The following is a 55643-nucleotide window of genomic DNA, read 5'->3' on the forward strand; positions in this document are numbered from 1 at the left end:
CAGGAACAGTCACCGATGGAACATCGTGAAGCGCTGCTGGCGCTGCGAACCTTTCTTTCAACGCAGATTCTCGGCCAGGAAAAACTCATCGAGCGTTTGCTCATCGCCCTGCTCGCCGACGGCCACATGCTGGTCGAGGGCGCTCCCGGTCTGGCCAAGACCAAAGCGATCAAAGAACTCGCCGAGGGCATCGAAGCCCAGTTCCATCGAATTCAGTTCACCCCCGACCTGCTGCCGGCCGACATCACCGGCACCGAAATCTACCGTCCGGAAACCGGCAGTTTCGTCTTCCAGCAAGGGCCGATCTTCCACAACCTGGTGCTGGCCGACGAAATCAACCGCGCGCCGGCCAAGGTGCAATCGGCCTTGCTCGAAGCGATGGCCGAGCGTCAGGTCAGCGTCGGGCGCAGCACTTATGAGCTGTCGCCGCTGTTTCTGGTGATGGCCACGCAGAACCCGATCGAACAGGAAGGCACCTATCCGTTGCCGGAAGCCCAGCTCGACCGTTTCCTCATGCACGTCAAGATCGGCTTCCCCGACGCCGCTGTCGAACGGCGCATCCTGCAACAGGCCCGTGGCGAGGCGTTGAATGGCGAGACCAAGCCCGAGCGTCGGGTCAGCCAGCAGGCGATCTTCGCCGCGCGCAAGGAAATCCTCGGTTTGTACATGGCCGACGCCGTGGAGGAATACCTGGTCCAACTGGTCATGGCCACGCGCAACCCGGCCAAGTTCGATCCGGAAATGGCCGAGTGGATCGCTTACGGCGCCAGTCCGCGCGGCTCGATCGCCCTCGATCGCTGCGCCCGCGCCCATGCTTGGCTGGCCGGTCGCGACTTCGTTAGCCCGGAGGACATTCAGGCCGTGCTGTTCGACGTGTTGCGCCACCGCATCATTCTGTCGTTCGAAGCCGAAGCCGCTGGCATCGATCAGGATCGCGTGGTGCAGCGGATTCTCGACGTCGTCGCCGTCGCTTGACCCCCATGAACGCCGCCCTGCCCTCCGAACCCGGTATCCGCATCAGCCTCGCCGAGCTGATCGAAATGCGTCACCGCGTGCGCGAGGTGCAACTGTTTTCCACGCCGAGTCAGCGCAGCCCGCTGATCGGCCTGCATCACTCGAAATTCCGTGGCCGTGGCGTCGACTTCGATCAGGTGCGGGTGTATCAGGCCGGTGACGATGTGCGCACCATCGACTGGCGCGTCACTGCGCGCACGCAGGAACCGCACACCAAGCTGTTCCACGAAGAGCGCGAGCGACCGATTTTCATCATGGTCGAGCAAAGCACGCGGTTGTTTTTCGGCTCGGGGCTGATGTTCAAGTCGGTACTGGCGGCGCAGGTCGCGGCGTTGATTGGCTGGGCTGCGCTGGGGCACAACGACCGCGTTGGCGGGCTGGTGTTCGGCGACAACGAGCACTATGAAATCAAGCCTCGCCGCAGCAAGCAGAGCCTGCTGCAATTGCTCAACCGTCTGGTCAAGGTCAATCAGTCGCTGCACAGCGAGCGCGAGCCGGATCGCGATGCCTTCGGCGTGGCCCTGCGCCGCGCGAGGGAAGTGCTGCGCCCGGGCAGTCTGGCCATCGTCATTTGCGATGAACGCGCTTTGTCCGACAGCGCCGAGCAGCAATTGAGCCTGCTGGCGCGGCATTGTGATCTGCTGATGTTGCCGCTGTCCGATCCGCTCGATCACGCTTTGCCCGCTGCCGGCCTGCTGCGCTTCGCCGAGCGTGGCGCGCAACTGGAAATCGACACGCTGAACTTCGACCTGCGCCAGACCTACCGCGCCCAGGCCGAAGCGCGCATCGCTCGCTGGGAGCTGCTCGCACAAAAGCTGCGGGTGTTGCTGATGCCGCTGAGCACGCAGAGCGAAATGGTCGAGCAGATGCGCGAGTTCCTCAACCCGCAGCGTCCGGGGAAAGGTCGATGAACGGCCTCGAACAACTGCAACCGCTGATCTCGCCGCCGCCGATCGCCTTCTGGCCGCCGGCGCCGGGCTGGTGGCTGCTACTTCTGCTGTTGCCGCTGCTGGGTTTTGCCGTGTGGAAGTTGCGCCGCTTCATTCCGATGAAGAAACGCCCCGTGGTGCGCGCCGAGCAACCACTGGACCCGGTACGCATCGCCGCGCTCGCCGAACTGGCGCAAATGCCCAAGCCTTACGACGGCGCTCCGGCCGGTGCCTGGCTGCAACAACTCAACGGCCTGCTCAAACGCCTGTGCCGCAACCACTATCCGTACAGCCAGAGCCACACCCTCAACGGCCGCAAATGGCTGGCCTTCCTTGACAACCGCTGCCCGGCTGCCGGCCTGACGCGCTGGATGGTGCTGGTCGAAGGCGCGTACAAACCGGAATGCAAACTCGATGACAAAGCCATCGCCGGCCTGACCCAAGCGGTCGACACGTGGATTCGCAAACATGTTTGAGTTCGCCTGGCCGTGGATCTTCGTGCTGTTGCCGCTGCCGTGGCTGATGCGTCTTGTCCTGCCGGTGGCCGACAGCGGCGAGCCGGCGCTCAAAGTGAGTTTCCTCGCCGACCTCGAAGGCCTCGCCCGCCGCCGCGCCCGCGCCAACTTGCCGGCCTGGCGGCAGCAGGCGCCATTTATCCTGTTGTGGCTGATTTTGCTGATCGCCGCCGCGCGCCCGCAATGGCTCGGCGAACCGCTGCCGATAGCCGCCAGTGGCCGTGATCTGCTAGTGGCGGTGGACGTGTCCGGTTCGATGGATTTTCCTGACATGCAATGGCAGGACGAGGAAGTCAGTCGCCTGTCGCTGGTGCAGCACTTGCTCGGCGATTTCCTTGAAAGCCGCGACGGCGACCGCGTCGGCCTGATCCTGTTCGGCAGTCAGGCCTACCTGCAAGCGCCGCTGACCTTTGACCGGCGCACCGTACGCGTGTGGCTCGACGAGGCGCGGATCGGCATCGCCGGCAAGAACACGGCGATCGGCGATGCCATCGGCCTGGCCCTGAAACGCCTGCGCCTGCGCCCGGCGCAAAGTCGCGTGCTGATTCTGGTCACCGACGGCGCCAACAACGGCGGCGAAATCAATCCGCTGACCGCCGCAAAACTGGCCGCCAGTGAAGGCGTCAGAATCTACCCGATCGGCATCGGCGCCAATCCCGAGGATAGCGGCTCGACCGGCCTGCTCGGGGTCAATCCGAGCCTTGATCTGGACGAACCGGCGCTCAAGGCCATCGCCGAAATCACCGGCGGCCAGTACTTCCGCGCCCACGACGGCTTGGAGCTGCAAGCGATCAAGGACACCCTCGATCAGCTCGAACCGGTGACCCAGCAACCGACTCAGGCACGTCCGGCGCAAGCCTTGTATCACTGGCCGCTGGCATTGGCGCTGTGGTTGAGCCTGTTGCTGGTCGTTCGCGAACTGTGGCCGGACAATCCGCTGCAACGCCTGTTCAGCAAGCAACTGTATTTGCAAAGTCCGCTGCCGGACTGGCGTCAGCGCTTGCAGCGTTTGCGCCTGCGGAGGCGCCGATGATCGCGCTCTGGCCGCACTGGTTCCGCCCTTGGTGGCTGCTGCTGTTGCCGCTGCTCGGCTGGCTGCTCTGGCAACTCTGGCACCGGCAGAAACGCGCCGGGCGCTGGCAGATGATTCTGCCGCCTGCATTTCACGCTGCGCTGCTCAGTGGCGGCAGCGGGTGCCAAAGCAAACTGCCGTGGGTCGCCCTTGGCGTGGCGTGGTTGCTGACCATTCTGGCCTTGCTCGGGCCGAGCTGGGAGCGCGTCGAACAGACCAGCCAGAAACCCGCCGACCCGCTGGTAGTCGTGCTCGAACTGACCCCGGAGATGCTCGCCACCGACTCGCCACCGACGCGTCTCGAACAGGCGCGGCGCAAGCTGTTCGACCTGTTGCAGGCGCGCAGCGATGCGCAGACCGCCATCGTCGTCTATGCCGGCAGCGCGCACACGCTGGTGCCGCTGTCGGATGATCTGGCCACCAGTCGCAATCTGCTCGACGCGCTGAAGCCGTCGCTGATGCCGGAAGCCGGCCACCGCGCCGATCTGGCCGTGGGCAAAGCATTGGCCTTGCTCAAGCAAGGTGCGCTGGGACAGGGGCGGATTCTGCTGATCGGTTCGTCGCTCAATGAAGAAGAACGGCGCGGTATCCGCCGCGCGCTGAATGGCGAGTCGACGCAACTGCTGATGCTCGGCATCGGCACCGCCGAAGGTGCGCCGATCGCCCAGGAGGACGGCAGTTTCCTCAAGGACGAGCAAGGCGCGATCCGCGTGCCACAACTCGATAGCCCGGGCCTGGCGACATTCCTAAACAGCGTCGGCGGTGAGTATCACCCGGCGCGACTCGATGAGGCTGATCTTGGCGCCCTTGGTCTGCTCAACGGCCCGCGCAGCCTGCGCGACGACGGCCAGACCGTGCGCCTCGACACGTGGGCCGATCAGGGTTACTGGCTGCTGCTGCCACTGCTGTTGCTGGCGGCGTGTGCCGGGCGCCGTGGTTGGCTGTTCTGCCTGCCGCTGCTGTGGTGCCTGCCGCAACCGAGCTACGCTTTCGACTTCGAAGATTTGTGGCTGCGCCCCGACCAGCAGGGTTTGCACCTGCTCAAGCAGAAACGCCCGGCCGAAGCCGCGCAGCATTTTGACGATCATCAGTGGCAAGGGGTGGCGTTGTACGAGGCCGGCGACTACAGTGGCGCCGCTCAGCGCTTCGCCGAGGGCAGCGATGCCCGCGCCCACTACAATCGTGGCAACGCTTTGGCCAAAAGTGGCGAGCTGGAAGCGGCGATCGATGCCTACGAACAGGCGCTGGAACTGCAACCGGATCTGCGTCCGGCGCAGACCAACAAGGCGCTTGTGGAAAACCTGCTGAAGCAGAAAAACGCCCCGCCGCCGCCCGAACCGGATAACCAGCCAAACGAACAAAGTCTGCCCGGCGATGAGCCTTCGCCCACTACCGCGCCCCCTCCGGCGGTGAGCAGCGAAACCCAGAGCGAGGCGCAACCGGCCGAGTCGGCCAGCGAACCGCCGCCGACCGCCCCGCCGCTGCCCGGCCCCAATGAAATCCCCGGCAGCAACGAGGAAGAGGAAACCGACACGGTGCCGACCCTGCGCCCGAGCGAGAACAACCTCGAAGGCGAGCAGCGTCAGGCGCTCGAGCAATGGCTGGGCAAGATCCCGGACGACCCGGGCGAACTGCTCAGGCGCAAATTCTGGTACGAACAGCAACAACATCAGGATCAGGAAAACAATCGATGACCCGCTTCACCGCTCTCTTGCTGCCCCTGCTGATCTGCACGGCCACCGCTCAGGCGGCCGAGCTGACCGCCAGCGTGGATCGCAGTCGCCTGAACTCCGGCGAGACGGTCGAGCTCACCCTCGAAACTGACGACGTCACCCAGTTCGGCAAGCCCGATCTGTCGGCGCTGGAAGCGCTGTTTGAAGTGCGCGGCACGCGCCAGGTCAACCAGCTCAACACCCTCAACGGCGACAACCGCGCGACCACACGCTGGATCATCACCCTGCTGCCGAAAGAGAACGGCAGCGTCGTGATTCCGCCGCTGCAACTGGGCGAAGCACAGAGCCAGCCGATCACCGTGCAGGTGATCGCCAGCGACAACCGCGAAGACAACAACAGCCTTGATCCGGTGTTCATCGAAGCCAGCCTCGATCAGACCAGCGTCTACGTGCAGGCCCAGGCCATACTGACCCTGCGCATCTACCACTCGGTTTCGCTGTACGACGACAGCAGCCTGAGCCCGCTGCAAATTGCCGATGCGCGCATCGAACAACTTGGCGACACGCGCACCTACGAGAAAGACATCAACGGTCTGCGCCACGGCGTGATCGAGATGCGCTACGCGATCTATCCGCAACACAGCGGCCTGCTGACCATCGCGCCGCAGACGTTCAGCGCCACGCTGGTCGATACCGCGCCATCAGCAGACGCCTCGGGGCCCAAGCCCGGCAAACTGATGCGCGTCAGCTCGGCGTCGATTCCGCTGACGGTCAAACCGAAACCGCTGACCTACCCGGTCGATGCACCATGGCTGCCGGCGCGCAACCTCAGCCTCAGCGAAAGCTGGAGCCCGGAACCGGATCACACCCAGGTCGGCGATTCCCTCACCCGCAGCCTGACCCTGAAAGTCGAAGGCCTCGCCAGCTCGCAACTGCCAGCCCTGCCCGCCACCGACGTCAACGGCCTGCGCCGCTACCCCGACCAACCGGTGCTGAGCAACCAGAGCAGCGATCGTGGCATCATCGGCAGCCGCGAAGAACGCGAAGCACTGGTGCCAAGCCGCAGCGGCGCGATCGACCTGCCAACCGTCGACGTAGTCTGGTGGAACACCTTCGAAGACCACCTCGAACACAGCAGCCTGCCCGCGCGCACCCTGCAAGTGGCGAACAACCCCAGCCTGCAAATCGACACCCCGGCCGGCACCCTGCAACCGAGCGCGCCCGACAACGACACCCTGTGGTGGTGGAAACTCAGCACCCTGATCCTCGCCTGCACCACCCTGCTCGGCTTCGGCCTCTGGTGGCGCGCCCGCTGGCAACCGGCAATCCACCGCGCCGCCCAGACCGGCCCGAGCCCGCGCACCCTGCTCGACGACATCAAACGCGCCAGCCAGGCCAACGACCCCCACGCCACCCGCCAGGCACTGGACGCCTGGGCGCGGCAACAGCCGGAAACGTTGGCGGACATGGCCGCGCGTTTTGTGCCGTTGTCGGATGCGCTGGATGGGTTGAATGGAGCGCTGTACAGCGAGACGGGACAGCACTGGCAGGGTGAGGATTTGTGGCGGGCGATCCGAACGATTCCAGCGGCGGAGCGAGTGCAGGATCCGGTGAGTGAGAGTGGATTGCCGCCGCTTTATCCGAAGTAGGTCCCGTCACCCTCGGGATTCGGAGCGGAGGTCACGGCAACCGCCGAACTCTCCGAATCGATTCCCACTTTTGGCACGTAAAACGGGGACAGACTACGTTTTCGGAGTAACTTGCTAAACATGGCCTGTCCCCGTTTACCCGCAGGTGAGTTCGACATATACAGCTTCGATGATGGCATTGTCTTCCTCAAAGTCAGGTACATAAAATCTCAAGCCCACGTCAATGACATTGAATCCTGAGCTATTGAAGACCAGAACTTCTCCTCGCCTGGACAGAAATTGTTGAGCCACCAAGGCATCTTCACCGACCAGGTTCTGCTCATCCCAGAAAAGCTTACTCCACTTAAAAAACTCGACACCAACGACTATGAGCTTGTCATCAAAGTACACATGAACGCCCAAGTCATCATAAGCGTCAGTCGGCACTGCCGAATCTTCGGTTTTGAAAAACGCCTCAAAACCGCCACCCAGGGCCGTTCGGGATTCATCTCGCGTCATACCAGCGCGAATCAATCCCAAGTCCCCGCCCCCCAAAAATCTGAAAATCTTCGTCATGTCTTCTTGAACTTTTCCTGGTTGAAGGGCAAATCTGAAGTTAGTTGATACGCCAATGCTCACTGCAACGACCCAACTCCAAGCGACTAAAGGATCCCTCAGGGACAGTCCACGTTTTTTAAACGAGGTCTATCCCGTTATCCTCAGAGATCGAACACAGAACGAACATATTCCGTCAGTCCAATTAAATCCTCGTACGCCACTGGACCAAGCAAAGGTTCATGAATGGACAAATAGACCGCTGCCGTCATGTTTACTTGCAAAGCACATTCATCCACGCCCCACAACCTTGACGGTGCAATCATCCAGTTAATCCCAGGCAGCCCTTCGCGTGACCGGCCAACAAGCGACCATGCTACCCCCCCCCTGTAGCCTTCCACGGCGACCTTCAACTTGTCGATATCAACGTTGCTAATACACTCAAACCTGAAAGCGATGAAGGGTGGCAGCGCAGAATGATCCTCCCGCTGCATTTCATTCCCAACCCTTACTTTTGGAAAACGCTGTTGATACTTTTGCCACTCCAATACGCCAATTTCAGCAATAACAGTAAGGAGATGGCCTTCTTCATTTTCAACTGTCATAAATTCAATACCTTTGATCCCTCGAGACAGACCACGTTTATTTAAATGGTAAAAAGGATAAAGGGGACAGACCACGTTTATTTAAACGTGGTCTGTCCCATTATTCCTCCAAACGCCTCAGACCTCGTCTGCGTGAAAGGAAATGAGATCAAGAAGTCGCCTAAAATTTAAATCAAGTTCTCCAATCGAGATCACGGTCACTTTCAAGATCGGTCTTGTAACCGAAATACAGCCCTACTTCCAGCAACCTGACGGCTGACTTTCCTGAAATCTTGAAATCAAAACGCTCAAGTAAGGACACCATCACTTCGTATGCCAAACCATATTCGCTATCATCTTCCAACCATTCTCTATATTGGATAATGTATCTTCATAACCCAATATACCTGACGCAAAGAAGATCGCCATTTCGGGCTGAGATTCAAGCTCCTCCAAGAGCGCTGTGAGACTTTCTTCAACAAAGACATTATCCCTACTCATAATTTTGGATTCTTGGGCACATTCACTGGATAACCTGTTACAACACGATTAAGAACCGTGTCATAAACAACTTTGATATCGAGCCCATCTCTTGTGGCATTGCCCACTACGTAACCTCTGTTATCTGGAAGCAAAAAATTGGACAGATTTATTTCCTAAAATAAATCTGTCCCCTTTCAGCCTGACCCGCGCCCCTTACTAAAGACCCGATGTCGTCGCATTCTGCACCTATGGATAACTCACTGGTGGTAGCCCTGATAATTAAATCCCTCTGGAATATCCGGCCAGACTGGCTTCCTCAGCAGTGCATCCAAATCGTCGAAGATGTCCCTGAAAAAATTGGCGAGATCCATGAAGTCCGTTCGTGAATTCAGCAACGCGGCTTTCAACATGACATCATCTGTATTTTCTTTGGCGGATGCCGCTCTGGACATATTGTAGAAAGCGTTTGCTAGCCTTTCCGCTAACTCGTCTTCCCAGTTCAGCTTGTAATCAGCTTCCCAACTGTCACCATCAAAATCACCGGCTTTATCTTTCACCAATTGGATAATCAGTTTCTTTACTGACTCGAAATCTTTCATCCTTCAACTTTCTCTTGATCGGATAACTTTTGGCTGCACTGGACAAATGGCACATTTTTACTTATCAGACATGGCTCTCACTCAAGAGAACATCGACTTCCGCCTTATTTTCAGGATGACGCTGCAGGTATTTATCACAAGCTAGCCGAAGGTATTCCATGCAAACCTCTTCACTGACAACAATTGTGTCTGCATCGCTAGAGGGATACCCATAAGAAAACTCCACTCCTTCGAAATGGCCCTCTTCAAATGAGCTATTTACATCAGGGAAGTTACAGTATGCTCCATCAACACTGAACCCCCAACGCCTCACAATATAGCCGGCCGCCTCGATGAAACGGCCATCATCATACATCCTGTCAAAATACCCTTTGACAATCCAATAAGGGTCTGACTGGCGGTATGGCTGACCGAACAGCTCCTTCATAACAACCTCACTTCATTGCCGGATCATACACTGTCATTTCTTGAGTCTTCTGAACCGGAAACAATGTCCAACTCGTCCCACAGCATCGACAAGCCTATGCTTTCCATATAAGTCCCAAAATCCAGAAAAGGCGCAACGCCGATCGCCTCAATTGAAAACCAGGTAGCGTCGCACTCTGGGCACATGAATAATTCTTTGCCAGTGGCCTTGACATGGGCACAGACAATGTAATCCTGCTGACATCTTGGGCAGATGATCATCTCTGGCTCCTGTTAGAACACGACGCCGTTGAATGAATTTTCGCGGCGCAGATTGATATATAAAGTGGTGATCAAGTCGTCGTGATCGTCAACGTAAAACCCCATACCCAACTCACCGACTTCAAATCCGTCATCGTCAATGACGGGGTCAATACCGTGGCGACGAAACAAAGCCAACACGTCCGTGGATGTTTCGCCTACCAGCTTGTGCCCGCTCCAGGACACCGTGCTTCTTTCGAAAAACTCTACCCCTTTAACCATATCTCGCGCGTCGTAGTAGACATGAAGGTCGAGCTGAAAATAAGCATCCGTAGTATTCAAGGAGTCAGCTGTTTTCCAGAACACTTCGAAACCGGCTCCAAGAATGTCGCGCACTTGTCCTCTGGACAACTTGCCATTCAAAGGGCCGACCGCTCCGTACTCCGCAATTGAAAAGTCCATTTGAAGCCTCTTGCTGGCGAACAATCCAGTCCCCACTCTTACCCGAAAGCGTGTGGGCGCGCTCTATCATAGTTCCTTAATATAGGAAGAAAAGTTTCCGCCACCTTGATCAATATGTAGTCGCCCGCATTTATTGCATCGATAAACAGTAGTAGCACCCGCACCTATCTTCTGATAGAACTCTTCCTCAGACAACCAACGGTCTGCCAAGGCAGCACCCAGCTCATCTATCTTTCGCTCGGCAACCATTGAAAACTCTAACTCGGAAGTACCATGAGACAAATTGATTATCTGACCGCACACACAGGAAAATTTAGGCATTGTATTGGTGGCTCAACTCAAGAAATGTAAAAAAAACGCCCACGGTCTTGAGGCGGACACATCAAAACAAAAAATCTTTCATCAGCGAGTGTTGGGAAGGGATCAATCATTGTTTCACCTGATAAAACGTAACCACCGGGCCGTAATCCTCATCCGAGTTCGACACCTCGACAGTGAATAATGTGTCCGGGAATTTCTCCTTCAACACCATTCGCCAGGCAAACCCGATCATCTCGCACAGTTGAAGAAATATTCTGGGCGATACACCATTTCCGAATTGGCCAAAAACATCATAAATTTTCACATAATTCATAAGCCGCTCAACCTCCGCCATGTCGCCAGCGGCCAGGTTCACGCAGCGCGCGAACGCTTCATGTGAAAAATTCCGCTCGAGGAAGACGCCTCCCTCAGACACGATGAACGTCGGGAACAGCAACGTGGAAAATATCAATATCTGTTCCGGGTGGCATTGGTCGTTGATATACGAATGAATATCCAGGCCTTCCTGATTCGACCACTGCTGCTTCCATGTGTCGAAGGGTTCTGTGTCGATAACCCATGGTATAGAGTTGATCACTTGCATTACATTGGCTCCCCACTCGATCTTCGGGCGTCAGCTTTATCGAATAACGCTGAAGACTGGACGTAACGCTTGCGACTGAGATGATATCAATACGATGGCTCGATATTAGGTAGCCGCTGTAAGGGCGTCAACGAGCGAATCGTCGAAATGCCCTGCGGCGTTCCGCTGGGACAAGCTCCACCGGCGCAATAATCTGTAAACTCTCCCCTCTTTCGCCGCCCTCATTTCATCTGCGGCCATCACCTCTTTTCTGTAGCGGAGTCCACCTTGCGTCTGTTCCACACCTCCGACTGGCACCTTGGGCAAAACCTGCACGGCCAGGAGCGCGATTTCGAGCACGCGTGTTTTCTCGAATGGCTGCTGCGCCAGTTGCACTTGGCGCAGCCGGATGTGCTGCTGATCGCCGGAGACATCTTCGATACGGTCAATCCGCCGGTCAAAGCGCAGGAACGCCTCTACGATTTCATCGTCAGCGCTCACGAACAGCAGCCGCTGCTGACCATCGTGATGATTGCCGGCAACCATGATTCCGGCTCGCGGATCGAGCTGCCGGCGCCGTTGATGCGGCGTTTGCGCACTCACGCGTTGGGACGTGTGTTATGGCTGGATGACGGGCAACTCGATGCCGAGCGCCTGCTGCTGCCGCTGCCGAATGCCCAGGGAGAAATCGCCGCGTGGTGCCTGGCGCTACCATTCTTGCGCCCGGCGGAAGTCACCGGCGCGCATCTGGGCGACAACTATCTGCGTGGCATCGGTCAGGTGCATGAATGGCTGATCGCGGCGGCGAATGCCAAGCGCCAGCCCGGGCAGGCGTTGATCGCTATCAGCCACGCGCACATGGCCGGGGGCTCGGTGTCGGAGGATTCCGAGCGCAGCCTGATCATCGGCAATGCCGAAGCCCTGCCCGCCAGCCTGTTCGGCGAAAGCATCAGTTACGTCGCCCTCGGCCATTTGCACAAGCCGCAGAAGGTCAACGGCGAGGAGCGCATCCGCTACAGCGGCTCGCCGATTCCGCTGTCGTTCTCCGAAATCGGTTATCAGCATCAGATTCTCGATGTGGTCCTCGACGGTGAAACACTGGTCAGCGTCGAGCCGAAACTGATCCCGCGCTCGGTCAATCTGCAGCGCATCGGCCCGGCGCCGCTGGCCGAGATTCTGCTGCAACTGGCCGACCTGCCGAACATCGATCTGCTCGCCGAAACCCAGCGCCAGCCATGGCTCGAAGTGCGCGTGCGCCTCGATGAGCCGCAGCCGGATCTGCGCCATCAAGTGGAAACCGCACTGCAAGGCAAAGCCGTGCGACTGGTGCGCATCGCCGCTGAATACGCCGGCAATCGTGGCGCCGATGGCAGCGATGATGGCAGCACGTTGATCGAACTCGACCAGCTCACTCCGCAGGAACTGTTCAGCCGCGCCTGGCTCGACAATTACGGCAGCGAGGTCGACGAGCAGACGCTCAAGGACTTCGCTGAACTGCTGCAGGACGTGCAACTGGAGGGCGAGCAGCCATGAAGATTCTCGCCATTCGTTTGAAGAACCTCGCCTCGCTGGCCGGGCCGTTCGAGATTGATTTCACCGCTGAACCGCTGGCCAGCGCCGGTCTGTTCGCAATCACCGGCCCCACCGGCGCCGGCAAAAGCACGTTGCTCGATGCCTTGTGCCTGGCGCTATTTGGCGCTGTGCCGCGTCTGAACAACACCGGCCGTGATGCGAAAGTCCCGGATGCTGATGGTGAAATCGCCACTGGCGACCCGCGCACCTTGCTGCGACGCGGCACCGGTGAAGGCTATGCCGAAGTGGATTTTGTCGGCGTCGATGGCCGCCGCTATCGCGCGCGCTGGGAAGCCAATCGCGCTCGCGAGAAGGCTGGTGGCAAACTCCAGGCCAGTCGGCAGAGCCTGCGCGACATCGATCAGGATCAACTGCTCGCCAGCCAGAAAGGCGAATACAAAACCCAGCTCGAAGCCGCGCTGGGCCTGAACTTTGAACAGTTCACTCGCGCTGTGCTGCTGGCGCAGAGTGAGTTCAGCGCGTTCCTCAAGGCCGACGACAACGACCGCAGTGAACTGCTGGAAAAACTCACCGACACCGCGCTGTACACCCGCCTCGGCCGCCGCGCCTTCGACAAGACCAAAGAAGCCCGCGAAGCGCACAAGCTGTTGCAGGATCAGGCTACCGGTGTGACGCCTTTGGCGCCGGAAGCTCGTGCCGAACTCGACGAGCGTTTCAACACCGCGCAGCAACAGATGAAGGCGCAACAGGCGCAGCTCAAACAACTTGAGCAACAACACGGTTGGCTGAAGGATTTGCGTCTGTTGCAGGAAGCGCAGCAAGCGGCCAGCGAACAACTGCAAACCGCGCAACAGCAATGGCAGGCACTGGCCGGCGAGAGGGTAAAACTGACGCGTCTGGAACAGCTTGGCCCGCAGCGTCATCAGTTCGCGCGCGAGGCTGAGCTCGATGCGCTGCTCACGCCACTGGCGACGCAGATTGCCGCGCACACCCAACAACACGCGGCGCTGGGCGAACGCCAGACGGAGCTGGAACAGAACCTCGGCGCAGCGAAAGTCGCCCTGAGCGCAGCGCAACAACGCCAGAGCGAAAATGCGCCGTTGCTGCGTCAGGCATTCGAAGAGCAAAGCACCCTCGCCCGCCTGATCAAGGACACCGCCAGCAGTGCCGAAGCCCGGCAAGCGGCCGAGCAAGCGTTCAAGGATGGCCAGAGCGCGATTCAGGCTTTGCAGGAAAAGCAGACAGAAGTCGCCGCGCGTTTGCAACGCATCGCCGCGGAGCTTGAGCAGAGTGCGCATCTGGCGCCGTTGAGCGATGCCTGGAGCGCCTATCGCGATCGTCTGCAACAGCTGATGCTGATCGGCAACCGCTTGAACAAGGGCCAGAGCGAACTGGCGTCCCTCGAACAGAACGCCGCGCACAATGCTGAGCAACTGGCCTCGCACAAACAGCAACTGGAAGTGCTGTTCAAAGAAGCCGGCGCAGAGCCGGACGCAGTCGCCGAACAGATCGGCCTGCTTGGCACCTTGCTGCAGGACAACCGCAAACAGCTGCGCGCAATCGAAGATCTGGCGCGCCTGTGGGCGTCTCAGCAGGATCTGGACAAGCGCAGCGCCGAGTTGCAACAACGCCAGCTCGACGCGCAGCAGCAACGTGAACGTCTAACCCAGGACGGGGTGAAAACCAAGGCCGAACTGACCGTCGCCGAGCAGACCCTAAATGTCACTCGCGAACTGCTTGAACGTCAGCGGCTGGCGCGCAGTGCCAGTGTCGAAGAGCTGCGCGCGCAGTTGCAGGACGATCAACCCTGCCCGGTCTGCGGCAGCAACGAGCATCCCTATCACCAGCCCGAAGCGCTGTTGCAAAGCCTTGGCCGTCACGATGAAAGCGAACAGGCCAACGCCCAGCAAGTGGTCGATCAGCTCAAGGAAAAACTGATCGAACTGCGCGGCGAAGTCGGTGGCGTGATCGCACAACAGAAAGAATTGCTCCAGCAACAGGAACAACTCGCGGCGCAACAACAAGCCCTGGCCCCGAGCCTCGACGCGCATCCGCTGGCCGCGCAACTGTTCAATCAGGACGCCGACAAACGCGACGCCTGGCTCAGCCGCCAGACCGAGCAATTGAACCAGAGCATCACTCAGGACGAACAACGCCAGAGCGCCCTGCTCACCTTGCAACAGGACGCGGCGCGCTTGTCGCAGCAATTGCGTCAGGCTGAAGCGGCGCATCAGCAAGCGGCGCAACAGCTGAGCCATCAGCAGCATGAACTCAACAGTGATCGTCAGCGCCTTGAGGAAGAACTCAGCGCGTTCGGCCCGCTGCTGCCCGCCGACACGCTCGAAGCCTTGCGCCTGGAGCCGGCGGCAACGTTCATGCAGCTGGACCGGCAGATCGCCGAGCGTTTGACCCAGCTCGAACAGCAAAAGGAAGAGCTGAGCGAACAGCAGCAACGCCAGCAGACGCTGGAGAAAGAGCAGGATCGCCAGCAGCTGCGCACTCAGCAGCTGCACAGTGCCGAACAGCAATTCACGGCGTTGACCGAGCAACAGCAAGGCTGTCAGGAAAAACTCGCGCAGTTACTTGGCGAGCACAGCAACGCCGAGCATTGGCAGCAGCAGTTGGAACACGCAGTGGAACAGACGCGTAGCGCCGAAACCCGTACCGCTGAGGAGCTGCAAAGCGTGCGCACGCAGCTGGTGCAAATCGCTGCAGAGCTCAAATCTCAGCAGGAACGCCTGCAAGCACTGCAAGCTGAAGACCAGGCACTCGCCGGCAAGATCGCCGATTGGCGCGCCAGCCATCCGGAACTGGATGACGGCGGCCTCGAGGACTTGCTGCGCTTCGACGACGCGCAAGTCACCGAACTGCGCCAGACCCTTCAGCACAACGAAAAAGCCATCGAACAGGCCCAGGTCCTGTTGCAGGAGCGCGATCAGCGCCTGCTCGATCACCAGGCCCGGCAGGACGGCAATCTTGACGCCGAACAGCTGGACAGCGCCCTCGCCGAGCTGCAGAACCAGTTCGCCGTCAGCGAACAGCAGTGCGCCGAACTGCGCGCCGAACAGGTTGAAGACCAGCGCCGGCAGAACGCCAATCAGGCGCTGGCCCAGCAGATCGCCGACGCCTATGCCGAGTACCAACGCTGGGCGCGGCTCAGTGCCTTGATCGGCTCGGCCACCGGCGACACCTTCCGCAAGATCGCCCAGGCCTACAACCTCGACCTGCTGGTGCATCACGCCAACGCGCAGCTGCGCCAACTGGTCAAACGCTATCGCCTCAAACGCGGCGGCAGCATGCTCGGCCTGCTGGTGATGGACACGGAAATGGGCGACGAACTGCGCTCGGTGCATTCGCTTTCCGGCGGCGAGACGTTCCTCGTATCACTCGCCCTTGCGCTGGGTCTGGCCTCGATGGCGTCGAGCACGCTGAAAATCGAATCGCTGTTTATCGACGAAGGTTTCGGCAGCCTTGATCCGGAATCCTTGCAACTGGCCATGGACGCGCTCGATGGCTTGCAGGCGCAGGGGCGCAAGGTGGCGGTGATTTCCCATGTGCAGGAAATGCACGAGCGGATTCCTGTGCAGATTCAGGTGCGGCGCCAGGGCAATGGTTTGAGCACGCTGGAGGTGAAATGAACACGCTGTATTCCTTCCGCCGCTGCCCTTACGCCATGCGTGCGCGAATGGTCCTGCGTTATGCGGGCGTGCCGGTGGAGATCGTTGAGGTCAGCCTCAAGAACAAGCCGGCGGAAATGCTCGCGCTCTCACCCAAGGGCACCGTGCCGGTGCTGAATGCCGATGGCGTGGTGATCGATGAGAGTCTGCAGATCATGCGCTGGGCGTTGGCGCAGAATGATCCGGATGATTGGTTGTACAAGGATGATCCGGGAGCAGACGTCATCATGGACATGCTGATCGAGACGAACGATCAACGATTCAAGACTTCGTTGAACCACTACAAATACGCTGAGCGTTATCCAGAGCAACCGATGGAGGTCTATCGCATGCAGTGCGAGATGATCGCCCACTATCTGGATCTGACGCTCGCAGACCACGACTATTTGCTGGGTGACCGGCTCAGTCTCGCCGACATCGCCCTGCTGCCCTTCGTCCGACAGTTCGCTCATGTTGATCGCGAGTGGTTTGCGCAGACGCCTTATCTTCGCTTGCAGGCCTGGTTGCAGCGCTTGCTCGAATCTGAGCTGTTCACCTCGGTCATGAAGAAGTAACCCTCTCTCCCTCTTGATCGTTCCCACGCTCCGCGTGGGAATGCAGCCGGGGACGCTCTGCGTCCCATTGGAACGCGGAGCGTCCCTTGAGGCATTCCCACGCAGAGCGTGGGAACGATCTTCGTCAGGCCAGGGCGTTGCACATGCCCAGCGCCATGCAATCCACTTCAAACGGCCCGAGAAAATCCACCGCGACCTTGACCGGTGGATTGCCGGCCATCAGCCCCAGCGTGTTGGCGCGTTCAATGTTGTGGGCGATGTTGTGGTTGGCCTCTATGGCCCGGGCCAAGCCACCCACCGAGCCCTGGCCAAACCCCAGGAGTGAGGCGCCGTTGGTCATCAGCGCGAGGCTGGCGATGACCCAGAGTCTGTAGCCTTTCATGCGCCGCCGACTCCTGCGAGTTCGGCCCTGTCGACCATGGCGCTTTGCGAGCGCAGTTCGAACTGGATGCCGGGGTGGGCGACGTCGATCGGGGCGTCGAAGCTGTGTTCCATCTGTGCGCCGATGCTGACGAACAGCACCACGGCCAGGTACAGACCAATGGCCAGGTAGGCGCCGCGTTTGGCGGAAGTGAGGATTGCGCTGGCCATGGTGTTCTCCGTGGGCAAAGGTTTCGATGGCCACAGAATCAATCAAAAAAGCCGAAGCAACCACTCAGGGTTTGCAATGGTGAATATCAGCTTCGTTGATTATTTAGCCGCTCTATTTGCCGGCGAGAGAAAACCTATGAGTGGTGAACGCGCGCGCGCGTAGGAGCTGCCGAAGCCTGCGATCTTCTGATTGATCGTTCCCACGCTCCGCGTGGGAATGCCTCAAGGGACGCTCCGCGTTCCAATGGGACGCAGAGCGTCCCGGGCTGCGTTCCCACGCAGAGCGTGGGAACGATCAGGTTACGCGCGCGCGTAGGAGCTGCCGAAGGCTGCGATCTTTTGACGATGAAGATCAAGAGATCGCAGCCTTCGGCAGCTCCTACAGGAGAACGGTGCGCTCAGGCTTGGGTTTTGTGATCCAGCGCGGCGTAGAAGTTGGCGCTTTGTTGCAGGTATTTCTGGGTGTAGCTCTGGGTGTGGGATTTTTTGCTGGCGATTTCGACGTTGGCACCGGCTGGCAATACCACGGTGGCAGAAATGGCGGAAGCGGCGATGACGGAGAAGAGATTGAAATTCATGGCGGTAACCCTCGTGTTCGTTTGCTTGGTTTGCCCGGTCGGGCTGTGAAACAAACGTAACGCTCGAGGGTTGCCTCCTTGAAATCTTTTGTAGCATTAGCCGATATCAGTGCAATTAATACAACGATGCAGGCCCCGCAGACCGGGGCCTGTGGCTTATTGTCGCACCAGGAATTTCAGATCGCTTGGCGCGTCCATCGGCAGTTTTTGCACGGTTTTGCCCAGCAGACCGCTCTTGGCATCGCGCTCGACGACGACAATCTGGTTGCTCTTCTGGTTGGCAATCAAGACGAATTTACCGCTCGGATCGAGGGCAAATTCGCGCGGGTGATCACCTTCGACCGAGCGCTTTTGCAGCTCTTTGAGCTGACCGGTCGCAGGATCAATGCTGAACACTACGAGCTGATTGGCCGTGCCGCGATTGCTCACGTAGAGAAACTTGCCGTCAGCCGAGGCATGCAGCGCCGCGCCGGCCTTGTCCGAGGTTGGCTGGCCCGCCGCGAGATCGACCAGTTGCGTCTGGGTCAGTACGCCGTCCTTGTAGTCGAACACCGCGACCTGTGCACTCATCTCCATGGTCAGCCAAGCGTGTTTGCCGTCAGCGCTGAACAGCAGATGACGCGGGCCACTGCCGGCCGGCAAGGCTACCGAGGCGGTTTTCGCCGGGGTTAGCGGCAGGTGCGGGTTGGCCTTCGGGTCGTACTGATAGATGAAGACTTTGTCTGCGCCCAAATCATTGGAGAACACATAGCGCCCGTCCGGCGACGACACCGTCGAGTGCACGTGATTCGAGGCCTGACGCTCAGGGTTGACCCGACTGGCCGGGTGTCCGCTCATTTGCACTACCGGTTTCAGCTGGCCGTCGGCATCGACCGGCAATACCGCCAGGGTACCGCCCGGATCTTCCATCACCGAGTAGTTGCTGACGAACAGGTGTTTGGCATCGGCGCTGAGGCTGGAATGGGTCGGCTCGTTGCCCAGGCTCTGCACCTGATTGATCAGGCTCAGCGCGTGGGTCTTCGGGTCGATGGCGAAGCTGCTGACGCGGCCGACCGGGTCAGTCTGGCCCGGGCCGTTTTCGTTGACCACGAACAAGCGTTTCTGGTCTTTCGAGAGGGTCAGCCACGACGGGTTTTCGGTCTTGACCACTTGCAGCGGCTTGGCGTCGATCTGGCCGGTGGCGCTGTCGAACTGCATGCGGTAGATGCCCTGGCTGGAACCGGCGGTGTACGAGCCGACCAGCAATTGCAGGGTGTCGGCAGAGGCGCTGGAAAGCCCCATCGCGCCGACGCTGCCGGCCATCAGCAAAGGCCAGAAATTACGCATCTTCATTATTGTCATCCTCATCGTCGCTGCTGCTGACTACGTCGCCGACGCACACCAGACGATGCTCGCCCGTGGTCTTGGTGTCGCTGGCGTAACCGACGATCAGCCAGCTCTGCAGCGTCTCATCGAACGTCGCTTGCGCGACCTGCGCCGGGGTGAATTGCCAGTGCTTGGCTTCGCGGCCATCGATGCATTCGATGTGCAGGTTATCGTCCTCGTCGAGGGCGAATTCGAAGGCGTGCAGGCCATCGATTTCGACCATACCGCAGTGTTCGAGGGCGTTGAGAAGGGTTTGGGCAGTCATGGCAAACAGTCTTTCTAGGGGGAAAGGGCCAATGATAGCCCAATGTGATCCGAAGGCCCCTGCTGGAACCTCTGTGGGAGCGAGCCTGCTCGCGAAAGCGGTGTGCCAGTTGATCGTTCCCACGCTCTGCGTGGGAATGCCTCTAGGGACGCTCCGCGTTCCAATGGGACGCAGAGCGTCCAGGGCTGCATTCCCACGCAGAGCGTGGGAACGATCAACACAAAAATCGCGGTGCTGGCTAGATCGCCTCTCGCGATGGCTTGCCATCCACCAAACGCTGAATCCGCAGCGGGTTGGCGTTTTTCAGTGGCTCGGGCAGCAAGCTGTCCGGGTAGTTCTGGAAGCATACCGGGCGCAGGAAGCGATCGATCGCCAGCGTGCCCACCGAAGTGCCGCGCGCATCGGACGTCGCCGGGTACGGCCCGCCATGCACCATCGAATCGCACACTTCGACACCGGTCGGATAACCGTTGAGCAGGATACGCCCGACTTTCTGTTCCAGCAGCGGCGTCAGCTCGGCGAATTGCTCGAAGTCAGACGGCTCGCCGATGATCGTCGCGGTCAATTGACCGTGCAGGCCGTGCAGCGCCGCGCTCAGTTGTGCCTGATCGGCCACTTCGACGATTACTGTGGTCGGACCGAACACTTCTTCCTGCAGCACTTCATCGCCGTTGATCAACAGGCTGACATCGGCCTTGAACAACTGCGGCTGCGCCTGATTGCCCTGCTGCGGATTACCGGCCAGATGCTCGATGCCGCTGTGCGCCAGAAGCTTTTCCAGGCCTTTGCCATAGCTGCCGAGGGTGCCGGCGTTGAGCATGGTTTGCGCCGGTTGATCACCGATTGCAGCGGCGACTTGTTGGACAAACGCGCTGAACTGCGGCGAGCGAATACCGATGACCAGACCCGGGTTGGTGCAGAACTGACCGCAACCCTGAACCACCGAAGCGGTGAGGTCGCGCGCGACGGTTTCCGAACGCGTGGCCAGTGCTTGCGGCAAAACGATCACCGGGTTGATGCTCGACATCTCGGCGAACACCGGGATCGGTTGCGGACGAGCGGCAGCCATGTCGCAGAGGGCGCGACCGCCCTTCAGCGAACCGGTGAAACCAACGGCCTGAATCGCCGGATGCTTGACCAGCCATTCACCGACGCCGCCACCGTAGATCATGTTGAACACGCCGGCGGGCATACCGGTTTTTTCTGCTGCACGAATGATCGCGTCGGCGACCAGTTCAGCCGTGGCCATGTGGCCGCTGTGGGCCTTGAACACTACCGGGCAACCGGCGGCCAGTGCTGCTGCGGTGTCGCCACCGGCAGTGGAGAACGCCAGCGGGAAGTTGCTCGCACCAAACACCGCGACCGGGCCGAGGCCGATGCGGTACTGACGCAGATCCGGACGTGGCAGCGGCTGACGATCCGGCAATGCCTGATCGATCCGCGCGCCGTAGAAATCACCGCGACGCAGGACTTTGGCGAACAGACGCATCTGCCCGCTGGTGCGACCACGCTCGCCCTGAATGCGTCCTGCCGGCAGCGCGGTTTCGCGGCAGACCACGGCGACGAAATCGTCGCCAAGCGCATCGAGTTCATCGGCGACCGCGTCAAGGAACTGCGCGCGACGTTCGGCGCTGAGGCTGCGATAGGTCGGGTAAGCCGCAGCGGCGGCCTTGGCGGCGGCGTCGACTTCTTCCGCCGTGGCCTGGATGAAATCATGCGGCAAGGCCTCGCCAGTGCTGGCGTCGACCGAGTGCAGTTTGACGCTGCCGGCGGCGCTGCGCTGACCGCCGATGTAGTTGTGACCGAGAATCTGAGTCATGGGATCTCCTTAAAGGGTGCCGATGCTGTCCGGTTCAAAAGCCGCCTGAACCGGTGCGATACCGTTGATTAGCGCAGCGCCGAAATCGGCCTGGCTGATCTCGAACGTGTCGCCCGGCTGGGTGCGGATGCCGTCGGCAAACGACAGGGTCGCAGTGCCGAAAAAGTGAATATGCACGTCGCCCGGACGCAGGAACTGACTGTATTTGAAGTGGTGGTACTCGAGGTTCGCCAGGCTGTGGCACATGTTGGCCTCGCCGCTGAGGAACTCGTTCTGCCAGAGCACTTCGCCGTCACGCAGGATTCGGCTGGTGCCGGCAAGGTGTTGAGGCAATTCACCGGTACGAAGTTCCGGGCCATAACTGCAACTGCGCAATTTCGAGTGCGCCAGGTACAGGTAATTCTTGCGTTCCATGACGTGATCGGAGAACTCGTTACCGACGGCGAAACCGAGGCGATACGGCTTGCCATCGTTGCCGATGACATACAGGCCGGCCATCTCCGGCTCTTCGCCGGCGTCCTCGGCGAACGGCGGCAGCGGGAACGGCTGCCCCGGACGCACGACAATGCTGCCGTCGCCCTTGTAGAACCACTCTGGTTGCACACCGGCCTGCCCCGCCGCCGGTTTGCCACCCTCCACGCCCCATTTGAAAATGCGCATGGTGTCGGTCATCGCCGCTTCATCGCCGGCCTGCTGGTGCATCTTGTCGCGGGCCGAAGCGCTGCCCAGATGGGTCAGACCAGTACCGCTGACCAGCATGTGTGCCGGGTCCGGGTGATCCAGTGGCGGCAGGATGCGCAGGTCTTTGAGCAATTGCCCATAGTCGTGACTGGCGCCGAGGCCGAGGCTTTGCACTTGCTGCTCAAGCGAGCTGCCGGCCTCGATCGCGGCCAGGGCCAGATCACGGACACTGCGGGCGTCCTCGACTTCGCGGACCTGACCGTTGTCGACCACGCCGACCCGGCGCTCGCCGTTGGGTAATTCGAATTGAACCAGATGCATATGTCCTCTCCTTTATCCAAAATTCCGAAACACCGCAAAACCCTGTGGGAGCTGGCTTGCCAGCGATAGCAACCTGTCTGACGCATCAATGTTGGATGTGCCGCCGTCATCGCTGGCAAGCCAGCTCCCACAGGGGTGGTAATTGATCCATAGGTGTCAGGTTCGGGTCGCGCCACGGGCGCTGGCGGCAAACTGGTCGACGGGCAACACGTGTTTGCGCTCCAGCACGCGATAAACGACGCCGGTCAGAATCAGCCCGAACACCATCACGCCCGAGAGGAAGTAGAGTCCGGACGCCAGATTGCCGGTGTATTCCTTCAACGCGCCGATGACGAACGGCCCGATGTAACCGCCGAGGTTGCCCACCGAGTTGATCAAGGCAATCCCCGCCGCGGCACTGGCGCCAGCAAAGAAGCGACCGGGCAAGGTCCAGAACACCGCTGTGCACGAGAACAACGCGAACGCCACCAGACACAGCGCCGCCAGTTGCGCTACCGGCAGCGACAGCCAGGCACTGAGGAACAGGCCCAGCGCACCGAGCACATAGAGCACCGCCAAGTGGCCGTAGCGATCATTCAAGCGGTCGGAACTGCGCGGAATGATCAGCAGGCCGATGATCCCGAAAATGTATGGCACCGAAGAAACGAAACCGGTCACCAGATCGCTGCCGCCGAACTGTTTGATCAGCGTCGGCAGCCACAGGCCGAGGCCATAAATGCTCAGGGTCACCGGCAGATAGAAAAGCGCCAGCAGCAACACGCGTTTGTCTTTCAGCGCATGCAGTGGATTGCCGTGACGGGTCTGGCCGTACTCCTGCAAGTCCTTTTTCAGTTCGCCGGTCAGCCAGTCTTTTTCCGCCTGATCCATCCACTTCACTTGCTGCGGGCCGTCCGGCAGCCAGCGCAGGACCGGCCATGTCAGCAGGATCGCCGGGGTGCCGATGACGATGAACAGCCACTGCCAGCCATGCAGACCAAGGATGCCGTCCATGCCCAGCAAACCGCCGGACACGGGACCGGTGATCATCATCGCGATGGGTTGCGAGAGGATGAACAGGCCGAGGATCTTGCCGCGATGGCGCACCGGGAACCATTGGGTGATGTAGTACAGCACGCCGGGGAAGAAGCCCGCCTCGGCCGCGCCGAGCAGAAAGCGCATCACATAGAAGCTGTGCGGCCCTTGCACAAAGGCCATGCCGATGGTGATCGCGCCCCAGGTGATCATGATCCGCGCGAACCAGCGCCGCGCGCCGAAGCGTTCGAGCATCAGGTTGCTGGGAATCTCGAGAAGAAAATAGCCGATGAAAAACAGCCCGGCACCGAGGCCATAGGCGGCGTCGCCGATGCCAATGTCGGCGCCCATGTGCAGCTTGGCGAAGCCGACGGCGGAGCGATCCACATAGGCGATCAGGTACAGCAGGATCAGGAAGGGAATCAGTTTCAGTGTGATGCGCCGGACAAGCCGCAATTCCTGGCTCATGAGATCGGTCTCCGATTGTTGTTTTTATAGAACCTCGGGGGACGCCTCTCGCCAAACCAGCCAGGGCCATCCCACCGTCGAAAACGACTATATAGTAATACTAATTACCCAACAACTCTTCCAAAGCGCGGATTTTGAGCTTAGATTAAGCGTCAGCTCGCAAACAATAGTCTTACAATAAGAGAATCGATCATGTCTGATAAGAAACCCACCCTGCGCTCCGCCCAATGGTTTGGCACGGCCGACAAGAACGGCTTCATGTACCGCAGCTGGATGAAGAATCAGGGCATCGCCGACCATCAGTTCCACGGCAAGCCGATCATCGGCATTTGCAACACCTGGTCGGAACTGACCCCGTGCAACGCGCACTTCCGCCAGATCGCGGAGCACGTCAAACGCGGGGTGATCGAGGCCGGTGGTTTTCCGGTGGAATTCCCGGTGTTCTCCAATGGCGAATCGAACCTGCGCCCGACCGCCATGCTCACCCGCAACCTGGCGAGCATGGACGTTGAAGAAGCGATTCGCGGCAACCCGATCGACGGCGTCGTGCTGCTCACCGGTTGCGACAAAACCACTCCAGCACTGCTGATGGGCGCGGCCAGTTGCGACGTGCCGGCCATCGTCGTCACCGGCGGCCCGATGCTCAACGGCAAGCACAAAGGCAAGGATATCGGCTCTGGGACCGTGGTCTGGCAGCTCAGCGAACAGGTCAAGGCCGGCACCATCACCATCGATGACTTCCTCGCAGCCGAGGGCGGCATGTCGCGTTCGGCGGGCACCTGCAACACCATGGGCACCGCGTCGACCATGGCCTGTATGGCTGAAGCGCTGGGCACTTCGCTGCCGCACAACGCGGCGATTCCGGCTGTGGATGCGCGCCGTTACGTGCTGGCGCACATGTCCGGCATGCGTGCGGTGGAGATGGTGCGTGAAGACCTGAAATTGTCGAAGATCCTCACCAAGGAGGCCTTCGAAAACGCTATTCGTGTCAACGCTGCCATCGGCGGTTCGACCAACGCCGTGATCCACTTGAAAGCCATCGCCGGACGCATCGGCGTCGAGCTGGACCTGGACGACTGGACCCGCATCGGTCGCGGCATGCCGACCATCGTCGACCTGCAACCGTCCGGGCGTTTCCTGATGGAAGAGTTCTACTACGCCGGTGGCTTGCCAGCGGTACTGCGTCGCCTCGGTGAAGCCAATCTGATCCCCAACCCGAATGCACTGACGGTCAACGGCAAGTCCATCGGCGAAAACACCAAGGACGCGCCGATCTACGGCGAAGACCAAGTGATCCGCACCCTCGACAATCCGATTCGCGCCAACGGTGGCATCTGCGTGTTGCGTGGCAATCTGGCGCCGTTGGGCGCGGTGCTCAAGCCGTCCGCCGCCACTGCTGAACTGATGCAGCATCGCGGGCGTGCGGTGGTGTTCGAGAACTTCGACATGTACAAGGCCCGGATCAACGATCCGGAGCTGGACGTCGATAAGGATTCGATTCTGGTGATGAAGAACTGCGGGCCGAAGGGTTATCCGGGCATGGCCGAAGTCGGCAACATGGGCCTGCCGGCCAAGCTGTTGGCAGAAGGCGTGACCGACATGGTGCGCATTTCTGACGCACGCATGAGCGGCACCGCGTACGGCACGGTGGTTTTGCACGTCGCCCCGGAAGCCGCAGCCGGCGGGCCTTTGGCGGCAGTAAAGGAAGGCGACTGGATCGAACTCGATTGCGCAAGCGGCCGTTTGCATCTGGACATTCCGGATGCTGAACTGGCCGCACGCATGGCCGATCTGCAAGCACCGCAGCAATTGCTGGTGGGCGGTTATCGTCAGCTGTACATCGATCACGTGCTGCAGGCGGATCAGGGTTGCGACTTTGACTTCCTGGTTGGCTGCCGAGGTGCCGAGGTTCCGCGCCACTCTCATTGACACCCCACTGATCGTTCCCACGCTCCGCGTGGGAATGCAGCCCGGGACGCTCCGCGTCCCTTTCAGAGCTGGAACGCGGAGCGTCCCTTGAGGCATTCCCACGCAGAGCGTGGGAACGATCATTGCCTACCTCAAGATTGTGCCGTGCCTGCTATGATGCGCGGCATCTCCATCGCTCAGGATCGCGCCACTCCCCATGGATTACCGCAAACCTTCCGACCGTAAAAGCATGCACTCGCGCATCGTCCAGGAACTGGGCATGCAGATCGTCTCCGGACGCTTTTTGCCCGACGACAAACTGCCCGCCGAAGCCCTGCTTTGCGAGGAGTACGCGGTCAGTCGGCCGGTGTTGCGCGAGGCCACCCGAGTGCTGGTGGCCAAGGGTCTGGTGTATTCCAAACCGCGCGTCGGCACCGTGGTCAAGGCGCGCCGCGAATGGCACATGCTCGACCCGGACGTGCTGCACTGGCTGATGCAGAGCAGCCCGCAGAATGAATTCTTCAACGTCCTGACCAGCGTGCGCAGCATCATCGAACCGGCAGCGGCCGCCCTCGCCGCTCAGCATGCAACCGATGCCGACATCGCCGCGATCAACGAAGCCTACCAACGCATGGAAGCCGCGCCGACCCCGGAAGCGCTGTTGCAACCGGACCTGGACTTCCACAGCCGCATCGCCGATGCGACGCACAATGACCTGCTGGCGAACCTGTGCAACATGTTGGCGGTAGCAATTGCCGAGGCGTTGAAGCATTCCAATCAGCGGCCGAATCTGCATGAACTGGCGTTGCCCAGGCACAAGGCGATTCTGACCGCCATCGAGAACCGCGATGCCCTGGGCGCCCGGCATGCGACGCTGGTGCAGCTGGATGATGCGCGTAGTGCGTTGAGTGTTGTGCTTGGCGCAGAGCTTTCTTAGGGCTTGAGATCGCTTGCCCTCACCCTAGTCCTCTCCCAGAGGTAGAGGGGACCGATTGGGGGATATTTGAAATTTACGCCGACTTGAACGATTTGCGCTGAATCCAACATCGCTTGGTATTGCAGGTCCAGTGATTTGCTTTGAATCCATAATCGACTCGATCTTTCAGGTCGGTGTATGGCGAGAGACACCGCGGTCAGTCCCCTCTCCCTCCGGGAGAGGGCTAGGGTGAGGGGCTCTTGATCTTGAAGCACAAAAAAAGCCGCAACCCCTCAAGGTTGCGGCTTTGTCGTTTCAGGCTTTCAGATCAATGAGCAAACAGCGAATTGCCCTTCTGCCCCGCCAGCTTCTCAGGCTTGATCAGGAACTTGGCCAGCGCCGGCAGCAGCCACAGCGCGCCGAACATGTTCCACAGCAGCATGAAGGTCAGCATCAGGCCCATGTCGGCCTGGAACTTGATCGCCGAGAAGATCCAGGTGCACACGCCGATCGCCAGGCACAGGCCGGTGAACAGCACCGCTTTACCGGTCGACTTCAGGGTCTGGTAATAGGCTTCCTGCAACGGCAGCCCGGCACGCAGGAAACTTTCGAGGCGGCTGTAGATGTAGATGCCGTAATCCACGCCGATCCCCACACCCAACGCCACCACCGGCAGCGTCGCGACTTTCACGCCGATGCCCATGAACGCCATCAGCGCGTTGCCGAGCACCGAGGTGAGCACCAGCGGCAAGACGATGCACAGGGTCGCTGCCCATGAGCGGAAGGTGATCATGCACATCACTGCCACGCAGATGTACACCAGAATCAGGATGGTCAGCTCAGCCTGTTTGATGACTTCGTTGGTGGCCGCTTCGATCCCGGCGTTACCGGCAGCGAGGATGAATTCCAGGCCGTCCTTGTTGTTTTCCTTGGCGAACTCCTGCACCGCGTTGACAGCACGATCGAGGGTTTCAGCTTTGTGATCGTTAAGGAACACCAGTACCGGTGCCAGCGAGCAGCTGTTGTTGTACAGGCCATCGGCGCGGGCGATCGAGTTGTTCAGTACGTCCGGGTTGCGCGACAGGGTTTCCCATTTCAGGTTGCCCTCGTTCATGCCCTTGATCATCTGCTTGGACACGGTCACCAGCGAGATCGCCGACTGTACGCCCTCGGTGTTCTGCATCTTCCACATCAGCTGATCGATCGGCGCCATGGCTTCGTAGCGCGAGCAGCCTTCGGCTTTGGTCTTGACCATCACCACCAGCACGTCGGAGCTGGTCGAGTAGTTGCTGATGATGAAGTTGTTGTCCTTGTTATAGCGCGAGTCCGGACGCAGTTCCGGCGCGCCCTGGTCGAGGTCGCCGATCTTCAGGTTCTGGCTATACCAGAGGCCGCCACCGAAAGCGATCAGGGCCAAGGCTACCGAAATCGGCGCGACTTTCGGGCTGGCGAAGTTCGACAGCAGGCGCCAGAACGGGTGCTCACGGTTCGCATCTTTCTTGCTCTTGGCAATCGCGCGCTTGCTGATGCCGACATAGGAAATCGCCACTGGCAGCAGGATCAGGTTGGTGAACACGATCACCGCAACGCCGATAGACGCGCCGATCGCCAGTTCACGGATCACCCCGATGTCGATGATCAACAGGGTGATGAAACCCACCGCATCGGCCAGAATCGCGATCATCCCCGGCAGGAACAACTGGCGGAAGGTGCGTCGTGCAGCGGTCAGGGCGTTATCGGCCTCGCTGGATTGCAGGGCGATACCGTTGATCTTCTGCACGCCGTGGGAAATGCCGATGGCGAAAATCAGGAACGGCACCAGCATCGAATACGGGTCGAGCCCGAAGCCGAGGAAGTGCATCAACCCGAGCTGCCAGACCACCGCCACCAGCGTTGTGCTCAACACCGCGATGGTGCTGCGCAGGCAGTTGGTGAACCACAGCAGCAGAATCAGGGTGATGACGAAGGCGACACCGAAGAACAGCACCACCATCACCAGACCGTCGATCAGGTCACCGACCTTCTTGGCGAAACCGACGATGTGGATCTTGATGTTGGGGTTCTGCGCTTCGAACTTGTTGCGGATCTTGTCTTCGAGCTCATGGGAGAACTGGCGATAGTCCAGCGCCAGCAACTTGCCCTGATCCTGCGGGTCCGGATAGGCCTCGAGCAGCGGGATGTCGACGATGCTCGACTTGAAGTCGTTGGCCACCAGACGCCCGACCTGGCCGGACTTGAGCACGTTGTTGCGCAGCAGATCGAGGCTGTCCTGCGAGCCATTGTAGCTCTGCGGAATCACTTCACCGCCGGCGAAACCCTCTTCGGTCACTTCGGTCCAGCGTACGCTCGGGCTCCACAGCGATTTGAGGCCGGAACGGTCGACGCCGGAAATGTAGAACACTTCGTCGTTGATCTGGCGCAGGGTCTCCATGTACTCCTTGGAGAAGATGTCGCCGTCGGTGGCCTCCACCGAAATACGCACGGTGTTGCCCAGGTTCGCCAGATCGTTGCGGTGCTCCATCATCTTTTCGATGAAGGGATGCTGCAGCGGGATCATTTTTTCAAAACTGGTCGACGGCCGAATCAGCGTGGCCTGCCAGAACAGGAAAATGCTCACCACCAGGCAGATCAGGATCACGGCCGGACGGTTGTTGAAGATCAGGCGCTCGAGAACCGTCGCCTTTTCCTGCTGAGGAGTGATCAAGGAAGTCATAGCCCCGCCTTCTTGTTATTGGTCTCGGCACCGTTTGGCTGGGTGATGTGCAAGCCACCCTGCCCGGTCAGAATCAGGTTGCCGTTGCCGGCGGCGGTGACCGACGACAGCGAAATGCGATCCGGGCGGTTGAACACGCTGAAGGTTTCGCCGTTGTCGCTGCTGCTGATCACCGAGCCGCCGTTACCGACGATGACGATCGAGCCGTCTTCCAGCAGCGTGCCGCCGGACAGGCCGAACTCCAGCGCACCGCGTGCAGCTTTGAGTTCGACCTGCTCCCAGTTGCTGCCGAAATCAGTGGAGCGATAAAGATTGCCGCGCAAGCCGTAAGCCAGCAGGGTCTGCGGCTGCGCCGTGCCGATCACGCCGAACAGCGAACCTTCGTACGGGCCTTCGAGTTTTTCCCAGGTCTGGCCGTCATCGGCGGAGCGAAACATGCTGCCGGACTCGCCGACGATGAACAGCCCGGCGTCTTTCACGGCGGCGATGGCGTTGAGGTGGAACTGGTCTTCATTGTCGAGGCGGTCGCTGACGTCTTCCCAGTTTTTGCCGCCGTCGGTGGTTTCCAGCAGCGTGCCGTAGGCGCCCACGGCAAAGCCGCTGCTGGCGTCCTTGAACCAGACGTCGAGCAGCGGCGATTCGCGTGCGAGGTCTTCGAATTGTTTGGTCCAGGTCAGACCGCCGTCTGCGCTGGCGAGAATCTGCGCGTCGTGGCCCACGGCCCAACCGTTTTTGTCGTCGACGAAATACACGGCGGTGAGCAGTTGCCGCGTTGGCACCTTGGCCTGGGTCCAGGTTTTGCCCTGATCATCGGAATAGACGATGTGCCCGCGATCGCCGACCGCGACCAGACGCGCGCCAGCGTGGACGACATCAAGAATCAGGCTTTTTGCGGCCTTGGCCGATTCGGTGGCATAAACCACGTCAGCCGGGGCCTCGGCGGCAATCACAGGTGCCGACAACGTGGCAAAGCCCAGCAGCGAGAGTGCTGTGGCCAGCAACGCGGTGTTGCGTAACGCCGGCGGGCGGCAACGACTCATAGACCTTCCCCTATTTATTATTGTTGGGCCATCGGGCCTTCAAGGGCGCCGCAAGGGTGCTCAGCTACTGGCGTTTCAGAAGCATAGTCCTGAAACCCGCAATCCAGAGCCCCTTCGGAAGCTGGCTCATCCTATCGGGCTTTGCAAATGTCTGACAATCGGCGCCGCGTTATCTTTTGTTAACCGAAAGCGGCCCTCTGTAACCAATCATTTTCCCTGTGGGAGCGAGCCTGCTCGCGAATGCGGTGTATCAGTCACCCTGTTTATTGGCTGACCCACCGCTTTCGCGAGCAGGCTCGCTCCCACAGGGTTTGTGGTGATGGGTGGTTTCGCGCCAAAGGCTGAATGCGCAGCCATTCGTAGGATGGATGACGCAATTGTCGCTGCGGGGACTTGCAGGATCGGTATTATGGTATACCATCAGACGCACAGACACTCTCAATCCCCCAACGGAGCAGCTCATGAGTTTCGAAATTCGCAAGATCGTCAGCTATGTCGAAGAAACCTTCATCGAAGGCGGCAAGGCTACTGACAAGCCGGTGACCATGGTCGGCCTCGCCGTGGTGATGAAGAACCCGTGGGTGGGCAACGGTTTTGTCGAAGACCTCAAGCCGCAGATCCGCGCCAACTGCTCCGACCTCGGCGCCATGATGGTCGAACGCCTGGTCGGCATCATCGGCGGTGCCGAGAAGATCGAGGCCTACGGCAAAGCGGCGGTCGTCGGCGCTGATGGCGAAATCGAGCACGCGTCGGCGGTGATCCACACCCTGCGCTTCGGCAATCACTATCGCGAAGCGGTAAAAGCCAAGAGCTATCTGAGCTTTACCAACAAGCGCGGCGGTCCGGGCACGTCGATTCAGATCCCGATGATGCACAAGGACGACGAAGGCCTGCGTTCGCACTACATCACCCTGGAAATGCAGATCGAAGACGCGCCGCGTGCTGACGAAATCGTCGTCGTGCTGGGTTGCGCCGACGGAGGCCGCCTGCACCCGCGCATCGGCAACCGCTACATCGATCTGGAAGAACTGGCTGCCGAAAAAGCCCAGTAATCACAATAAAAAGGCATTGCAGGAGCGCTCCATGATTCGGCTCACCGCTGAACTCACCCCGGCTGGCACCAGTTACCTGGCGACCGGCCAAGGCCAGCCCGTGGTATTGATCCACGGCGTGGGCCTGAACAAAGAAATGTGGGGCGGGCAGATTGTCGGCCTCGCCAGCCAGTACCAGGTGATCGCCTACGACATGCTCGGCCACGGCGCCAGCCCGCGCCCGGCCAGCGGTACCGACCTGCTCGGTTACGCCGATCAGTTGCTCGAGCTGCTCGATCACCTCAATCTGCCCCAGGCAGCGGTGATCGGTTTCTCCATGGGCGGCCTGGTCGCGCGGGCCTTTGCCCTGCATTACCCGGAGCGCCTGCAAAGCCTGGTGGTGCTGAACAGCGTGTTCAACCGCAGCGAAGAACAGCGTGCCGGCGTGATTGCCCGCACTGCCCAGGCTGCCGAACATGGCCCGGACGCCAATGCCGAAGCGGCGTTGTCGCGCTGGTTCAGCCGTGAATATCAGGCAGCCAACCCGGCGCAGATCGCTGCATTGCGCCAGACCCTGGCCAACAATGATCCACAGGGCTACCTGACCACCTACGAATTGTTCGCCACCCAGGACATGTACCGCGCCGACGACCTGAGCAGCATTCAGGCGCCGACGCTGATCGCCACCGGCGAACTCGACCCCGGCTCGACGCCGGAAATGGCCGAGCAACTGGCCCGACGCATCCCCGCTGCGAAGGTTGCCGTGCTGCCCGAGCAACGGCATATGATGCCGGTAGAGTCGCCGCGTCTGGTCAACCAGATGCTGCTGGAATTTCTCCAATTCGCACACGCCCGACAAAACCATATAAAGGGGATCGTTGCATGACACTCGCACGCTTCCAGATGTGCATCGGCGGAGACTGGGTCGACGCCCTCTCCGGCAAGACCTTCGAAAGCCTCAACCCGGCCTCCGCGCAAGCCTGGGCGGAACTGCCCGACGCCGATGAAGCGGACGTCGAACGCGCCGTGCAAGCAGCGCAAACGGCCTTCGACAGCCCGGCGTGGCGCGGCCTGACCGCCACTGCGCGGGGCAAACTGCTGCGCCGCCTCGGTGATCTGATCGCTGAAAACAAGGAACACCTGGCGCAGCTGGAAAGCCGCGACAACGGCAAGCTGATCCGCGAAACCCGTGGCCAGGTCAGCTATCTGCCGGAGTTCTTCCACTACACCGCAGGCCTCGCTGACAAACTGGAAGGCGGCACCCTGCCGCTGGACAAGCCCGACCTGTTTGCCTACACCGTGCACGAAGCCATGGGTGTGGTCGCCGCGATCATTCCATGGAACAGCCCGCTGTACCTGACCGCGATCAAACTGGCCCCGGCTCTCGCCGCCGGCAACACGATTGTGATCAAGCCGTCCGAGCACGCCTCGGCGACCATTCTCGAGCTGGCGCGTCTGGCCCTCGAAGCCGGGATTCCGCCGGGCGTGGTCAACGTCGTCACCGGTTACGGCCCGAGCACCGGCGCCGCCCTCACCCGCCATCCGCTGATCCGCAAGATCGCCTTCACCGGCGGCGCGGCCACGGCGCGGCATGTGGTGCGCAGCAGCGCCGAGAATTTCGCCAAGCTGTCGCTGGAGCTGGGCGGCAAGTCGCCGAATATCATCTTCGCAGACGCCGATCTGGACAGCGCGATCAACGGTGCGATTGCCGGCATCTACGCGGCGTCCGGGCAGAGTTGCGTGTCCGGTTCGCGCTTGCTGGTGCAGGACGAAATCTACGACGAGTTCGTCAACCGTCTGGTCGAGCGCGCCCAGCGCATCCGCATCGGCAACCCGCAGGAAGACCACAGTGAAATGGGTCCGATGGCCACTGCGCAGCAACTGGCGGTGGTCGAAGGTCTGGTCGCCGATGCGATCGCCGAAGGCGCGCGTTTGCGCACCGGTGGCAAGCGTCCGGCGGATCTCGGCGAAGGCTGGTTTTACGAGCCGACGCTGTTCGAGTGCGACCGCAATTCGATGAAGATCATGCAGGAAGAAGTCTTCGGCCCGGTGGCTTCGGTGATTCGCTTCAAAGACGAAGCTGAAGCACTGGCGATCGCCAACGACTCGCAGTTCGGCCTCGCTGCCGGCATCTGGACCCGTGACCTCGGCCGCGCCCATCGTCTGGCGCGCGATGTGCGCTCGGGGATCATTTGGGTCAACACCTACCGTGCGGTGTCGGCGATGGCGCCGATCGGCGGCTTCAAGAACAGTGGCTATGGACGCGAAAGCGGCATCGATTCGGTGCTGGCCTACACCGAACTGAAAACGGTGTGGATCAACCTCTCCCAGGCGCCAATGCCTGATCCGTTTGTGATGCGCTAGGAGTCCTGCGAAATGATCGAACCCGGCATTTACAAAGACGTCATGAGCTCGTTCCCGTCCGGCGTCACGGTGGTCACCACCCTCGACCCGGACGGCGGCATCGTCGGTATCACCGCCAGCGCGTTCAGCGCGCTGTCGATCGACCCGGCGCTGGTGCTGTTCTGCCCCAACTATGCGTCCGACACCTACCCGGTGCTGCGCGACAGCAAGAAGTTCGCGATCCACTTGCTGTCGGCTGACCAGACGGCTGAGGCCTACGCTTTCGCCGGTAAAGGCAAAGACAAGGCCAAGAACATCGAGTGGCATTTGAGCGAACTCGGTAACCCGATTCTGGCCAAGGCGACGGCGATCATCGAGTGCGAGTTGTGGCGTGAATACGACGGCGGTGATCACGCGATCATTGTCGGCGCAGTGAAGAACCTGATCCTGCCCGAGCAACCGGTGACGCCGATGATTTATCACAAGGGCAAGCTCGGTGCGTTGCCGCCCCTTGTTTGAGAACAATACAAAACCCTGTGGGAGCTGGCTTGCCAGCGATGGCGACGGAACATTCAACATCAATGCTGACTGAACTACCGCTATCGCTGGCAAGCCAGCTCCCACAGGATTGAGGTGAGGCGAAAGAAATGAGTAACGAAAAGTATGAAAAAGGCCTGCAAATCCGCACCCAGGTATTGGGCGAAGCCTATGTTCAGCGCTCGATCGAGAACGCCGACGACTTCACGCGTCCGCTGCAGGAAATGGTCACTGAATACTGCTGGGGCCATGTCTGGGGGCGTGAGGGTCTGTCGCTCAAGGAACGCAGCATGATCAACCTGGCGATGATCTCGGCGCTCAACCGCCCGCATGAACTCAAGCTGCATGTGCGTGGCGCCTTGCGTAACGGCCTGAGTCGTGAGCAAATACGCGAAATTCTGCTTCAGGTCGGCATTTATTGCGGCGTTCCGGCGGCCGTGGACAGTTTCCGGCTGGCCCGTGAAGCCTTTGCCGAAGCCGACGCCGAGGCCTCCAGTTAACCCTCGGCTGTTTTGATGCCCGTCTGGCATGGACAGCCAAGCTCAAGAGCGGACCCCATGAAACGCCAGCCACTCGACGACAGCTTCAAGGTCAATCGCAACCCCGTTACCCTGCGCGAAATCGTGCTGGACAAACTGCGTAGCGCGATCATGAATTTCCAGCTCATGCCAGGTGATCGTCTGGTCGAACGCGACCTGTGCGATCGTCTCGGCGTCAGCCGCACTTCGGTGCGCGAAGCTTTGCGTCACCTTGAATCCGAAGGTCTCGTCGAATTCGCAGATGCCAAAGGACCGCGCGTAGCCATCATCACCCTCGACGACGCCGTCGATATCTACGAACTGCGTTGTGTGCTCGAAGGCCTGATCGTGCAACTGTTCACCCTGCGCGCCAAAGCCAAGGACATCAAAGCCCTGGAAAAAGCCCTCGATGACAACCGCAAGGCGTTGAAGGACGGCGAACTGCAACAGGTGATCGACTCGGTGCAGGGCTTCTACGACGTGCTGCTCGAAGGCTCGGGCAACCATGTCGCCGCCACCCAATTGCGCCAGTTGCAGGCGCGCATCAGCTATCTGCGCGCGACCTCGGTGTCCCAGGAAAACCGACGCGGCGCGAGTAATCACGAGATGGAAAAAATGGTCGAGGCGATCAAGAGCGGTGATCCGCTGGCGGCGCATCAGGCGTGTGTCGATCACGTCCGCGCGGCGGCTGCCGTGGCCCTCGATTACCTCAAGCGCAAACAGGAAGAGACCGGCGTCGCCGTCAAAGGCACCCCGGCGATCACCCTGCCGATCGCGCTGAAAGAACCCCGCATAGGTCAATGACATGTTCAGCCCGAGCTTTTGCCCGAAATGCGGTGGCCCTGACCTCGGTCAGCAGACGCCGCCGGGCGATACGCACGAGCGCCTGATGTGCCGCGGCTGCGGCTATATCCACTACGTCAATCCGAAGATCATTGCCGGCTGCATCATCGAGCAGGACGGCAAATACCTCTTGTGCCAACGGGCGATTCCCCCGCGCCCCGGCACCTGGACGCTGCCGGCCGGTTTCATGGAAAGCTTTGAGACCACCGAGCAGGCGGCGCTGCGCGAAGTCTGGGAAGAAAGCGGCGTGCGCGCGGAAATCGTCTCGCCGTATTCGATCTTCAGCGTGCCGAAAATCAGCGAGGTGTACATCATATTCCGCGCCATCGCCCTGGAGATCACCGGGCAGTACGGGCCGGAGACCATGGATTACAAGTTCTTCGCCCCGGAAGAGATTCCGTGGGAGCAGATCTACTACCCGGCGATCCGGCAGATCCTCGAGCGCTATATCGAAGAGCGCCAGGCTGGGGTTTACGGGATTTACATGGGCAATGATGACAGCGGCAAGATCCATTTCATGCGCTAAAAATCACATGTCCCCTGATCGTTCCCACGCTCCGCGTGGGAATGCCTCTACGGACGCTCCGCGTTCGGCTCTGGATGGGACGCAGAGCGTCCCGGGCTGCATTCCCACGCGGAGCGTGGGAACGATCATCAGTGTGGCTTAAATTGAGTTGATGCCTTCAACGATGATGATCTCCGCCCTCGCCCATTCTTCGCGATAACTTTTCGCCTCCTGATACGCCGCCGAGCGGTAGCACGCGACGGCTGTTTCGTAGCTTTCAAACTCGATGATCACCGTGCGCTGTGGCGTCTGCCGTCCTTCCAGCGCTTCACTGCGCCCGCCTCTGGCGAGAAACTTGCCGCCGAATGCGGCAATCGCCTGCGGGGTGCGCTGGGTGTATTGGCTGTAGTGCTCGGCATCGGCTATATCCACATGTGCAATCCAGTACGCCTTCATAGTGACCTCTTTGTTGATTTTGTATTATGGTATACCAATATATTTCCAACGAACCCTGAGAGTCCAGCATGGCCTTCAACAGCATCGAAGAAATCATCGAAGATTATCGCCTCGGCAAAATGGTCCTGCTGGTCGATGACGAAGACCGCGAGAACGAAGGCGACCTGCTGCTGGCCGCCGACCGTTGCACGCCGGAGGCTATCAGCTTCATGGCCCGCGAAGCACGCGGGCTGATCTGCCTGACCCTCACCGACGAACACTGTCAGCGTCTGGGCTTGGAGCAAATGGTACCCGCCAACGGCAGTGTGTTCAGCACTGCATTTACCGTGTCGATCGAAGCGGCGGTTGGCGTGACTACCGGCATTTCTGCCGCGGACCGGGCCTGCACCGTTGCCGCCGCCGTCGCGCCGAATGCCCGCGCCGAAGACCTGGTGCAGCCCGGCCACATCTTCCCGCTGCGCGCCAAGGAAGGTGGCGTGCTGACCCGTGCCGGGCATACCGAGGCCGGTTGCGATCTGGCGCGTCTGGCCGGTTTCACCCCGGCCTCGGTGATCGTCGAAGTCATGAACGACGACGGCACCATGGCCCGCCGCCCGGATCTGGAGCAGTTCGCGCGCAAGCACGGGATCAAGATCGGCACCATCGCCGACCTGATCCACTATCGCCTGAGCACCGAGCACACCGTCGAACGCATCGGTGAACGAGAGCTGCCGACGGTGCATGGCACCTTCCGTTTGATCACCTTCGAAGATCGCATCGAAGGCGGTGTGCACATGGCGATGGTCATGGGCGACTTGCGTCGTGAAGAGCCGACACTGGTGCGCGTGCACGTGATCGATCCGCTGCGCGATCTGGTCGGCGCCGAGTACAGCGGGCCAACGAACTGGACGCTGTGGGCGGCGCTGCAACGGGTCGCGGCCGAGGGTCATGGGGTTGTGGTGGTGCTGGCCAATCATGAATCGTCGCAGGCGTTGCTCGAACGCGTGCCGCAGTTGACCCAGCCGCCACGGCAGTTCAGCCGTTCGCAATCGCGGATTTATTCCGAGGTCGGGACGGGGGCGCAGATTCTGCAGAACCTTGGGGTTGGCAAGCTGCGCCACCTCGGCCCACCGCTGAAGTATGCGGGGCTGACCGGGTATGACCTTGAGGTGGTTGAGAGCATTCCGTTCACCGAATAACCCTGTTATCGATGCTCCCCTGTGGCGAGGGGATTTATCCCCGTCGGGCTGCGAAGCGGCCCCGATTCCTGCCAACGCGATCCGCCAGAAATATCGCATGTCCCGCTTTCAGGGCTGCTCCGCAGCCCAACGGGGATAAATCCCCTCGCCACAGTTTCATTCGCTACACATTTGGATGAAGGCCGGAAAAACAGATCCGCCAGATAACCGGTAAGGCAAAGTGCTTGCACAAAGTTTGGAATACCATAATATGATATTCCATAGACCGGACGAACCGAAAAACCGTCCAGCTACTGCTCCCGACAGGCGGGCAACAACGCAAGGCCCGCTCAAAAACACAACAATGAGGGCGTGAACATGGTGTTGAACAAAGCTGCAACCGCGATCTTTTTCGCGGGACTGCTCAGCGTTACCGGCCAGGCTGCAATGGCTGCCGAAAGCGTGAATTTTGTCAGCTGGGGCGGTAGCACCCAGGATGCGCAGAAACAGGCCTGGGCCGATCCGTTCAGCAAGGCCAGCGGCATCACCGTCGTTCAGGACGGTCCCACCGACTACGGCAAACTCAAGGCAATGGTCGAGAGCGGCAACGTGCAGTGGGACGTGGTCGATGTCGAAGCCGATTTCGCCCTGCGCGCCGCTGCCGAAGGCCTGCTCGAACCCCTCGACTTCAAAGTGATCCAGCGCGACAGGATCGACCCGCGCTTCGTCAGCGATCACGGCGTCGGCTCGTTCTTCTTCTCCTTCGTCCTCGGCTACAACGAGGGCAAGCTCGGCGCCAACAAGCCGCAGGACTGGAGCGCGCTGTTCGACACCAAGACCTGGCCCGGCAAACGCGCCCTCTACAAATGGCCAAGCCCCGGCGTGCTCGAGCTGGCGCTGCTGGCCGACGGCGTTGCGGCTGACAAGCTCTACCCGCTGGATCTGGATCGCGCCTTCAAGAAACTCGACACCATCAAGAAAGACATCGTCTGGTGGGGCGGCGGCGCGCAGTCGCAGCAACTGCTGGCGTCCGGCGAAGCGAGCATGGGCCAGTTCTGGAACGGTCGGGTGCACGCCTTGCAGGAAGACGGCGCACCGGTCGGCGTGAGTTGGAAGCAGAACCTGGTCATGGCCGACATTCTGGTCATCCCCAAAGGCTCGAAAAACAAGGACGCGGCGATGAAGTTCCTCGCCAATGCCAGCAGCGCCAAAGGCCAGGCCGACTTCTCCAACCTGACCGCCTACGCGCCGGTCAACCTCGACAGTGTGGAGCGTCTGGATTCGACGCTGGCCCCCAACCTGCCGACGGCTTACGCCAAGGATCAGATCACCCTTGATTTCGCTTACTGGGCCAAGAACGGTCCGGCTATCGCGACACGGTGGAACGAATGGCTGGTCAAATGAAAATCGCGGCCACTGCGCCCCGTCCTTCCACTGCCACCGGGAGCGCCGCCGGCGCTGCCGGTTCGGCTTTCAAGCAACGCTGGCGCGGCGCCGGCAACCTCGTCCCGGCGCTGCTGTTCCTCGGCCTGTTCTTTCTCGCGCCGTTGATTGGCCTGCTGCTGCGCGGTGTGCTCGAACCTGTGCCGGGTCTCGGCAACTACGAGCAACTGTTCGCCAACTCGGCCTATGCGCGAGTGCTGCTCAACACCTTTTCGGTGGCCGGGCTGGTGACGCTGTTCAGCCTGCTGCTGGGCTTTCCGCTGGCCTGGGCGATCACTTTGGTGCCGCGCGGTTGGGGGCGCTGGATCCTCAACATCGTGCTGCTGTCGATGTGGACCAGCCTGCTCGCCCGCACCTATTCGTGGCTGGTGTTGCTGCAAGCCTCGGGCGTGATCAACAAGGCGCTGATGGCGCTGGGCATCATCGATCAACCGCTGGAGATGGTGCACAACCTCACGGGCGTGGTGATCGGCATGAGCTACATCATGATCCCGTTCATCGTGCTGCCGTTGCAGGCGACCATGCAGGCCATCGACCCGATGATCCTGCAGGCCGGCTCGATCTGCGGCGCCAGTCCGTGGACCAACTTCTTCCGAGTGTTCCTGCCGCTGTGCCGGCCGGGTCTGGCCTCCGGCGGTTTGATGGTGTTCGTGATGTCGCTCGGTTACTACGTCACCCCGGCGCTGCTCGGCGGGGCGCAGAACATGATGCTGCCGGAGTTCATCATTCAGCAGGTGCAATCGTTCCTCAACTGGGGCCTGGCCAGTGCCGGCGCCGCGTTGCTGATCGCAATCACCCTGGTGCTGTTCTACTTCTACCTGAAGCTTCAACCGGAATCCCCGGTTGGCGCCAGTAACGCGAGGTAAGCCGACATGCTCCTGACCCCTAATGCCATGAGCCGGCGCATGCGTTTCGGCCTCTACGCTACGACTGGGCTGATCGGTCTGTTCCTGCTGTTGCCGATCGTGTTCATCGTCCTGCTGTCGTTCGGCTCCTCGCAGTGGCTGGTGTTCCCGCCACCGGGCTGGACGCTGAAATGGTACGGCCAGTTCTTCTCCAATCCCGACTGGATGAACGCCGCTGCCGCCAGCCTCAAGGTCGCCGTGCTGACTACGATCTGCGCCGTGGCCCTCGGTCTGCCGACCGCGTTTGCGCTGGTGCGCGGGCGCTTTCCCGGCCGCGAGATGCTCTACGGCCTGTTCACCCTGCCGATGATCGTGCCGCTGGTGATCATCGCCGTGGCGGTGTACGCGCTGTTTCTCAAGCTCGGCTACACCGGGACCATGTTCGCTTTCGTCGTCAGCCACGTGATCGTCGCGCTGCCGTTCACCATCATCTCGATCATCAACTCGCTGAAGCTGTTCGATCAGTCGATTGAAGACGCGGCGGTAATCTGCGGTGCCTCGCGCTTGCAAGCGGTGTTCAAGGTGACGTTCCCGGCGATCCGTCCGGGGATGGTCGCCGGCGCGCTCTTCGCCTTCCTCGTCTCGTGGGACGAAGTGGTGCTCAGCGTGATGATGGCAAGCCCGACTCTGCAAACCCTTCCCGTGAAAATGTGGACCACCCTGCGCCAGGACCTGACCCCGGTGATCGCCGTCGCTTCGACGCTGCTGATCGGCCTGTCGGTATTGGTCATGGTGATCGCCGCCGCCCTGCGTCGGCGCAACGAAATCAGCGCCTGAGCGCCCAGGAGTACGACATGAGTGCCGTGATCAAAGACGCATCCCAGCAGAGCGACAAACCCCTGGTCAGCCTGCGCAACCTGAACAAGCACTACGGCGATTTCGCTGCCGTCGACAATATCTCGCTGGACATCAAGGACGGCGAATTCCTCACGTTCCTCGGCTCCAGCGGCTCGGGCAAAAGCACCACGCTGTCGATGCTCGCCGGGTTTGAAACACCGAGCAGCGGCGAGATCCTCGTCAACGGCCAGTCGCTGGTCAACGTGCCGCCGCACAAGCGCGACATCGGCATGGTCTTCCAGCGCTATTCGCTGTTCCCGCATCTGTCGGTGCGCGACAACATCGCCTTCCCTCTGGCCATTCGCAAACTGGCGACGGCCGAGCGCGAAAAACGCGTCGATGCGATGTTGAAGCTGGTGCAGCTCGAACAGTTCGCCCATCGCCGCCCTTCGCAACTGTCCGGCGGTCAGCAACAACGTGTCGCCATCGCCCGGGCGCTGGTTTACGAGCCACGCATCCTGCTGATGGACGAACCGCTGGGCGCGCTGGACAAGAAGCTGCGCGAGGACTTGCAGGATGAACTGCGCCAGCTGCACCGGCGCCTGGGTATCACCATCGTTTACGTGACCCACGACCAGGAAGAAGCCATGCGGCTGTCGCAACGCATCGCGATTTTCAGCCACGGCAAGATTGTCGGCTTGGGCAGCGGGTATGACCTTTATCAGAATCCGCCGAATGCGTTTGTCGCGTCGTTTCTGGGCAATTCGAACTTCCTCAAGCTCAAGGCACAAGGCAATGCAGCAGCGAGTTTCGAGGGTCAGTCGTTGTCGATTCGGCTGACGTCCGGGTTGCACACTGATCAGGATGTGCTGCTGATGGTGCGTCCGGAAAAGGCCTTGGCGCTGAGCACGCAGCAGGCGCTGGATGAGCCGCTGGCGGCAGGCTGGAATGAGGTATCGGCGAATGTTGTGGAGGTGCTGTTTCTCGGTGAGAGCCAGACGTGCAGCGTGGTCACTGCGGGCGGGACGTCGATGACGGTGAAAGCCCTGTCGGCAGCGGGCATGCCACTCAAGGCCGGCGATCCGGTACGAGTGCGCTGGGCGACGGCGGATGCTTGTGTTTACACCGAATGGACCGAGAGCGATTTGAACAAGGCAGCAGGTGCTCACTGAGGACACCTGTTGGAGCTGCCGCAGGCTGCGATTTTTTGATCTTGCTGTTAAAAACAAGATTAACAGATCGCAGCCTCGTTTCACTCGACAGCTCCTACAGGGTTTCACGGTGCTCAGAGGATCGGGACAAAACCCTCAATCTCATCCGGCCAAGCCGTCAGCACTTCGAACCCGCTCTCCGTCACCGCGACCATATGCTCCCACTGCGCCGACAACGAGCCATCCTTGGTCAATACGGTCCAGCCATCAGGCATGTTCTTCACATGGCGTTTGCCGGCATTGAGCATCGGTTCCACGGTGAAAATCATCCCGGCCTTGAGCTTCAGCCCTTGATTGGGAAAGCCGTAATGCAGGATTTGCGGTTCGTCGTGATAGACCTTGCCGATGCCGTGGCCGCAGTATTCGCGTACCACGCTGAAGCCCTCCGCCTCCGCCAGGCTCTGGATTGCGTGACCGATATCGCCCAGCGTTGCGCCCGGTTTCACTGCGCGAATGCCCGCGCACATCGCGTCGTAAGTGGTCTTGATCAGGTGCTGCGCTTCAGGAGTCGCCTCACCCACGACGTACATGCGGCTGGTATCACCGAACCAGCCATCCTTGATCACGGCGATGTCGAGGTTGACGATGTCGCCGTCTTTCAATGGCGTACCCGATGGAATCCCGTGGCACACCACGTCATTGACCGACGCGCAGACGGTTTTCGGAAAGCCGTGATAACCGACGTTGGCCGGCACGGCTTTCTGCACATTGACGATGTAATCGTTGCACAACCGGTCCAGCTCATCGGTGGTCACCCCGGCCTTCACATGCGGCACCAGCATTGCCAGCACTTCAGCGGCGAGTTTGCCGGCGGCGCGGGATTTTTCGATGTCGGCCGGCGTGTTGATCTTGATCTGGTTTCTCATGCGCTGACGGCTTCCTGAGTCAGTTGTTGCAGATCCAGTCCGCCGTTCTGTTCGGCGCGGATCAGCAGGCGGCAAATGGCGCTGTGGTCGAGCTTGGGATGCAGCTCGGCGAGCATGCCGATGCGCATCCAGTGCTCGGCCTGCGCGTTGATCGAGCGGCTGAGGGCGTTGCTGGAGATGCGCAGGTTCTCGTGCATGTCCTCTGAAATTTTTACGATGCCCATATATGAATCCGATACGATGTGTATATGGAACGTATATTAATCAGTGCATACGGCCGATTGCAATGCCAACGGCAAAATCGACGCTGTGGCAGATTCGCCCCCCCTCCACCGCGCAAATCGACTACCATGCCGCCGCCGGTTTCCACACGGAATTAATAGGGAATCCGAAATGCTTGCACAGCATCAATCGGAACTGCCCCCGCAACTGTAGGTGCCGAGCCTGCTCCTCGACTGCCACTGGGTGAATCCCGGGAAGGCCGGAGCGTGGCGATGACGCATCAGTCAGGAGACCTGCCGGCACAGTGACTGACTAACCGGCGGGGTGTCCGGGAAGGACATCGTGCCGTGCGCATTTTCCCTGTGCCGGCCTTGCGCAGTTTCCACGACCGCGCCCGAGGTGTGTTTCCAACCGTACCCGCCTGCTCCCGTACGGTTCTCCTGGAGACTGCCCCATGCTGCTGCCCCGCGTTGCCACCCTGCTCACCGCTTTGAGCCTTTGCGCCCTGGCGCAAGCGGCGCCGACTGCGTATCCGCTGACCGTGGAAAACTGTGGCAGCAGCCTGACCTTTCAGCACGCGCCTGCGCGCACGGTGACCATCGGCCAGGCCGGTACGGAAATGCTTTATGCCTTGGGCCTGGGCGACAAAGTCGTCGGCACCTCGTTGTGGTTCAACGACGTGCTGGGCACATACAAAGCGCAGAACGACAGGATCGAGCGCCTCGCCGACAACGAGCCGAGTTTCGAAGCGGTGATCGCCAAACGCCCGGAACTGGTAGCCGTCGAGCTGGAATGGATGGTCGGCCCGCAAGGCGCGGTCGGCACCCGCGAGCAGTTTCATGAACTGAAGATTCCGACCTATCTGCTGCCCTCCGATTGCGAAGCCAAGGACAACCTCGTCGGCTCGGACGGCACGCGGCTGGCGCCGTTTCGCATCGACAGCATCTACAAAGCCGTGAGCCAGCTCGCAGCGATTTTCGATGTGCAGGCGCGTGGCGAGCAGCTCAATGACCAGCTCAAAGCCAGCCTCGCGCAGTCGATCGCCACGGCGAAAAAGCAGCAGCGCAAAGACGTCAGCGCCCTGGTGTGGTTCTCCAGCGCCGAGATGGACATCGAGCCTTTCGTGGCCGGGCACAAAGGCGTTCCCGATTTCATGCTCAGCACCCTCGGCGTGCGCAACGTGGTCGAGTCGGATGAAGAATGGCCGACCGTCGGCTGGGAAACCATCGCCAAGGCCAACCCGACATTTCTGGTGATCGCGCGCATGGATCGTCGACGTTTCCCGGCGGACGACTATCAGAAAAAACTCGCCTTCCTGCGCAGTGATCCGGTGACGCGCAACATGGACGCGGTCAAGCACAACCGCATCATCATCCTTGACGCCATGGCCATGCAGGCCAGCCTGCGCACCTTCGACGGCCTCGCACAACTGGCCAGCGCGATCAACGGCTACGACCTGTCGCCATGAGCAGACGCCTGATCCGATTGCTGCTGGTGCTGTTGACGCTGTCGGTCGCGCTGATTGGCGGCGTGGCCATTGGCGAGACTTCGATCGAGCCGAGCGTAGTGTTGCAGGTGCTGGCCAACAAGCTGTGGGGCGCCGGTTATGTGCTCGACCCGATCGACGAAGGCATCGTCTGGAACTATCGCCTGACCCGCGCGCTGGTCGCGGCGGCCTGCGGCGCCGGCCTGGCGACGTGCGGGGTGATCCTGCAATCGCTGCTGCGCAATCCGTTGGCCGATCCGTATCTGCTGGGTATTTCTGCTGGCGCCTCGACCGGCGCGGTGATGGTCGCCCTGCTCGGCGTCGGTGCCGGGGCGATTTCATTGTCAGTCGGTGCTTTTGCCGGCGCGGTGACCGCTTTCGTACTGGTGATCCTGTTGGCGCGGGTCAGCGGCTCGGCCAGTAGCACCGGGCAGATCATTCTGGCCGGGATTGCCGGCTCGCAATTGTTCAACGCCCTCACCGCTTTCCTGATCACCCGCTCGGCCAGCTCCGAACAAGCGCGCGGGATCATGTTCTGGTTGTTGGGCAATCTCGGCGGCGTGCGCTGGCCGTCGGTGTGGCTGGCGGTCCCAGTGGCCTTGCTCGGGCTGGTCGTTTGCCTGTGGCACCGGCGGGCGCTGGATGCGTTCACCTTTGGCGCGGATTCGGCAGCCTCCCTCGGTATTGCCGTGCGCCGAGTGCAGATCCTGCTGATTGGCTGCGCCGCGCTGGTGACGGCGGTGATGGTGTCGATTGTCGGCTCGATCGGTTTTGTCGGCCTGGTGATTCCCCATGCCGCGCGGTTGTTGCTCGGCACGGGGCATGCGCGTCTGTTGCCCGCCAGTGCGCTGGGCGGTGCGGTGTTTCTGATTGCCGCCGATGTGCTGTCGCGCACCCTGATCAAGGGTCAGGTGATCCCGGTCGGCGTGATCACTGCGTTGGTCGGCGCGCCGGTATTCGCGCTGATTCTGGTGGGCCGGAGATCGGCGCGATGAACACGGTTTTGAGTTGTGCGGGTGTGGGCTTCAAAGTGCGCGGTGCCGAGTTGCTCAATGGTGTCAGCCTCGACGTTCAGCGCGACGAGACTCTCGGCATTGTCGGGCCGAACGGTTCGGGGAAATCCACTTTGCTGAAGCTGCTCGCCGGCTTGCGTGAACCGAGCGCGGGCCATGTGCAGCTCGGAGGTCAGGCGCTGGGCAAAATGTCGCGGCGCAGCATCGCGCAGACACTCGCGGTGGTTGAGCAACAGGCCGATACCGACGATGGCATTCGCGTGTTCGACGCGGTGGCGCTGGGGCGCACGCCGTGGTTGTCGGCGCTGCAACCGTGGTCGCCCGCCGATGATGCCATCGTCGAGCAAGCGCTGGTCGACGTCGACGCCGTGCACCTGCGCAACCGCCTCTGGCGCAGCCTCTCCGGCGGGGAACGCCAGCGCGTGCACATCGCCCGCGCACTGGCGCAGCGCCCGCAGATCCTGCTGCTCGACGAGCCGGCCAACCATCTCGATATCCAGCATCAGTTGAGCATTCTGCAAGTGGTGCGCGCACTGCCGGTGACTACGTTGATCGCCCTGCACGATCTCAATCAGGCGCTCAAATGCGATCGCCTGGCAGTGCTGGAGCGCGGGCGTCTGGTCGCGCTTGGCGAGCCGCTGCACGTGCTGACGCCGGAGCGTTTACAGACGACTTTCGGCGTCAGGGCGCACTATCTGACGGACCCGTTCGATGGTGCACCGATATTGCGTTTCCTTGCCTGATGCATGTGTAGCTGACACACCACTTTCGCGAGCAGGCTCGCTCCCACAAGGAGTTTGTGTGTTGCCGTGAATGACAGGGGGAACGCGAATTCTGTGGGAGCGAGCCTGCTCGCGAAGGCGTCAGGTCATCCAACATGGTGTCGACTGACACACCGCTTTCGCGAGCAGGCTCGCTCCCACAAAGGATTTGTGTGTTGCCGTGAATGACGGGGAGAACGCGAATTCTGTGGGAGCGAGCCTGCTCGCGAAGGCGTCAGGTCATCCAACATGGTGTCGATTGACACACCGCTTTCGCGAGCAGGCTCGCTCCCACAGGGTTCTGTATTCCAGGGCGGTAAAGGGTCAGGCCCACTCTTTGCGCAGTTGCCGCGCGGCGCTGACCATGTGCACCAGCGCCGCTTCGGTCTCTGGCCAGCCTCGGGTTTTCAGCCCGCAATCCGGATTGACCCACAGCCGCTCAACCGGAATACGCTGCGCCGCCTTGCGCAGCAAGCCAACCATTTCCGACACATCGGGAATCCGTGGCGAGTGAATATCGTAGACGCCCGGGCCGATGTCGTTCGGGTAGGCGAACGCTTCAAACGCTTCGAGCAGTTCCATGTCCGAACGCGAGGTTTCGATGGTAATGACATCGGCGTCCATCGCCGCGATCGACTCGATCACATCGTTGAATTCGCTGTAGCACATGTGCGTGTGGATCTGCGTTTCGTCGCGCACGCCGGAGGCGCACAGGCGGAACGCTGCGCTTGCCCATTCCAGATACGCCGGCCACTGCGCCCGGCGTAACGGCAAGCCTTCACGGAACGCCGCTTCGTCGATCTGCACGATTTTGATTCCCGCCGCTTCCAGATCATTCACCTCGTCACGGATCGCCAGCGCCAGTTGTCGTGCCTGCACTTCGCGACTGACGTCTTCGCGAGGGAACGACCACATCAGCATGGTCACCGGGCCGGTCAGCATGCCTTTCATGACCTTGTCGGTGAGGCCCTGGGCGTAGCGGATCCACTCGACCGTCATCGCTTTCGAGCGGCTCAGGTCACCGAAAATCACCGCTGGCTTGACGCAGCGCGAACCATAGCTCTGCACCCAGCCAAAGCGGGTGAAGGCATAGCCGTCGAGCTGTTCGGCGAAGTATTCGACCATGTCGTTGCGCTCGGCCTCACCGTGCACCAGCACATCCAGGCCGAGGCGTTCTTGAATTTCCACCGCGTGGCGAATCTCCGTGTGCATCGCATCGGTGTAATCGGCCGCGCTGAGCTTGCCTTGCTTGTAAGCCTGACGCGCCAGACGGATCGCCGCCGTTTGCGGAAACGAACCAATGGTGGTGGTCGGGAATAACGGCAGGTCGAGCTTGCCGCGCTGTTTGGCAATACGCTGAGCAAACGGCGATTGGCGTTGCGCATCCTTGGCAGTGATCGCCGCGACCCGCGTTTGCACCTCAGGTTTGTGAATGCGCGGTGAGGCGGCGCGGCTGGTTTGTACCGAACGACTTTGCGCCAGTGCCCGCAGCACCTGCGGCGCTTCCGGCTCGCTGACCGCTTGGGCGAGCACGGCGACCTCTTCGCACTTCTGCACGGCAAACGCCAGCCAGCTCTTGAGTTCCGAATCGAGCTGGTCTTCCCGGCCCAGATCAACCGGACTGTGCAGCAACGAGCAGGACGGCGCCACCCACAAGCGATCACCCAGACGCTCATGGGCATGACGCAGCGTCGCCAGCGCGTTTTGCAGATCGCAGCGCCAGACGTTCCGACCGTTGACCACACCCAGCGACAGCACTTTATAGGCCGGCAGACGATCCAGAATGGTCGGGTATTGATCCGGCGCGCGCACCAGATCGATGTGCAGGCCGTCGACCGGCAGGTTCGCCGCCAGACCGAGGTTTTCTTCCAGACCACCGAAGTACGTGGCGAGCAGTTTTGTCAGCGGATCGCGCTGGATCTGGTTGTAGGCGCGCTCGAAGGCATTCTTCCAGTCCTGAGGCAGATCGAGCACCAGAATCGGCTCGTCGATCTGCACCCACTCCACACCCAACGCCGCCAGCCGCGCGAAGATCTGGCCGTACAGCGGCAGCAGGCGATCAAGCAAATCGAGCTTGTCGAAATCGGCGCCTTTGGTTTTGCCCAACCACAGATAGGTCAGCGGGCCAATGATCACCGGTTTGACGTTGTGCCCCAGCGCACGGGCCTCTTCGGTTTCTTCAAACAGCTGCTCCCAACCCAGCTGAAATTGTTGATCGACGCTGAATTCCGGTACGAGGTAGTGATAGTTGGTGTCGAACCACTTGGTCATTTCCTGAGCGTGGCCTTCGCCGCAGCAAGTATTGCTGACGCCTCGGGCCATGCTGAACAGCGTATGCAGCGTGGCTTTGCCGTCATGCGGGCGGAAGCGCTCGGGGATCACGCCGAACATCAGCGAGTGGCTCAGCACCTGGTCGTACCAGGCGAAATCGCCAACCGGCAGCAAGTCGATGCCGGCGTTTTTCTGCAAGTCCCAATGGACCTTGCGCAGCTCACGCCCGACGTCACGCAGGCCCGCCTCGTTCAGTTCTCCTTTCCAGAACGCCTCTTGCGCTTTCTTCAGTTCGCGGTCGCGACCGATGCGCGGAAATCCAAGGGAATGGGCCAGTGCCATGACAAACAACTCCAGATGCTTATTCGATGGCGGGTATTGTCGGGAACCGGACTTGATGAAACAAACTCAATAAATTCCAGATCATCACAAGTTCTACTCATGCACAGCCGCCCCGTAGGAGCTGTCGAAGGCTGCGATCTTCTGGCCGTAGGGACGCAGAGCGTCCAAGGCTGCATTCCCACGCGGAGCGTGGGAACGATCAGAACACGTCAGGGCAACATGCAAGTTTTCGTTCTATCGTTAGATCCAAATGGCTGGATTTTCCAAGGATTAGAGGTTGCGAGAGAAGATGTCAGCGCCTAAGTTGCACGCGAGTCTTTTCCCCGCGATTGGAACGCGATCAACACCATAAAGAGGTGAAGAAATGTCGAAGGAATCACGCCCTGCCGTGCTTGGGCTGATAGGCAATACTCCGCTGGTGCAGGTCACCCGCTTCGATACCGGACCGTGCACGCTGTTTCTCAAACTTGAATCACAGAACCCCGGCGGCTCGATCAAGGACCGTATCGGTCTGGCGATGATCGACGCTGCGGAACGTGACGGTCGCCTGCAACCGGGCGGGACGATTGTCGAGGCCACTGCCGGCAATACCGGTCTGGGTCTGGCGCTGGTCGGCCGAGCGAAAGGCTATCGTGTGGTGCTGGTGGTGCCGGACAAGATGTCCACCGAGAAAGTCCTGCACTTGAAGGCCATGGGCGCCGAAGTGCACATCACTCGTTCTGACGTCGGCAAGGGCCATCCCGAGTATTACCAGGACGTCGCCGCGCGTTTGGCCAAGGACATTCCCGGCGCGTTTTTCGCCGACCAATTCAACAATCCCGCCAACCCGCTGGCCCATGAATGCAGCACCGCACCGGAAATCTGGGCGCAGACCGAACATGATCTGGACGCCATTGTCGTCGGCGTCGGATCGGCCGGCACGCTGACCGGATTGAGTCGCTTCTTCAAGCGCGTGCAGCCGGATCTGGAAATGGTCCTCGCCGATCCCGTCGGCTCGGTAATGGCGCAATACAGCCGCGACGGCACCTTGTCGACGCCCGGTTCGTGGGCCGTCGAGGGTATCGGCGAAGACTTCATTCCGTCGATCACTGACCTGTCCAGCGTGCGCCACGCCTACTCGATCAGCGACGCGGAAAGCTTCGATCATGCCCGCCAGTTGCTCAAGGCCGAGGGCATTCTCGGCGGCTCATCGACCGGCACCCTGTTCGCTGCCGCGCTGCGTTATTGCCGCGAGCAGACCGAGCCGAAACGCGTAGTCAGTTTCGTCTGCGACACCGGCACGCGCTACCTGTCGAAGGTCTACAACGACCAGTGGATGACCGATCAGGGCCTGTTGCAGCGCAAGGGCTACGGCGATCTGCGCGATTTGATCGCACGGCGTTTCGAGGACGGCCGGGTGATCAGCGTCGGCCCGGACGACACCCTGCTCACGGCCTTCCAGCGCATGCGTCTGGCGGACGTTTCGCAACTGCCGGTGCTGGTCGAAGGCAAGCAACTGGTGGGCGTGATCGACGAGTCCGACATTCTCCTCGGCGTCCACGAAGATGCCGCACGTTTCAGCCAGTCGGTGTCGAGTGTGATGACCGACAAACTGCAAACCCTCGCCCCGGCTGCGAGCCTGGCCGAGCTGGAATCGGTGCTCAGCCGTGGCCTCGTCGCGATCATCGCCGATGCCTCCGGCTTCCATGGCCTGATCACCCGCACCGACATGCTCAACCAATTACGGAGATCCCTTGCATGAATCAGCACGACGATAAATCCCAAGGCTTCGCCACCCGGGTGATCCACGCCGGGCAAGAGCCGGACCCGACCACCGGCGCGCTGATGCCGCCGATCTACGCCAACTCCACCTACCTGCAAGACAGCCCCGGCGTGCACAAGGGGTTCGACTACGGCCGCTCGCACAACCCGACGCGCTTCGCCCTGGAGCGCTGCGTCGCCGACCTCGAAGGCGGCACCCGCGCGTTCGCCTTCGCCTCAGGGCTGGCGGCGATTTCCACGGTATTGGAACTGCTCGACGCCGGCTCACACATCGTCTCCGGCAATGACTTGTACGGCGGCACATTCCGCCTGTTCGACAAGGTCCGCCAGCGCAGTGCCGGGCACCGTTTCAGCTTCGTCGACCTGACCGACCTGTCGGCGTTCGAAGCGTCGCTACAGGACGACACGCGCATGGTCATGGTCGAAACCCCGACCAACCCGCTGCTGAGCCTGTCGGATCTGGCCGCCATCGCGCGCATCTGCCGCGCGCGCGGGATCATCTGCGTGGCCGACAACACCTTCGCCAGCCCCTACATCCAGCGCCCACTGGAGTTGGGTTTCGACATCGTCCTGCACTCGACCACCAAATACCTCAACGGCCACTCCGACGTGATCGGCGGCATTGCCGTGGTCGGGCAGAACGCCGAACTGGCGGAAAAACTCGGCTTCCTGCAGAACGCCGTCGGCGCAATTTCCGGGCCGTTCGATGCGTTCCTCACTCTGCGCGGGGTGAAGACTTTGGCGCTGCGCATGGAACGTCACTGCAGCAACGCCCTGGACCTGGCGCAGTGGCTCGAAAAGCAACCGCAGGTCAAACGCGTCTACTATCCGGGCCTTGAGTCGCACCCGCAGCACGAACTGGCCAAGCGGCAGATGCGTGGTTTTGGCGGGATGATTTCTGTTGATCTGAACAGCGATCTGGCCGGCGCACGGCGCTTTCTCGAGAACGTGCAGATCTTTGCACTGGCGGAAAGTCTGGGTGGCGTGGAGAGCCTGATCGAACATCCGGCGATCATGACCCACGCGACCATCCCGCCGGAAACCCGCGCGAAGCTGGGGATTGGCGATGGGCTGGTGCGGTTGTCGGTGGGGGTCGAAGACATTGAAGACCTGCGCGCCGATCTGGCTCAGGCACTGGCAAAAATGTAAACAGCTCCGCACGAAGAAGCCCGCGCAATGCGGGCTTCGTCTTTTTTTGTCCGTCGATCTTTCCACCATGGCAGTTTCCGAGGCCGATCCTATACTCAATCGGCTCGATCAGGATTATCTCGACACCCGCACGCCGCTCGGTGTGCCCGTGCCTTTCGCCAACCAGGTAAAACCCAAGCCAATGAGTCGTGGCGTTTGTATGCATCGCGCGCGATTGATCGCTGTATGGCAGCCGGGTCGTGGAGAAAACCATGAAATACAAGTTGTTGTCAGGGGTGCTTCTTGCGGTAGCGGCCAGCGTTGTGGTGCCGAATGTCTTGGCGGCGCAACCGCAGGCGTTGGCTTCGGATGGGGCTGATCATGTTGGCGCAGGCGCTGTGGCTGCCGATGGCGCTGATCGTGTCGGCGCAGGCGCAGTCGCTGCCGATGGTGCTGATCGTGTCGGTGCCGGGGCATTGGCTGCCGATGGTGCTGATCGTGTCGGTGCCGGCGCGGTGGCTGCCGATGGCGCTGATCGTGTCGGTGCCGGCGCGGTGGCTGCCGATGGTGCTGATCGCGTCGGTGCCGGCGCTGTGGCTGCCGATGGTGCTGATCGCGTCGGTGCAGGCGCTGTGGCTGCCGATGGCGCTGATCGTGTCGGTGCCGGTGCGGTGGCTGCAGATGGCGCTGATCGTGTCGGTGCTGGCGCGGCGGCTGCCGATGGAGCTGATCGTGTCGGTGCCGGAGCATTGGCAGCGGATGGGGCCGACCGCACCGGCGTCAACCGAGTGGCCTACTCCCGGGTCGGAGTCGGTTCTGATCGCGTGGCATCGGCGCTGATGACCGGCAGCTATTCCGACCAGTTCAACAGCCCACAATAATCGCCGCGAAATAACGGGCGAGCTCCTGAGCCGCCCGTTTACATCGGCCTTTACAGCATCTGTTCAACCGCTTCGCCTTGTCGATCACGCAGGGTGCGCAACGTCGCGCGCAACTCGGCGGGGCGCACCGGTTTCGACAGAATCGCAATCTGGCGGTCATGCAAGGCAGCCTGAATCTTCTCGACGTCGTGCCCGGTGATGATCATTGCCGGCACCGCCCAACCGCGCCGCCTGCGCACTTCATCAATGCATTCGATGCCAGTGGCGTGAGTGCCCAGGTCAAAGTCGGCGACGATGATGTCGCAGTCGGTGACCAGATCTTCAGCCGACCCCTCGCCCTGCACCACGCAGCCCCAGCGCTCAAGCAACGCCGAAGTCGCCAGCAGCACGTTGCGATCATCCTCCACCAGGCAGACCTTCAGCCCCGTCAACAAACCCGCTTGCCGCGCTTCATCGCGGACAACCAGCGACTGCGGTGCCGCTACGATCGGCAAACCGCCAAGGGTCACCGCCGTGCCGCGCCCCAACTGTGAACGCAGCGCCACTTGCACACCGATCAGTTCACTCAGACGCTTGATGATCGACAGGCCCAGCCCCACGCCTTCGACGTCTTTGTCGCGCACTTGCCGCACGCGATAAAACTCCTCGAAGACCTTGTGCAAATGCTCTTCGGCAATGCCGTTGCCGCAGTCGTAGATGACGATGGCCACCCCTGCCTCACGTTTACGCACGCCGATCAGCACGGGTCGTTGCGCGCCGTATTTGAAGCAGTTGGAGAGCACGTTCTGCACCATGGTCGCCAGCAGCGCCGGGTCGGTTCTGACCCAGTAGTTGCACGGCCGCAGGCGCAGCTCGACGCCCGCCCAACGCGCTGCTTCCTGATGTTGGCGGATCAGTTCGGCGAGCCATTCACCGAGGTTCAGCGTTTGCATTTTCGCTTCGACGCGACCGTTATCGAGGGTGTAGAGGTCGAGAATCGAGCGGAACAACTGCGAGACGTTGAGCAGTGAGCGGTCGATGTTGTCGACCAACCGCCGCTCTTCATCACCCAAGCGCGACTCGCGCAGACAGGCGGTAAACAGTCCGATGGAATGAATTGGCTGACGCAAGTCATGACTGGCCTGCGCCAGAAATCGCGACTTTTCCAGATTCGCCGCCAGCGCTTCTTCGGACGCCTTGCGCGTGCGCTCCAACAGCAAGTGCGCATAAAACGGAATCACCGTGCTGGTGATCAGCAGCATCAACACCATGAACGGCTGCGCCTGCCAATACGGGGTCAGGCGATAGACCACCAGCAGCGCCACCAGCGCCAGCCCGGTGGCAATCGCCAGATAGCGCGAGCCGTAGCGCATGCCGTTGCCGAGATTGACCCAGACCATCACCGCATACAACGGCAGCGCCGCTTCGCCGCCGATCACCAGGCCAAAACAGGTGCCGGTGTAATCGTGGACCATGGCAAAAATGCGCCGCGCCGGATAATGCCCGGGCCAACGCGCAATGGCTTGGCGGAACGCGATCGACGCCAGCAGGAACAGACTGATGTAGGTGATGACCGGCAGGTAGGTCTCGAAGCGATGGCCCGGCAAAAAGACCAGTACGACCATGTAAACCACCGCGATGGCGGCGATGATGATGCGCAGATTGGCTTGGTCGAGTTCGGTGTTTTTCTCGAACTTCATGGGAAACGTCCTTGTGCAGCGATTGCAGTTTCGGAAGCAGCCTACAGGCAACCTTCGCGTCCAGTGCTAAGGTGCAGGCCTTGAATCACGCCTGACCCAGGGAGGGTCGCATCATGACGTGCCGGATCATCATAGCCGACGATCACCCGCTCTTTCGCGAGGCAATGCTGCGCACCGTGCAGCGCTTGCTGCCCGAAGCGGATATCTGCGAGGCCGGCGACTTCGACGCTGTGCTCGAGCTGCTGTCACAGGACAACGAGCCGGACACGCTGATACTCGATCTGCGCTTTCCCGGACTGACCTGCATCACTCAACTCGCCGACTTGCGCCAACGATTGCCGCGCACCACGCTGATCGTGGTGTCGATGGTTGACGATCAGGCGCTGATCAGTGAAGTCATGGCGGCGGGCATTGACGGTTTTATCGGCAAAAACATTGCGCCGGATGAAATCGGCCAAGCGATTATGGCCATTCGTGAAGGCGAGGTGTTGGTGAAGTCGGCGCCGTCCGGCTTGTTGCCGCTGGAAACCGCAACGACGCTGACGCCGCGTCAGCAGGACGTACTGCGTTTGATCGCGCAAGGCAAGACCAACAAGGAAATCGCCCGTGAACTGGATATCTCCCCGTTCACGGTACGCATCCATGTGTCTTCGTTGCTGCGCACGCTGGATGTGCCGACGCGGGCGGCAGCGGCGGTCAAGTATTCGGGGCTGTGAACCCTTTTACGGATCAACCTGCGCCATCAGATCCGGCACCGACTCCGGTCGTTTCGCATAGCGCTGGGCCAATACCGCGCAGACCATCAGCTGAATCTGGTGGAACAGCATCAGCGGCAGAATCAGCACGCCGATGGTGCTGCCGGCGAACAACACCTGCGCCATCGGCACGCCGGTCGCCAGGCTCTTTTTCGAACCGCAGAACAGAATGGTGATGCGGTCTTCCTGATTGAAGCCGAACGCTTTGCTCAACAGAATTGATGCCACCAGAACCAACGTCAGCAGGAT

54 protein-coding genes and 1 riboswitch (1 of these 55 running past the window's edge) are annotated in these 55643 nt (G+C 60.7%); of the genes, 30 read left to right on the forward strand and 24 right to left on the reverse strand.

Annotation, left to right across the window (positions count from 1 at the left end; all coding sequences use genetic code 11):
* Positions 1-15 precede the first annotated feature (15 nt).
* The 6 genes from J5M66_RS15800 to J5M66_RS15825 are packed head-to-tail and all read left to right on the forward strand — an operon-like array spanning position 16 to position 6852.
* Positions 16-975 (forward strand): MoxR family ATPase, encoded by a 960-nt coding sequence (locus J5M66_RS15800; RefSeq protein WP_007913915.1) that lies wholly within the window; start codon positions 16-18, stop codon positions 973-975.
* Positions 976-980: 5 nt separating this feature from the next.
* Positions 981-1925: a DUF58 domain-containing protein gene (locus tag J5M66_RS15805; RefSeq protein ID WP_016774988.1), complete on the forward strand. Its 945-nt coding sequence runs from the start codon at positions 981-983 to the stop codon at positions 1923-1925.
* Positions 1922-2419: a DUF4381 domain-containing protein gene (locus J5M66_RS15810; RefSeq protein WP_042606790.1), complete on the forward strand. Its 498-nt coding sequence runs from the start codon at positions 1922-1924 to the stop codon at positions 2417-2419. Before J5M66_RS15805 ends, J5M66_RS15810 begins: the two co-directional genes overlap by 4 nt.
* Entirely contained in the window at positions 2412-3491 is a 1080-nt protein-coding gene (locus tag J5M66_RS15815) for a VWA domain-containing protein (RefSeq protein ID WP_207808672.1), read from the forward strand. Before J5M66_RS15810 ends, J5M66_RS15815 begins: the two co-directional genes overlap by 8 nt.
* Positions 3488-5224 (forward strand): tetratricopeptide repeat protein, encoded by a 1737-nt coding sequence (locus tag J5M66_RS15820; protein ID WP_207808670.1) that lies wholly within the window; start codon positions 3488-3490, stop codon positions 5222-5224. Before J5M66_RS15815 ends, J5M66_RS15820 begins: the two co-directional genes overlap by 4 nt.
* On the forward strand, positions 5221-6852 hold the full coding sequence (locus J5M66_RS15825; RefSeq protein WP_160769430.1) for a BatD family protein: 1632 nt from the start codon (positions 5221-5223) through the stop codon (positions 6850-6852). The genes J5M66_RS15820 and J5M66_RS15825 overlap by 4 nt, the downstream gene beginning before the upstream one ends.
* A gap of 135 nt (positions 6853-6987) precedes the next feature.
* Here the strand turns inward: J5M66_RS15825 and J5M66_RS15830 are convergent, their stop codons facing one another.
* The 8 genes from J5M66_RS15830 to J5M66_RS15865 form a co-directional block, all read right to left on the reverse strand.
* Positions 6988-7407: a hypothetical protein gene (locus J5M66_RS15830; protein ID WP_207808660.1), complete on the reverse strand. Its 420-nt coding sequence runs from the start codon at positions 7405-7407 to the stop codon at positions 6988-6990.
* Positions 7408-7550: 143 nt separating this feature from the next.
* Positions 7551-7991, reverse strand: a complete 441-nt coding sequence (locus tag J5M66_RS15835; RefSeq protein ID WP_136492531.1) for a hypothetical protein — start codon at positions 7989-7991, stop codon at positions 7551-7553.
* A gap of 172 nt (positions 7992-8163) precedes the next feature.
* Entirely contained in the window at positions 8164-8334 is a 171-nt protein-coding gene (locus J5M66_RS26985; RefSeq protein ID WP_243432850.1) for a hypothetical protein, read from the reverse strand.
* A gap of 376 nt (positions 8335-8710) precedes the next feature.
* Positions 8711-9052: a hypothetical protein gene (locus J5M66_RS15845; RefSeq protein ID WP_207808658.1), complete on the reverse strand. Its 342-nt coding sequence runs from the start codon at positions 9050-9052 to the stop codon at positions 8711-8713.
* 64 nt (positions 9053-9116) lie between these two features.
* The gene (gene cdiI / locus J5M66_RS15850) at positions 9117-9479 is read right to left on the reverse strand and encodes a ribonuclease toxin immunity protein CdiI (RefSeq protein WP_207808656.1); all 363 of its coding nucleotides are present in this window, start codon (positions 9477-9479) and stop codon (positions 9117-9119) included.
* Positions 9480-9502: 23 nt separating this feature from the next.
* Positions 9503-9739, reverse strand: coding sequence for a hypothetical protein (locus J5M66_RS15855; protein ID WP_223630941.1), 237 nt, complete (start codon positions 9737-9739; stop codon positions 9503-9505).
* A 12-nt stretch (positions 9740-9751) separates the two neighbouring features.
* A complete protein-coding gene (locus J5M66_RS15860) occupies positions 9752-10180 on the reverse strand; it encodes a hypothetical protein (RefSeq protein WP_207808648.1) in 429 nt (142 codons plus the stop codon).
* Between the two features lie 427 nt (positions 10181-10607).
* Positions 10608-11084, reverse strand: coding sequence for a hypothetical protein (locus J5M66_RS15865; RefSeq protein ID WP_207808647.1), 477 nt, complete (start codon positions 11082-11084; stop codon positions 10608-10610).
* 267 nt (positions 11085-11351) lie between these two features.
* On the opposite strand from J5M66_RS15865, the gene J5M66_RS15870 reads away from it, so the two are divergent.
* From J5M66_RS15870 to J5M66_RS15880, 3 genes are read left to right on the forward strand one after another with little or no spacing between them, the layout of a single operon-like run.
* Complete coding sequence (locus J5M66_RS15870) at positions 11352-12596, forward strand: exonuclease SbcCD subunit D C-terminal domain-containing protein (protein WP_056789434.1); 1245 nt, start codon at positions 11352-11354, stop codon at positions 12594-12596.
* On the forward strand, positions 12593-16234 hold the full coding sequence (locus J5M66_RS15875; protein WP_207808644.1) for an AAA family ATPase: 3642 nt from the start codon (positions 12593-12595) through the stop codon (positions 16232-16234). Before J5M66_RS15870 ends, J5M66_RS15875 begins: the two co-directional genes overlap by 4 nt.
* Entirely contained in the window at positions 16231-16827 is a 597-nt protein-coding gene (locus J5M66_RS15880) for a glutathione S-transferase (protein WP_207808642.1), read from the forward strand. The genes J5M66_RS15875 and J5M66_RS15880 overlap by 4 nt, the downstream gene beginning before the upstream one ends.
* A 124-nt stretch (positions 16828-16951) precedes the next feature.
* On the opposite strand, the gene J5M66_RS15885 is transcribed toward J5M66_RS15880, so the two are convergent.
* From J5M66_RS15885 to J5M66_RS15920, 8 genes are all read right to left on the reverse strand, one after another.
* Entirely contained in the window at positions 16952-17209 is a 258-nt protein-coding gene (locus tag J5M66_RS15885) for a hypothetical protein (protein WP_039763921.1), read from the reverse strand.
* The gene (locus J5M66_RS15890) at positions 17206-17418 is read right to left on the reverse strand and encodes a hypothetical protein (protein WP_039763920.1); all 213 of its coding nucleotides are present in this window, start codon (positions 17416-17418) and stop codon (positions 17206-17208) included. Before J5M66_RS15890 ends, J5M66_RS15885 begins: the two co-directional genes overlap by 4 nt.
* 398 nt (positions 17419-17816) lie before the next feature.
* Positions 17817-17996, reverse strand: coding sequence for a hypothetical protein (locus tag J5M66_RS15895; RefSeq protein ID WP_016775003.1), 180 nt, complete (start codon positions 17994-17996; stop codon positions 17817-17819).
* 156 nt (positions 17997-18152) lie between these two features.
* Positions 18153-19328 carry a lactonase family protein gene (locus tag J5M66_RS15900; protein ID WP_207808639.1) on the reverse strand — a complete coding sequence of 392 codons (1176 nt, stop codon included), beginning with the start codon at positions 19326-19328 and terminating at the stop codon, positions 18153-18155.
* A complete protein-coding gene (locus J5M66_RS15905; RefSeq protein ID WP_122746069.1) occupies positions 19315-19626 on the reverse strand; it encodes a DUF5629 family protein in 312 nt (103 codons plus the stop codon). Before J5M66_RS15905 ends, J5M66_RS15900 begins: the two co-directional genes overlap by 14 nt.
* 238 nt (positions 19627-19864) lie before the next feature.
* Entirely contained in the window at positions 19865-21445 is a 1581-nt protein-coding gene (locus tag J5M66_RS15910) for an aldehyde dehydrogenase (NADP(+)) (protein ID WP_130888538.1), read from the reverse strand.
* A gap of 9 nt (positions 21446-21454) precedes the next feature.
* Positions 21455-22447, reverse strand: coding sequence for an AraD1 family protein (araD1, locus tag J5M66_RS15915; RefSeq protein ID WP_207808637.1), 993 nt, complete (start codon positions 22445-22447; stop codon positions 21455-21457).
* Positions 22448-22603: 156 nt separating this feature from the next.
* Entirely contained in the window at positions 22604-23926 is a 1323-nt protein-coding gene (locus J5M66_RS15920; RefSeq protein ID WP_071172697.1) for an MFS transporter, read from the reverse strand.
* 192 nt (positions 23927-24118) lie between these two features.
* On the opposite strand from J5M66_RS15920, the gene J5M66_RS15925 reads away from it, so the two are divergent.
* Both J5M66_RS15925 and J5M66_RS15930 read left to right on the forward strand, forming a co-directional pair.
* Positions 24119-25855: an IlvD/Edd family dehydratase gene (locus tag J5M66_RS15925; protein ID WP_206422030.1), complete on the forward strand. Its 1737-nt coding sequence runs from the start codon at positions 24119-24121 to the stop codon at positions 25853-25855.
* Between the two features lie 196 nt (positions 25856-26051).
* Positions 26052-26771 (forward strand): FadR/GntR family transcriptional regulator, encoded by a 720-nt coding sequence (locus J5M66_RS15930; protein ID WP_024013185.1) that lies wholly within the window; start codon positions 26052-26054, stop codon positions 26769-26771.
* A 307-nt stretch (positions 26772-27078) separates the two neighbouring features.
* Here J5M66_RS15930 and J5M66_RS15935 read toward each other — a convergent pair whose 3' ends face one another.
* Entirely contained in the window at positions 27079-29463 is a 2385-nt protein-coding gene (locus tag J5M66_RS15935; protein WP_206422029.1) for an RND family transporter, read from the reverse strand.
* Positions 29460-30503, reverse strand: coding sequence for a YCF48-related protein (locus J5M66_RS15940; protein ID WP_110603691.1), 1044 nt, complete (start codon positions 30501-30503; stop codon positions 29460-29462). Before J5M66_RS15940 ends, J5M66_RS15935 begins: the two co-directional genes overlap by 4 nt.
* A gap of 461 nt (positions 30504-30964) precedes the next feature.
* Between J5M66_RS15940 and J5M66_RS15945 the strand changes: the two genes are divergently transcribed.
* The 7 genes from J5M66_RS15945 to J5M66_RS15975 all read left to right on the forward strand — a co-directional run bounded on the left by J5M66_RS15945 (position 30965) and on the right by J5M66_RS15975 (position 36301).
* A complete protein-coding gene (locus tag J5M66_RS15945) occupies positions 30965-31555 on the forward strand; it encodes an amino acid synthesis family protein (RefSeq protein ID WP_007968626.1) in 591 nt (196 codons plus the stop codon).
* Positions 31556-31586: 31 nt separating this feature from the next.
* A complete protein-coding gene (locus J5M66_RS15950; protein ID WP_024013187.1) occupies positions 31587-32420 on the forward strand; it encodes an alpha/beta fold hydrolase in 834 nt (277 codons plus the stop codon).
* Positions 32417-33898: an aldehyde dehydrogenase gene (locus J5M66_RS15955; RefSeq protein ID WP_042606772.1), complete on the forward strand. Its 1482-nt coding sequence runs from the start codon at positions 32417-32419 to the stop codon at positions 33896-33898. Before J5M66_RS15950 ends, J5M66_RS15955 begins: the two co-directional genes overlap by 4 nt.
* Before the next feature lie 12 nt (positions 33899-33910).
* Positions 33911-34396 (forward strand): flavin reductase family protein, encoded by a 486-nt coding sequence (locus J5M66_RS15960; RefSeq protein ID WP_024013189.1) that lies wholly within the window; start codon positions 33911-33913, stop codon positions 34394-34396.
* A 128-nt stretch (positions 34397-34524) separates the two neighbouring features.
* Entirely contained in the window at positions 34525-34914 is a 390-nt protein-coding gene (locus J5M66_RS15965; protein WP_024013190.1) for a carboxymuconolactone decarboxylase family protein, read from the forward strand.
* 57 nt (positions 34915-34971) lie between these two features.
* Positions 34972-35736, forward strand: a complete 765-nt coding sequence (locus J5M66_RS15970; protein WP_016775014.1) for a GntR family transcriptional regulator — start codon at positions 34972-34974, stop codon at positions 35734-35736.
* Position 35737: 1 nt separating this feature from the next.
* The gene (locus J5M66_RS15975; protein ID WP_016775015.1) at positions 35738-36301 is read left to right on the forward strand and encodes an NUDIX hydrolase; all 564 of its coding nucleotides are present in this window, start codon (positions 35738-35740) and stop codon (positions 36299-36301) included.
* A gap of 138 nt (positions 36302-36439) precedes the next feature.
* Here the strand turns inward: J5M66_RS15975 and J5M66_RS15980 are convergent, their stop codons facing one another.
* Positions 36440-36736, reverse strand: a complete 297-nt coding sequence (locus J5M66_RS15980; protein WP_207808635.1) for a DUF1330 domain-containing protein — start codon at positions 36734-36736, stop codon at positions 36440-36442.
* Between the two features lie 68 nt (positions 36737-36804).
* On the opposite strand from J5M66_RS15980, the gene ribBA reads away from it, so the two are divergent.
* The 5 genes from ribBA (at position 36805) to J5M66_RS16005 (ending at position 42190) form a co-directional block, all read left to right on the forward strand.
* Positions 36805-37914: a bifunctional 3,4-dihydroxy-2-butanone-4-phosphate synthase/GTP cyclohydrolase II gene (gene ribBA, locus J5M66_RS15985; RefSeq protein WP_123442274.1), complete on the forward strand. Its 1110-nt coding sequence runs from the start codon at positions 36805-36807 to the stop codon at positions 37912-37914.
* Between the two features lie 357 nt (positions 37915-38271).
* A complete protein-coding gene (locus tag J5M66_RS15990) occupies positions 38272-39297 on the forward strand; it encodes an ABC transporter substrate-binding protein (RefSeq protein ID WP_123442273.1) in 1026 nt (341 codons plus the stop codon).
* On the forward strand, positions 39294-40202 hold the full coding sequence (locus tag J5M66_RS15995) for an ABC transporter permease (RefSeq protein ID WP_024013193.1): 909 nt from the start codon (positions 39294-39296) through the stop codon (positions 40200-40202). The genes J5M66_RS15990 and J5M66_RS15995 overlap by 4 nt, the downstream gene beginning before the upstream one ends.
* A 6-nt stretch (positions 40203-40208) precedes the next feature.
* The gene (locus J5M66_RS16000) at positions 40209-41018 is read left to right on the forward strand and encodes an ABC transporter permease (protein ID WP_007918021.1); all 810 of its coding nucleotides are present in this window, start codon (positions 40209-40211) and stop codon (positions 41016-41018) included.
* A 17-nt stretch (positions 41019-41035) separates the two neighbouring features.
* Positions 41036-42190, forward strand: a complete 1155-nt coding sequence (locus tag J5M66_RS16005) for an ABC transporter ATP-binding protein (protein ID WP_123442272.1) — start codon at positions 41036-41038, stop codon at positions 42188-42190.
* 113 nt (positions 42191-42303) lie between these two features.
* Here J5M66_RS16005 and map read toward each other — a convergent pair whose 3' ends face one another.
* Together map and J5M66_RS16015 are read right to left on the reverse strand one after the other, a co-directional pair.
* A complete protein-coding gene (map, locus tag J5M66_RS16010) occupies positions 42304-43095 on the reverse strand; it encodes a type I methionyl aminopeptidase (RefSeq protein WP_207808633.1) in 792 nt (263 codons plus the stop codon).
* The gene (locus tag J5M66_RS16015; RefSeq protein ID WP_123442271.1) at positions 43092-43319 is read right to left on the reverse strand and encodes a ParD-like family protein; all 228 of its coding nucleotides are present in this window, start codon (positions 43317-43319) and stop codon (positions 43092-43094) included. The genes map and J5M66_RS16015 overlap by 4 nt, the downstream gene beginning before the upstream one ends.
* Positions 43320-43438: 119 nt before the next feature.
* Positions 43439-43633, forward strand: a riboswitch (cobalamin riboswitch).
* Between the two features lie 138 nt (positions 43634-43771).
* Here J5M66_RS16015 and J5M66_RS16020 point away from each other — a divergent pair.
* The 3 genes from J5M66_RS16020 to J5M66_RS16030 are packed head-to-tail and all read left to right on the forward strand — an operon-like array spanning position 43772 to position 46559.
* Entirely contained in the window at positions 43772-44785 is a 1014-nt protein-coding gene (locus J5M66_RS16020) for an ABC transporter substrate-binding protein (protein ID WP_123442270.1), read from the forward strand.
* Positions 44786-44793: 8 nt separating this feature from the next.
* The gene (locus tag J5M66_RS16025; RefSeq protein WP_207808678.1) at positions 44794-45798 is read left to right on the forward strand and encodes an iron ABC transporter permease; all 1005 of its coding nucleotides are present in this window, start codon (positions 44794-44796) and stop codon (positions 45796-45798) included.
* Entirely contained in the window at positions 45795-46559 is a 765-nt protein-coding gene (locus J5M66_RS16030; protein ID WP_207808631.1) for an ABC transporter ATP-binding protein, read from the forward strand. Before J5M66_RS16025 ends, J5M66_RS16030 begins: the two co-directional genes overlap by 4 nt.
* Before the next feature lie 342 nt (positions 46560-46901).
* Here J5M66_RS16030 and metE read toward each other — a convergent pair whose 3' ends face one another.
* A complete protein-coding gene (gene metE / locus J5M66_RS16035) occupies positions 46902-49190 on the reverse strand; it encodes a 5-methyltetrahydropteroyltriglutamate--homocysteine S-methyltransferase (RefSeq protein ID WP_207808629.1) in 2289 nt (762 codons plus the stop codon).
* Between the two features lie 364 nt (positions 49191-49554).
* On the opposite strand from metE, the gene J5M66_RS16040 reads away from it, so the two are divergent.
* From J5M66_RS16040 to J5M66_RS16050, 3 genes are all read left to right on the forward strand, one after another.
* The gene (locus J5M66_RS16040; RefSeq protein ID WP_122611557.1) at positions 49555-50931 is read left to right on the forward strand and encodes a pyridoxal-phosphate dependent enzyme; all 1377 of its coding nucleotides are present in this window, start codon (positions 49555-49557) and stop codon (positions 50929-50931) included.
* Complete coding sequence (locus J5M66_RS16045; RefSeq protein WP_207808627.1) at positions 50928-52100, forward strand: cystathionine gamma-synthase; 1173 nt, start codon at positions 50928-50930, stop codon at positions 52098-52100. The genes J5M66_RS16040 and J5M66_RS16045 overlap by 4 nt, the downstream gene beginning before the upstream one ends.
* Before the next feature lie 348 nt (positions 52101-52448).
* Positions 52449-52919 (forward strand): hypothetical protein, encoded by a 471-nt coding sequence (locus J5M66_RS16050; protein WP_207808625.1) that lies wholly within the window; start codon positions 52449-52451, stop codon positions 52917-52919.
* A 91-nt stretch (positions 52920-53010) separates the two neighbouring features.
* Here J5M66_RS16050 and J5M66_RS16055 read toward each other — a convergent pair whose 3' ends face one another.
* Complete coding sequence (locus tag J5M66_RS16055) at positions 53011-54639, reverse strand: hybrid sensor histidine kinase/response regulator (RefSeq protein ID WP_207808623.1); 1629 nt, start codon at positions 54637-54639, stop codon at positions 53011-53013.
* A 113-nt stretch (positions 54640-54752) separates the two neighbouring features.
* On the opposite strand from J5M66_RS16055, the gene J5M66_RS16060 reads away from it, so the two are divergent.
* Positions 54753-55355: a response regulator transcription factor gene (locus J5M66_RS16060; RefSeq protein WP_024013204.1), complete on the forward strand. Its 603-nt coding sequence runs from the start codon at positions 54753-54755 to the stop codon at positions 55353-55355.
* A gap of 6 nt (positions 55356-55361) precedes the next feature.
* On the opposite strand, the gene J5M66_RS16065 is transcribed toward J5M66_RS16060, so the two are convergent.
* Positions 55362-55643: the 3' portion of a bile acid:sodium symporter family protein gene (locus J5M66_RS16065; RefSeq protein WP_041480047.1), read on the reverse strand. Its footprint extends 717 nt past the window's final position; 282 of the gene's 999 nt are visible here — the last part of the coding sequence; its start codon lies off the right edge, out of view; its stop codon occupies positions 55362-55364.

The organism is Pseudomonas sp. 67(2021), from assembly GCF_017491835.1.
GTDB classification, from domain to species: domain Bacteria; phylum Pseudomonadota; class Gammaproteobacteria; order Pseudomonadales; family Pseudomonadaceae; genus Aquipseudomonas; species Aquipseudomonas atacamensis.

Excerpts from the sequence above, each read along its gene's own strand:
- J5M66_RS15965 (WP_024013190.1), top strand. The coding sequence starts at position 34,525 with ATGAGTAACGAAAAGTATGAAAAAGGCCTGCAAATCCGCACCCAGGTA.
- J5M66_RS15895 (WP_016775003.1), bottom strand. The coding sequence starts at position 17,996 with ATGAATTTCAATCTCTTCTCCGTCATCGCCGCTTCCGCCATTTCTGCC.
- J5M66_RS15845 (WP_207808658.1), bottom strand. The coding sequence starts at position 9,052 with ATGAAAGATTTCGAGTCAGTAAAGAAACTGATTATCCAATTGGTGAAA.
- J5M66_RS15940 (WP_110603691.1), bottom strand. The coding sequence starts at position 30,503 with ATGAGTCGTTGCCGCCCGCCGGCGTTACGCAACACCGCGTTGCTGGCC.
- J5M66_RS16015 (WP_123442271.1), bottom strand. The coding sequence starts at position 43,319 with ATGGGCATCGTAAAAATTTCAGAGGACATGCACGAGAACCTGCGCATC.
- J5M66_RS15925 (WP_206422030.1), top strand. The coding sequence starts at position 24,119 with ATGTCTGATAAGAAACCCACCCTGCGCTCCGCCCAATGGTTTGGCACG.
- J5M66_RS16000 (WP_007918021.1), top strand. The coding sequence starts at position 40,209 with ATGCTCCTGACCCCTAATGCCATGAGCCGGCGCATGCGTTTCGGCCTC.
- J5M66_RS15975 (WP_016775015.1), top strand. The coding sequence starts at position 35,738 with ATGTTCAGCCCGAGCTTTTGCCCGAAATGCGGTGGCCCTGACCTCGGT.
- J5M66_RS15960 (WP_024013189.1), top strand. The coding sequence starts at position 33,911 with ATGATCGAACCCGGCATTTACAAAGACGTCATGAGCTCGTTCCCGTCC.
- J5M66_RS15835 (WP_136492531.1), bottom strand. The coding sequence starts at position 7,991 with ATGACAGTTGAAAATGAAGAAGGCCATCTCCTTACTGTTATTGCTGAA.
- J5M66_RS15825 (WP_160769430.1), top strand. The coding sequence starts at position 5,221 with ATGACCCGCTTCACCGCTCTCTTGCTGCCCCTGCTGATCTGCACGGCC.
- J5M66_RS15800 (WP_007913915.1), top strand. The coding sequence starts at position 16 with ATGGAACATCGTGAAGCGCTGCTGGCGCTGCGAACCTTTCTTTCAACG.
- J5M66_RS15890 (WP_039763920.1), bottom strand. The coding sequence starts at position 17,418 with ATGGCCAGCGCAATCCTCACTTCCGCCAAACGCGGCGCCTACCTGGCC.
- J5M66_RS16045 (WP_207808627.1), top strand. The coding sequence starts at position 50,928 with ATGAATCAGCACGACGATAAATCCCAAGGCTTCGCCACCCGGGTGATC.
- J5M66_RS15995 (WP_024013193.1), top strand. The coding sequence starts at position 39,294 with ATGAAAATCGCGGCCACTGCGCCCCGTCCTTCCACTGCCACCGGGAGC.
- ribBA (WP_123442274.1), top strand. The coding sequence starts at position 36,805 with ATGGCCTTCAACAGCATCGAAGAAATCATCGAAGATTATCGCCTCGGC.
- J5M66_RS15820 (WP_207808670.1), top strand. The coding sequence starts at position 3,488 with ATGATCGCGCTCTGGCCGCACTGGTTCCGCCCTTGGTGGCTGCTGCTG.
- J5M66_RS15810 (WP_042606790.1), top strand. The coding sequence starts at position 1,922 with ATGAACGGCCTCGAACAACTGCAACCGCTGATCTCGCCGCCGCCGATC.
- J5M66_RS15860 (WP_207808648.1), bottom strand. The coding sequence starts at position 10,180 with ATGGACTTTTCAATTGCGGAGTACGGAGCGGTCGGCCCTTTGAATGGC.
- J5M66_RS16050 (WP_207808625.1), top strand. The coding sequence starts at position 52,449 with ATGGGGCTGATCATGTTGGCGCAGGCGCTGTGGCTGCCGATGGCGCTG.
- J5M66_RS15945 (WP_007968626.1), top strand. The coding sequence starts at position 30,965 with ATGAGTTTCGAAATTCGCAAGATCGTCAGCTATGTCGAAGAAACCTTC.
- J5M66_RS15830 (WP_207808660.1), bottom strand. The coding sequence starts at position 7,407 with ATGACGAAGATTTTCAGATTTTTGGGGGGCGGGGACTTGGGATTGATT.
- araD1 (WP_207808637.1), bottom strand. The coding sequence starts at position 22,447 with ATGCATCTGGTTCAATTCGAATTACCCAACGGCGAGCGCCGGGTCGGC.
- J5M66_RS15885 (WP_039763921.1), bottom strand. The coding sequence starts at position 17,209 with ATGAAAGGCTACAGACTCTGGGTCATCGCCAGCCTCGCGCTGATGACC.
- J5M66_RS16005 (WP_123442272.1), top strand. The coding sequence starts at position 41,036 with ATGAGTGCCGTGATCAAAGACGCATCCCAGCAGAGCGACAAACCCCTG.
- J5M66_RS15875 (WP_207808644.1), top strand. The coding sequence starts at position 12,593 with ATGAAGATTCTCGCCATTCGTTTGAAGAACCTCGCCTCGCTGGCCGGG.
- J5M66_RS15970 (WP_016775014.1), top strand. The coding sequence starts at position 34,972 with ATGAAACGCCAGCCACTCGACGACAGCTTCAAGGTCAATCGCAACCCC.
- J5M66_RS15930 (WP_024013185.1), top strand. The coding sequence starts at position 26,052 with ATGGATTACCGCAAACCTTCCGACCGTAAAAGCATGCACTCGCGCATC.
- J5M66_RS15880 (WP_207808642.1), top strand. The coding sequence starts at position 16,231 with ATGAACACGCTGTATTCCTTCCGCCGCTGCCCTTACGCCATGCGTGCG.
- J5M66_RS15855 (WP_223630941.1), bottom strand. The coding sequence starts at position 9,739 with ATGATCATCTGCCCAAGATGTCAGCAGGATTACATTGTCTGTGCCCAT.
- J5M66_RS16060 (WP_024013204.1), top strand. The coding sequence starts at position 54,753 with ATGACGTGCCGGATCATCATAGCCGACGATCACCCGCTCTTTCGCGAG.
- J5M66_RS15950 (WP_024013187.1), top strand. The coding sequence starts at position 31,587 with ATGATTCGGCTCACCGCTGAACTCACCCCGGCTGGCACCAGTTACCTG.
- J5M66_RS15900 (WP_207808639.1), bottom strand. The coding sequence starts at position 19,328 with ATGAAGATGCGTAATTTCTGGCCTTTGCTGATGGCCGGCAGCGTCGGC.
- J5M66_RS15955 (WP_042606772.1), top strand. The coding sequence starts at position 32,417 with ATGACACTCGCACGCTTCCAGATGTGCATCGGCGGAGACTGGGTCGAC.
- J5M66_RS15865 (WP_207808647.1), bottom strand. The coding sequence starts at position 11,084 with ATGCAAGTGATCAACTCTATACCATGGGTTATCGACACAGAACCCTTC.
- J5M66_RS16055 (WP_207808623.1), bottom strand. The coding sequence starts at position 54,639 with ATGAAGTTCGAGAAAAACACCGAACTCGACCAAGCCAATCTGCGCATC.
- cdiI (WP_207808656.1), bottom strand. The coding sequence starts at position 9,479 with ATGAAGGAGCTGTTCGGTCAGCCATACCGCCAGTCAGACCCTTATTGG.
- metE (WP_207808629.1), bottom strand. The coding sequence starts at position 49,190 with ATGGCACTGGCCCATTCCCTTGGATTTCCGCGCATCGGTCGCGACCGC.
- J5M66_RS15990 (WP_123442273.1), top strand. The coding sequence starts at position 38,272 with ATGGTGTTGAACAAAGCTGCAACCGCGATCTTTTTCGCGGGACTGCTC.
- J5M66_RS15980 (WP_207808635.1), bottom strand. The coding sequence starts at position 36,736 with ATGAAGGCGTACTGGATTGCACATGTGGATATAGCCGATGCCGAGCAC.
- J5M66_RS16020 (WP_123442270.1), top strand. The coding sequence starts at position 43,772 with ATGCTGCTGCCCCGCGTTGCCACCCTGCTCACCGCTTTGAGCCTTTGC.
- J5M66_RS16040 (WP_122611557.1), top strand. The coding sequence starts at position 49,555 with ATGTCGAAGGAATCACGCCCTGCCGTGCTTGGGCTGATAGGCAATACT.
- map (WP_207808633.1), bottom strand. The coding sequence starts at position 43,095 with ATGAGAAACCAGATCAAGATCAACACGCCGGCCGACATCGAAAAATCC.
- J5M66_RS15805 (WP_016774988.1), top strand. The coding sequence starts at position 981 with ATGAACGCCGCCCTGCCCTCCGAACCCGGTATCCGCATCAGCCTCGCC.
- J5M66_RS15905 (WP_122746069.1), bottom strand. The coding sequence starts at position 19,626 with ATGACTGCCCAAACCCTTCTCAACGCCCTCGAACACTGCGGTATGGTC.
- J5M66_RS15910 (WP_130888538.1), bottom strand. The coding sequence starts at position 21,445 with ATGACTCAGATTCTCGGTCACAACTACATCGGCGGTCAGCGCAGCGCC.
- J5M66_RS15920 (WP_071172697.1), bottom strand. The coding sequence starts at position 23,926 with ATGAGCCAGGAATTGCGGCTTGTCCGGCGCATCACACTGAAACTGATT.
- J5M66_RS15815 (WP_207808672.1), top strand. The coding sequence starts at position 2,412 with ATGTTTGAGTTCGCCTGGCCGTGGATCTTCGTGCTGTTGCCGCTGCCG.
- J5M66_RS16030 (WP_207808631.1), top strand. The coding sequence starts at position 45,795 with ATGAACACGGTTTTGAGTTGTGCGGGTGTGGGCTTCAAAGTGCGCGGT.
- J5M66_RS15935 (WP_206422029.1), bottom strand. The coding sequence starts at position 29,463 with ATGACTTCCTTGATCACTCCTCAGCAGGAAAAGGCGACGGTTCTCGAG.